The organism is Algoriphagus sp. UBA3586 (assembly GCF_002376385.1).
Lineage (GTDB): Bacteria > Bacteroidota > Bacteroidia > Cytophagales > Cyclobacteriaceae > Algoriphagus > Algoriphagus ornithinivorans.
Genome location: NZ_DFMT01000006.1, coordinates 1 through 57,671, shown reverse-complemented (window position 1 = coordinate 57,671; position 57,671 = coordinate 1). Strand labels below are relative to the sequence as shown.

At 38.4% G+C, this 57,671-nt stretch carries 44 protein-coding genes (1 of these 44 running past the window's edge); 37 read left to right on the top strand and 7 right to left on the bottom strand.

All coding sequences use genetic code 11. From position 1 onward, the window contains the following. Positions 1–347 carry the final stretch of a hypothetical protein gene (locus B2906_RS01165; RefSeq protein WP_286935321.1) on the top strand. The gene continues 1,138 nt to the left of window position 1, outside the view, so only the last 347 of its 1,485 coding nucleotides appear in the window; its start codon lies beyond the left edge, outside the window; it ends in the stop codon at positions 345–347. Beyond that, positions 344–1,510 carry a hypothetical protein gene (locus B2906_RS01160; RefSeq protein ID WP_286935319.1) on the top strand — a complete coding sequence of 389 codons (1,167 nt, stop codon included), beginning with the start codon at positions 344–346 and terminating at the stop codon, positions 1,508–1,510. Before B2906_RS01165 ends, B2906_RS01160 begins: the two co-directional genes overlap by 4 nt. Here the strand turns inward: B2906_RS01160 and B2906_RS01155 are convergent. Further along, complete coding sequence (locus B2906_RS01155; RefSeq protein WP_286935317.1) at positions 1,471–2,841, bottom strand: hypothetical protein; 1,371 nt, start codon at positions 2,839–2,841, stop codon at positions 1,471–1,473. The genes B2906_RS01160 and B2906_RS01155 overlap by 40 nt on opposite strands. Before the next feature lie 271 nt (positions 2,842–3,112). Between B2906_RS01155 and B2906_RS01150 the strand changes: the two genes are divergently transcribed. The 25 genes from B2906_RS01150 to B2906_RS01030 all read left to right on the top strand — a co-directional run bounded on the left by B2906_RS01150 (position 3,113) and on the right by B2906_RS01030 (position 29,886). After that, a complete protein-coding gene (locus B2906_RS01150) occupies positions 3,113–3,619 on the top strand; it encodes a winged helix-turn-helix domain-containing protein (RefSeq protein WP_219958398.1) in 507 nt (168 codons plus the stop codon). Between the two features lie 105 nt (positions 3,620–3,724). After that, on the top strand, positions 3,725–4,501 hold the full coding sequence (locus tag B2906_RS01145; protein WP_219959400.1) for an ABC transporter permease: 777 nt from the start codon (positions 3,725–3,727) through the stop codon (positions 4,499–4,501). Positions 4,502–5,465: 964 nt separating this feature from the next. Beyond that, positions 5,466–6,383, top strand: a complete 918-nt coding sequence (locus B2906_RS01140) for a glycosyltransferase family 2 protein (RefSeq protein WP_219958399.1) — start codon at positions 5,466–5,468, stop codon at positions 6,381–6,383. Between the two features lie 237 nt (positions 6,384–6,620). After that, positions 6,621–7,292, top strand: coding sequence for a GNAT family N-acetyltransferase (locus tag B2906_RS01135; RefSeq protein WP_219958400.1), 672 nt, complete (start codon positions 6,621–6,623; stop codon positions 7,290–7,292). Positions 7,293–7,693: 401 nt separating this feature from the next. Further along, positions 7,694–8,305, top strand: a complete 612-nt coding sequence (locus B2906_RS01130; protein ID WP_219958402.1) for a zeta toxin family protein — start codon at positions 7,694–7,696, stop codon at positions 8,303–8,305. A gap of 348 nt (positions 8,306–8,653) precedes the next feature. After that, a complete protein-coding gene (rffA, locus tag B2906_RS01125) occupies positions 8,654–9,877 on the top strand; it encodes a dTDP-4-amino-4,6-dideoxygalactose transaminase (RefSeq protein ID WP_219958403.1) in 1,224 nt (407 codons plus the stop codon). A 295-nt stretch (positions 9,878–10,172) separates the two neighbouring features. Beyond that, positions 10,173–10,841 (top strand): class I SAM-dependent methyltransferase, encoded by a 669-nt coding sequence (locus tag B2906_RS01120; protein WP_219958404.1) that lies wholly within the window; start codon positions 10,173–10,175, stop codon positions 10,839–10,841. 564 nt (positions 10,842–11,405) lie between these two features. Continuing rightward, positions 11,406–11,996, top strand: a complete 591-nt coding sequence (locus B2906_RS01115) for an FkbM family methyltransferase (protein WP_219958405.1) — start codon at positions 11,406–11,408, stop codon at positions 11,994–11,996. Between the two features lie 58 nt (positions 11,997–12,054). Next, positions 12,055–12,807, top strand: a complete 753-nt coding sequence (locus B2906_RS01110; RefSeq protein WP_219958406.1) for an FkbM family methyltransferase — start codon at positions 12,055–12,057, stop codon at positions 12,805–12,807. Beyond that, the gene (locus B2906_RS01105; RefSeq protein ID WP_286935312.1) at positions 12,800–14,065 is read left to right on the top strand and encodes an ABC transporter ATP-binding protein; all 1,266 of its coding nucleotides are present in this window, start codon (positions 12,800–12,802) and stop codon (positions 14,063–14,065) included. Before B2906_RS01110 ends, B2906_RS01105 begins: the two co-directional genes overlap by 8 nt. Beyond that, the gene (locus tag B2906_RS01100) at positions 14,046–15,176 is read left to right on the top strand and encodes a TDP-N-acetylfucosamine:lipid II N-acetylfucosaminyltransferase (RefSeq protein ID WP_286935310.1); all 1,131 of its coding nucleotides are present in this window, start codon (positions 14,046–14,048) and stop codon (positions 15,174–15,176) included. The genes B2906_RS01105 and B2906_RS01100 overlap by 20 nt, the downstream gene beginning before the upstream one ends. Further along, positions 15,166–16,221 carry a glycosyltransferase family 2 protein gene (locus B2906_RS01095; protein WP_286935309.1) on the top strand — a complete coding sequence of 352 codons (1,056 nt, stop codon included), beginning with the start codon at positions 15,166–15,168 and terminating at the stop codon, positions 16,219–16,221. The genes B2906_RS01100 and B2906_RS01095 overlap by 11 nt, the downstream gene beginning before the upstream one ends. Continuing rightward, positions 16,218–17,213, top strand: a complete 996-nt coding sequence (locus B2906_RS01090; RefSeq protein ID WP_286935308.1) for a glycosyltransferase family 10 domain-containing protein — start codon at positions 16,218–16,220, stop codon at positions 17,211–17,213. The genes B2906_RS01095 and B2906_RS01090 overlap by 4 nt, the downstream gene beginning before the upstream one ends. After that, the gene (locus tag B2906_RS01085) at positions 17,210–18,178 is read left to right on the top strand and encodes a glycosyl transferase (RefSeq protein ID WP_219958413.1); all 969 of its coding nucleotides are present in this window, start codon (positions 17,210–17,212) and stop codon (positions 18,176–18,178) included. The genes B2906_RS01090 and B2906_RS01085 overlap by 4 nt, the downstream gene beginning before the upstream one ends. Next, positions 18,179–18,991, top strand: coding sequence for a glycosyltransferase family 2 protein (locus tag B2906_RS01080; RefSeq protein WP_255590541.1), 813 nt, complete (start codon positions 18,179–18,181; stop codon positions 18,989–18,991). Next, a complete protein-coding gene (locus B2906_RS01075; RefSeq protein ID WP_219958415.1) occupies positions 18,991–19,965 on the top strand; it encodes a glycosyltransferase in 975 nt (324 codons plus the stop codon). The genes B2906_RS01080 and B2906_RS01075 overlap by 1 nt, the downstream gene beginning before the upstream one ends. Then, on the top strand, positions 19,958–20,872 hold the full coding sequence (locus B2906_RS01070) for a glycosyltransferase family 2 protein (protein WP_219958416.1): 915 nt from the start codon (positions 19,958–19,960) through the stop codon (positions 20,870–20,872). The genes B2906_RS01075 and B2906_RS01070 overlap by 8 nt, the downstream gene beginning before the upstream one ends. After that, complete coding sequence (locus tag B2906_RS01065) at positions 20,856–21,776, top strand: glycosyltransferase (protein WP_349678988.1); 921 nt, start codon at positions 20,856–20,858, stop codon at positions 21,774–21,776. Before B2906_RS01070 ends, B2906_RS01065 begins: the two co-directional genes overlap by 17 nt. Before the next feature lies 1 nt (position 21,777). Further along, positions 21,778–22,647, top strand: coding sequence for a glycosyltransferase family 2 protein (locus tag B2906_RS01060; RefSeq protein ID WP_219958418.1), 870 nt, complete (start codon positions 21,778–21,780; stop codon positions 22,645–22,647). Continuing rightward, positions 22,644–23,885: a glycosyltransferase gene (locus B2906_RS01055; RefSeq protein ID WP_219958419.1), complete on the top strand. Its 1,242-nt coding sequence runs from the start codon at positions 22,644–22,646 to the stop codon at positions 23,883–23,885. The genes B2906_RS01060 and B2906_RS01055 overlap by 4 nt, the downstream gene beginning before the upstream one ends. Before the next feature lie 5 nt (positions 23,886–23,890). Beyond that, complete coding sequence (locus B2906_RS01050) at positions 23,891–24,655, top strand: FkbM family methyltransferase (protein ID WP_219958420.1); 765 nt, start codon at positions 23,891–23,893, stop codon at positions 24,653–24,655. A gap of 53 nt (positions 24,656–24,708) precedes the next feature. After that, on the top strand, positions 24,709–26,322 hold the full coding sequence (locus B2906_RS01045) for a glucosamine inositolphosphorylceramide transferase family protein (RefSeq protein ID WP_219958421.1): 1,614 nt from the start codon (positions 24,709–24,711) through the stop codon (positions 26,320–26,322). Beyond that, positions 26,319–27,380 carry a glycosyltransferase gene (locus tag B2906_RS01040; protein WP_219958422.1) on the top strand — a complete coding sequence of 354 codons (1,062 nt, stop codon included), beginning with the start codon at positions 26,319–26,321 and terminating at the stop codon, positions 27,378–27,380. The genes B2906_RS01045 and B2906_RS01040 overlap by 4 nt, the downstream gene beginning before the upstream one ends. Further along, positions 27,377–28,471 carry a glycosyltransferase family 4 protein gene (locus B2906_RS01035; RefSeq protein WP_219958423.1) on the top strand — a complete coding sequence of 365 codons (1,095 nt, stop codon included), beginning with the start codon at positions 27,377–27,379 and terminating at the stop codon, positions 28,469–28,471. The genes B2906_RS01040 and B2906_RS01035 overlap by 4 nt, the downstream gene beginning before the upstream one ends. 188 nt (positions 28,472–28,659) lie before the next feature. Next, positions 28,660–29,886, top strand: a complete 1,227-nt coding sequence (locus B2906_RS01030; RefSeq protein ID WP_219958424.1) for a hypothetical protein — start codon at positions 28,660–28,662, stop codon at positions 29,884–29,886. A 1,856-nt stretch (positions 29,887–31,742) separates the two neighbouring features. Here the strand turns inward: B2906_RS01030 and B2906_RS01025 are convergent. Further along, positions 31,743–32,144 carry a helix-turn-helix domain-containing protein gene (locus tag B2906_RS01025; protein WP_219958425.1) on the bottom strand — a complete coding sequence of 134 codons (402 nt, stop codon included), beginning with the start codon at positions 32,142–32,144 and terminating at the stop codon, positions 31,743–31,745. Between the two features lie 1,016 nt (positions 32,145–33,160). Between B2906_RS01025 and B2906_RS01020 the strand changes: the two genes are divergently transcribed. The 3 genes from B2906_RS01020 to B2906_RS01010 are packed head-to-tail and all read left to right on the top strand — an operon-like array spanning position 33,161 to position 39,436. Further along, positions 33,161–34,831 carry a TlpA family protein disulfide reductase gene (locus tag B2906_RS01020; RefSeq protein ID WP_286935306.1) on the top strand — a complete coding sequence of 557 codons (1,671 nt, stop codon included), beginning with the start codon at positions 33,161–33,163 and terminating at the stop codon, positions 34,829–34,831. Between the two features lie 4 nt (positions 34,832–34,835). Further along, entirely contained in the window at positions 34,836–38,048 is a 3,213-nt protein-coding gene (locus B2906_RS01015) for a SusC/RagA family TonB-linked outer membrane protein (RefSeq protein WP_286935304.1), read from the top strand. 23 nt (positions 38,049–38,071) lie between these two features. Beyond that, entirely contained in the window at positions 38,072–39,436 is a 1,365-nt protein-coding gene (locus B2906_RS01010; RefSeq protein ID WP_286935303.1) for a RagB/SusD family nutrient uptake outer membrane protein, read from the top strand. A gap of 41 nt (positions 39,437–39,477) precedes the next feature. Here B2906_RS01010 and B2906_RS01005 read toward each other — a convergent pair whose 3' ends face one another. Then, positions 39,478–39,720, bottom strand: coding sequence for a DUF6520 family protein (locus tag B2906_RS01005; RefSeq protein WP_286935302.1), 243 nt, complete (start codon positions 39,718–39,720; stop codon positions 39,478–39,480). Positions 39,721–39,858: 138 nt separating this feature from the next. Between B2906_RS01005 and B2906_RS01000 the strand changes: the two genes are divergently transcribed. Further along, positions 39,859–40,017, top strand: coding sequence for a hypothetical protein (locus B2906_RS01000; RefSeq protein WP_286935300.1), 159 nt, complete (start codon positions 39,859–39,861; stop codon positions 40,015–40,017). A 1,553-nt stretch (positions 40,018–41,570) separates the two neighbouring features. Further along, positions 41,571–42,854, top strand: coding sequence for a glycosyltransferase (locus B2906_RS00995; RefSeq protein ID WP_255590545.1), 1,284 nt, complete (start codon positions 41,571–41,573; stop codon positions 42,852–42,854). Positions 42,855–42,872: 18 nt separating this feature from the next. Here the strand turns inward: B2906_RS00995 and B2906_RS00990 are convergent, their stop codons facing one another. Further along, on the bottom strand, positions 42,873–43,862 hold the full coding sequence (locus B2906_RS00990) for a polysaccharide deacetylase family protein (RefSeq protein WP_219958430.1): 990 nt from the start codon (positions 43,860–43,862) through the stop codon (positions 42,873–42,875). Between the two features lie 217 nt (positions 43,863–44,079). Beyond that, positions 44,080–45,036 carry a GNAT family N-acetyltransferase gene (locus tag B2906_RS00985; RefSeq protein ID WP_219958431.1) on the bottom strand — a complete coding sequence of 319 codons (957 nt, stop codon included), beginning with the start codon at positions 45,034–45,036 and terminating at the stop codon, positions 44,080–44,082. Positions 45,037–46,229: 1,193 nt separating this feature from the next. Here B2906_RS00985 and B2906_RS00980 point away from each other — a divergent pair. From B2906_RS00980 to B2906_RS00965, 4 genes are all read left to right on the top strand, one after another. Then, a complete protein-coding gene (locus B2906_RS00980) occupies positions 46,230–47,048 on the top strand; it encodes a polysaccharide biosynthesis/export family protein (protein WP_286935298.1) in 819 nt (272 codons plus the stop codon). 5 nt (positions 47,049–47,053) lie between these two features. Then, entirely contained in the window at positions 47,054–49,513 is a 2,460-nt protein-coding gene (locus B2906_RS00975; protein WP_286935296.1) for a GumC family protein, read from the top strand. Between the two features lie 13 nt (positions 49,514–49,526). Continuing rightward, complete coding sequence (gene kdsB, locus B2906_RS00970) at positions 49,527–50,258, top strand: 3-deoxy-manno-octulosonate cytidylyltransferase (protein WP_286935294.1); 732 nt, start codon at positions 49,527–49,529, stop codon at positions 50,256–50,258. Positions 50,259–51,568: 1,310 nt separating this feature from the next. Then, complete coding sequence (locus B2906_RS00965; RefSeq protein WP_219958435.1) at positions 51,569–53,221, top strand: T9SS type A sorting domain-containing protein; 1,653 nt, start codon at positions 51,569–51,571, stop codon at positions 53,219–53,221. A gap of 29 nt (positions 53,222–53,250) precedes the next feature. Here B2906_RS00965 and B2906_RS00960 read toward each other — a convergent pair whose 3' ends face one another. Both B2906_RS00960 and B2906_RS00955 read right to left on the bottom strand, forming a co-directional pair. Then, complete coding sequence (locus B2906_RS00960; protein WP_219958436.1) at positions 53,251–53,532, bottom strand: hypothetical protein; 282 nt, start codon at positions 53,530–53,532, stop codon at positions 53,251–53,253. A 160-nt stretch (positions 53,533–53,692) separates the two neighbouring features. Further along, the gene (locus B2906_RS00955) at positions 53,693–56,479 is read right to left on the bottom strand and encodes a putative LPS assembly protein LptD (RefSeq protein WP_219958437.1); all 2,787 of its coding nucleotides are present in this window, start codon (positions 56,477–56,479) and stop codon (positions 53,693–53,695) included. Here B2906_RS00955 and B2906_RS00950 point away from each other — a divergent pair. Then, a complete protein-coding gene (locus B2906_RS00950; RefSeq protein WP_219958438.1) occupies positions 56,478–57,278 on the top strand; it encodes an N-acetylmuramoyl-L-alanine amidase family protein in 801 nt (266 codons plus the stop codon). The genes B2906_RS00955 and B2906_RS00950 overlap by 2 nt on opposite strands. The last annotated feature ends 393 nt before the right edge of the window (positions 57,279–57,671 follow it).

Below are 57,671 nucleotides of genomic sequence, written 5' to 3'. Positions count from 1 at the left end.
TTGTCATTGTTTTTCATTGCTATTCTTTTAGCCTAAGCCATCATAATATTTCCTCCGGAACTGAGCTCCAAGAGAAACTGAATAAATTGAAGGGGGATGGTTATGCTGAAATCATCATTGCCAGCGAAAATAAATACTACTTGGAACTGATTTTTGAATCTCCATTGCCTTTTAAAATCATGGGTTGGGCTAGTTTATATGAGCACTATTTTCTCAATAATGAAAATTCAGACAGAGCCTATTTGATAGATTCCAATACCTACAAAAGCAATCTTGGCTATTTCAAAAACTGCAACTATCAGGTGGAAAAGTTCAATAATTTCATCATTGTTAAATGCCCAAAATGAGAATTTGGTTAGAAAGAAATCTTTGGGTATTCGATATCCTAATGATGGCTTTAATTATGGCCACTTTGACTTATATGATCAAATTTGTGCCTTATGGGGTTGATATTAAGATCCATAATTTCTTTCTGATAGAGTATCTGGAAAATGGCTATTTCCCAATCCCTCCGGGCTACTATTTTCTACTGTACCTTCTAGACCTTTTGATCAATTATAAATTCCAGTTTTTGATCAGTTCCATCCTATTGATGACGGGATTTTTATGGTGGAAATTTAGAATTACAGTAAAATGGATTTTTGAATCTTCATCCTTAGGAATATCTAAATCCTATCTTTTGGCATTTTTGTTTTTCTTTTTAGGTCCTATCGTGATCCCTTCTATCGATAGGGAATATTGGTACTTAGGAAAACTCAGTCAAATCATCTGGCACAATTCAACCATCATCGCAGCTTTCCCCTTTTGCCTACTTTTAGTTAAGCAAACTCTAACTTGGTGGGAAAATTACAGCAATCAGGCATTTCTTAACATATGCCTCTTAGTAGTAGCTATATTATTGATCAAGCCTAGTTTTCTATTTTGTTATTTACCTGTCTTCCTCTGCTACACGTTTTACTTAATTAAGCGTCCTTCGCAGCCATTCATCCTAGCCATCTGCCTAAGTGCATTTTCATTGCTTCTTATCTGGGCAGAAAAAATATTGATCTTTCAGTGGGATCCTATGGTAGTCAATTACTATTCACAAGAGGATATTCCCAGGGTGGTTTTGGAACCCTTTAAAATTTGGTTTCATTACAGCAATGAACCCTTTTTGGATCTCTTGAGTAGTATCCCTCTTACTTTATGCTTTTTGATTTTTTGGAGGAACAAAGCATTTGAAAATAGGTTTTTTAGTTTTTCACTTTGGACATTACTCCTCGCAATTTTGATTTATTTCATCTTTGCTGAAACCGGCTATAGAGAGTATCATGGAAATTTTTATTGGCAAATACCGGTTGCGCTTTACCTCCATAATTTAAGTATGTTGCTCATAGTGCTGAAAGAGTATCAGGAAAAGAATGAAAAATCACCTTTCCGCTTCAAAATATTTGCTTCGATTTTCAGTATCCAAGTTGTATTTGGCTTCGCTTATTGGCTGCGAATATTTTTTGAACGCATCATCAGCTGACCTTCTTGGATTTCCAGGAAATGACTGGCTTCTTTTAGCTCCATTTCATAATAAGGGAGAATGTAACGGATCACTTGACCTTTTTGGTTAACCACTGGTAATTGCTCCAAAGCAAACCCTGTAAGAGCCAAGGTATCAATTTGAATGAGCGGCTGTTCGAGCGTTTTAATATGGCTTACTAGATCTTTGGATATAGTCTTTGTTTGATAATTTTTTCTGAGTTGAATAAGCTCGTATTGAAAGGGAATTAGGAAAAGGAAAGCTAAACCATTGATTATAAGCAATCCTTTATAATAGTACTGGGAAGGAAATGCTGCGATAATTCTCAGATTCAAAAAAACAGTCAGAGGGAGCATCATTCTCCATTCCGTCCATTTGTAAAATTTATAAAAAACCAAGGTGAATAGGAATGTAACTGCAAGCATCAATATCCCCGACAGAACCAATTTATCTTTAGCAATTAATAAGAAACCTAGTATGAGAGAGACGAAAAGCCAGATTTTCCAAATAGCATAAAATGCGCCTTCTGAATAAGTAAAAAGGAAATATATATTCCGTTTGATGTTGAAAAATATGGTATCAAATAAAACACTCCAATTACCTTCACCAAACCAATATTTCATCTCTGAAAAAACATTGACCACTCCTTCATGAAAATTTGTTTGTAAAAGCCAGGTCAAAATAGGAATACTGAAAATCAGCACTAATACCAAAGACCTCCTGCCATTCCAGAGAAATGGAACCAACCCTATAAGGGCAAAAAGCCAAGTACTTCTAAATAGCCCCAGCAATAGGATAAAACTCACTAAAATCCATAAATCCCTTCCTCTACTGGATCGATGATAGCTTTCATAGAGATAATAAAGAATAATTGCTCCGCCTAAATGAATCAATTCCGGTAAAAGGCTGAACGCGTAAAACAGGGTAAAGGGAGAACTTAAAATAAGTATAATCTGAATAAGCTTAGTTGATAGTTTTTCCATAGATAGAATGAAAAGAAATAAACTCAGTAAAAGTATAGCCAGATTTACTTTTGAAATAAGTTGGAAATCATATCCGAAAAGCTTTCCAATACCACCATAAAGTAGGGGATATACAGGTCCATGCGCATCAAACTCGCCTATCTTTGAACCTCTTCCACTGTAGGTGAAAGAAGCTTTTAAACTTCCTGTTTCCGAAAAGGCCTCTGCATTTTTTATATAAAAATATTCATCACCATAGTAAGGATTGTTTTCCAAACCCATCAGAGAAAAGAAATACACATAGCTTAAAAGCAGGAGTCCAATGACTACATAATACAGCCTCATGTAATTCCTTTCCGGTTGGAGCATGGTTCGAAACTAAAGGTCTTCTTCAAAAAAGCGATTTTTCAATGATTTTATTTCCTGTTTTTAAAATATCTTGGAAAATTAAGTCATTCTTATAAATTTGCTATGAGTAATTTTTTTACTCGGTATTACCTCAATGTCTCCTCGGGTAGATAATTTTCTATTTGCCTTTGTTTTAGGAAATCCTGAAAATGGGACCGAAAGGGCGAAGCTTTCTGAAGTTTCAAATTGAGAGTTAATAGTTTTTAGTTTTTCAGATTTCTGAATTTAGCTTTTGTTAGAGTCTTTAGTTACTTCCAAAACAAGAATTAAGCTCCTGCTCAAATTCTTTTCTCATCAAAATTCAGGATACTTACGCTCTTTGGCTAAAGATTTTGACGAATCTACCAATTCAGTTAGAGTAGAGCTCAACCGCCTGACAGAAGCAGGGCTCTTAGTTTCAGAAGAGGAAGGAAAGACCAAAGTGTACAAGGCGAATAATCAGCATCCATTTTTTGCGGAGATCAAAAATATGGTTTCCAAATTCTTGGGCCTGGATGACCTCATGGAGAGAATAGTCAAAAGAATGGGTGAGGTGGAAAAAGCCTATATCATTGGAGATTATGCACATGGCATAGACTCAGGAACTGTCAATATGATCCTGATAGGAAAGAATCTGGACCAGAATTATCTGAATTTCATTAAAAACAAAACCTACGAGAAAGTTCAAAGAAAAGTAGAAGTATCTATTCTCGACGAAGACCCAGGCAATATTGCCGGAATACTAGTGTACGGAGCTTAAAACACAACTTCCAACTTTAAACTCTTCACTTTAAACTTTAAATTTCAAACCTTGTCCTCAACCAATCCCCATTACAAAGTAATCGAACCCTCCTCCGGCTGGAAGATGGTAGATTTCAAAGAAATTTGGAAGTACAAGGATCTTTTATATTTCCTGACTTTAAGAGGGATCAAAGCGCGCTATGCTCAGTCCATCTTGGGAGTTTCTTGGGCCATTATACAGCCCCTATTTACCACCTTGGTATTTACATTGGTTTTTGGAGGCTTAGCAAAGGTTGACTCAGACGGAATGCCTTATGTGTTATTTTCCTATTTGGCACTCTGGCCTTGGAATTATTTCAGTGGAACCCTGACCGAATCAGCCAATTCCCTGATCCAAAATGCGAATATGATCACCAAGGTTTACTTCCCTAGAATGGTGCTTCCACTTTCTGCCATTCTATCCAAACTTCTGGATTTTACCATTGCGTTTGTTGTAGTCATCTTTATGCTGATATATTTCAAGCAAATGCCAGGAATAGGAGTGCTTTTTCTTCCATTATTGATCATACAGTTGTTGATGTGCAGTCTGGGAATCGGCATGTTTCTTTCAGCCTTAGCAGTTAAATACAGGGATGTCAAGCATGCGTTGACCTTTGTAGTTCAGTTGCTGCTTTACGCTGCCCCGGTAGTCTATAGTACTACGGCCGTTCCTGAAATTTACAGACCATTTTATATACTCAACCCCATGGTGGGTGTGATCGAAGGCTTTCGGGCTTCTTTTCTGAATCGACCTATGCCTTGGGAATGGATTTGGCCGGGTAGTATTGTAGCAGTCGTATTCTTCGTCTTTGGGATGTTTTATTTTAGAAGGATGGAGAGGATTTTTGCGGATGTGGCTTGATTCAGTTGGCAATAGTCAGTTGGCAGTAAGCAGTGAGCAGTGAACAGTTACGTCACTGCGAGCGAAGCGAAGCAGTCCCAGGTACAGTTGTTAGTTAGCAGTTTGCAGTGAACAGTTACGTCACTGCGAGTGAAACGAAGCAGTCTTATGATTTCTCGCGGCGACACAGCGGCGCAGCGGATTTAATCTCCCGCAAAGAGATGAAGATGCAAAGAGGGGAGTTAAAAGTGAAAAGTTTGGTTCTCTCTTTAAATTTAATTTTATAGCTCCAAAGGAGCGGGATTTCTTAGAAAAGTCTTATGATTTCTCGCGGCGACACAGCGACACAGCGGTTTTTTCTCCCGCAAAGGAATGAAGAAGCAAAGAGGGACGTTAAAAGTTTGGTCCTCCCTTTAAATTTGATTTTAAAGCTCCAAACTGATGTAGTGTAAAGCCTCAGAGAGGCGTTTTGGTTGTAGAATCGTAAAGTAAGAGTATAAAAGAGCTTCAGAGAAGCGATTTGATTTTGATTTTTTTTGTCTCCCGCAAAGAAATGAAGAAGCAAAGAGGGAGTTTACAGTTTGGCCCTGACTTTTCAATTTAATTTTATAGCTCCAAAGGAGCGGAATTACTTAGAAAAGTCTCATAATCTCTCGCAGCGACTCAACGGCGCAGCGGATTTAATCTCCCGCAAAGGAATGAAGAAGCAAAGAGGGAGTTTACAGTTTGGCCCTGACTTTTCAATTTAATTTTATAGCTCCAAAGGAGCGGGATTATTTAGCAAAATAAGTTAGGAACAAACAGTAATACAGCTCTGAAAGAGCGGGATAAGAAAAGTTTTAAAGGGCTAGAGTTTTACGTTTCCTCTTGAATTTTACATCTCCAATGACCCTGACATTAATTTCTTGAAAACGACCTTAAAGTCCCCCTCAAGTAGCATTTATGAGTTTTTCAGACTTCATAATTCAAACTTCATAATTTAATCGTGCATCTATCCATCATCTCACCAGTCTACTGCGCTGAGCAATTGCTCGACCAACTCGTGGAAAGAGTCATAGAATCGGTAGGAGCCATCAGCTCGGATTTTGAGGTTATTTTGGTGGATGATTATAGTCCGGATAATTCTTGGAGTAAAATAGAGGAACTGTCTACTAAGCATCCGCAAGTAAAAGGGATTAAACTCTCCAGAAACTTCGGGCAGCATTATGCCATTACAGCAGGGCTGGATCAGGCAAAAGGAGAATGGGTAGTAGTGATGGATTGTGATTTGCAGGATAGACCGGAGGAAATCCCTGCCTTGTATGAAAAAGCCCAAGAAGGCTTCGAAGCAGTTTTCGCACAGCGGATAAATCGAAAAGATACTTTTTTTAAAAAATTGGGTTCCAAAGTCTTTTACAAAACTCTGGGATACCTGACTGGGGTGGCTCAAGATGAAACCGTAGCTAATTTTGGAATATACCACCGAAAGCTGATCGATGAAATTGTCCAAATGAGAGAAAAAATCAGATTCTTTCCAGCAATGGTAAAATGGGTTGGTTTTCGACAGACGGCAATTCCAGTTATTCATAAGGAAAACGGTGAACGGGAAACCACCTATTCCTTTAAAAAGCTTTTCAATTTAGCATTGGACATTATGCTGGCTTATAGTGATAAGCCCATTCGCATGACCGTCAAGCTGGGAGTGGGAGTAGCCTTCACAGGCTTTTTATTCGCCATATTTACTCTGATTCGTTATTGGATGGGAGATATCATAGTAGCGGGTTATGCCAGTTTAATCATTTCCATTTGGCTCCTAACAGGCTTTCTTCTAATCACTTTGGGAATGGTGGGATTGTACGTCGGGAAGATTTTTGAAGGAGTCAAAAACCGCCCGATTTACATTGTGGAGAAAAAAACATATTGATTTAGTAGAATTCTGCCTTGTGCTAAAAGCCAAAAGCTGGAAGACGGGAGACCGAAGACCGAAGAAGACGTTAAGAAGCGAGAGATGAGAGGCGAGAGAATAGATGCGAGAAACGAGATGCGAGATGCGAGAGATTAGAGACGAGACTCAGTTAAACTCTTACTCGATTACACAATTACTCATCCAATAACAAATAACTCAATAACCAATATCTCCCTCCAACTTTAAACTCTCGACTTGCTAACTCATCTCCCTTTTGATTCAGAACTCTTTGGTTATCCGGTTGGAAAGTATGAAGTGACGAAAAATTGGGATCAGGATGAATTTTTGAAGCAGACCCCTAGCTTTCAGTTGGTATACTTGATCAGTGAGCATGAACTGGATATCAAATCAAAATATATTCAACTGATGGATGTGAAGTTGGTTTTTGAGAAAGCATTGAAATCCGAATCTACCTTTACAGATAATATTGAACTATATCAAGGTCAACTAACAGAAGATTTGATTTCATTGGCTTTGGCTAGTGGAGAATATTCACGGTTTAAAGTAGATCCTAGATTAGATCAAGGTGAGTTTGAAAAGCTATACCAAATCTGGATTACCAAAGCTCTGCAAAAAAGAGAAGTATTAGTTTATGGGGCATTGGAAGGAATGGTCACCTGCAGTGTGGAGGGAGAACTGGGCCAAATTGGTTTGATAGCTGTCAAAGCGTCTTCAAGGGGCAAAGGAATAGGAGAGAAGCTGCTAAAAAAAGCGGAATCCTGGGCTTTTGAAAAAGGAGCTAGAAAAATGAAAATCCCAACCCAAAAAGCTAATACACCCGCTTTAAACCTATATAAAAAAATGGGCTATAAAATCGCTTCGCAAACCAATATCTATCATTATTGGAATCCTAAGTTTAAAGTGTGAGACAAGAAGCGAGAGACTAGAAATTAGAAGCGAGAAGCTAGATGCGAGAAACTAGAAACGAGACAGCCTAATTACTCGGTTAATCTTTACTCAATTACACAACACAAATCGAAGCGTGCCTGAACGATGAACATTGAACGTAGAACAACTCAGAGATGAGAGCCGAAAGATGAAACTCAAATTGATTACGGAGACATCTGAGGAGGAAATCCTTAATAATGTCAAATAGAAAATTTATCTTTACAGAATGAATCGAGAAGCCAAAATACTTGAAATTCAAAAATTTCAGAAATTCTTGAAAGCTGAAATGCCTAGAATTCTTCAGGAAATAAAGGTTTATGAAAAAGCTATGAAAGAGGGCTTGATCAAAAAAAATCCAATTTCAGCTCCACAACTTAAATTTGAGTAAGCCAAAACTTTGGATAATAGCAGGATGTAACGGAGCTGGAAAATCATCCTTCTCAAAAGCTTTTTTTAAAGGAAATCTCATTCCTTTCGATTATGATCAACACTTTTTGAAGATTTATAAAAAGCTCCAGCCTTCAGATATTCAAGATAAAATGGCACATAATTTGGCTTTTAAGGAGTTACAGAGACAAATTGATCAGGCCATTTTAGAAAAGAGGGACTTTTGTTACGAGACAAATTTTAACTCAACGCCTCTTCATTGGCCTCAAATATTCAAAACAAATGGATACGAACTTCATCTTATTTATTTTGTATTAAATTCAATCCAAGAGGCTAAAAGACGAGTGGCTATCCGAGTTGAGAATGGAGGGCATTTTGTTCCTGATAGGGAAATTCAAAAAAGATATTTTGCTGGATTTCAAAACCTAGACAATCATTTTGAGTTTTTCAACTCACTTGATGTTTACAATTGCTCTTATTACAAGCAAGAACCAAAATATTGCTTTTCATTGGAAAAAGGAGAAGCAATCATGTGCGAAGAATTTCCTGAGTTTCTAAAATCCTTAATTCCCAAAATAGCTTCTAAAATTGAGGGTTTTCAATGAATACTCCAAGTTCAATTTCATACAGAATTTGGAACTAGAGACTATAGATTAGAAGCGAGAAACGAGAAGCGAGAGACGAGACAGCCTAATTACTCGGTTAATCTTTACTCAATTACACAACACAAATAAAAGCGGGCTTGAACAATGAACTCTGAACTTTGAACTAAGTAACGAGAAGCGAGAGACGAGAAGCTAGATGCGAGAAACTAGAAGCGAGAAGCGAGAGATTAGAAACGAGAAGCGAGAGACGAGACTCAGTTAACCACTTACTCAATTACACAATTACTCAATAAGAAACTCCCTTTTCAGACTTCACAATCAAATTTCAGACTTATCAACCTGTCACCTGTGAACTATAAAATCCCCTTCAACAAACCCTACCAAAGCGGCAAAGAACTGGAATACATTCAGGATGCTATCCAAAGGGGGAAGATTTCGGGAAATGGGTACTACACTCAAAAATGTCAGCAATTCTTTGAGTCTAAATATAATTTTGGAAAATGTCTCTTGACTTCATCCTGTACCGATGCGCTGGAAATGGCAGCAATTCTTTTGGATATACAGCCGGGTGATGAAGTAATTCTTCCCAGCTACACGTTTGTTTCCACAGCCAATGCTTTTGTATTAAGAGGAGCATTCATTGTTTTTGTAGATAGCAGGGAAGATCATCCCGGAATGGATGAAAAACTTGTGGAGGAACTGATCACCCCCAAAACCAAAGCGATTGTGGTCGTGCACTATGCGGGTTTCCCAGTAGAAATGGATCAAATCATGGCAATTGCTCAAAAGCATCAGCTCAAAGTGGTGGAAGATGCCGCTCAAGCCATAGATCAGGAGTATCAGGGGAAATACCTGGGAGCATGGGGCCATTTAGCCACTTTTAGTTTCCATGAAACCAAGAATATCCAATGCGGAGAAGGTGGAATGCTTGTCATTAATGATCCAGAATTAGTTAAAAGGGCTGAGATTATTTGGGAAAAAGGAACTGATAGAGCAGCGTTTTTTAGAGGTGAAGTCAATAAATACGGATGGGTAGATATGGGGAGTTCATTCCTTCCATCCGAAGTGACAGCGGCATTTCTCTGGGCCCAACTCGAAAATCTAGATGATATCCAAAACAGACGTAAAGCCATTTGGGAAGACTACTATAGGACTTTCTCTGAGGATAGGTTTGGATCCAAAACCTTAAGTCCAAAATACCTTGAGATAGTGAAGAGTTTAAAGTTTAAAGTGGAAAGTGATGTCGCAGATCAAAATATGGAAGATAGGCTTGGAGTATTAGGATTTTCAGACTTCAGACTTCCATCCTTCAGCTTTCAGGCCAATGCCCATATGTTCTACTTGGTTTTCCCTGACCTAGAAAGCAGAACTTCCTATGCCCAAGCACTTAAGGAAAAAGGAATATTAGCGGTATTTCACTACCAATCTTTGCATAAATCTGATTTTGTCAGGGATAATTACCCAGCTCAATTTCAAAGGGAATTGCCTCAAGCAGATCGCTATACGGATTGTTTGCTTCGCTTGCCCTTGTTTTATGAACTCCCGGAGTTAAGTGAAAATAATCTAGCTTGATTGATTCTTTTCAGCTTAAGCTGTAATGTTTTTTGTCTAAAATAAATCTTAAGTTGAAAATCATGCTTCCAAAAGGACTAAAAAACTATATGTTTACCCGCTTTCTCACTAGTAAGAAGAAAATACAATCACTGGTATAATTGCGGATAATCTTAAATAATTTTATCATTTCCACCTTTCTGAAAAAATATTGAAACTTCGATTATTGCTAGCCTGTATTGGTCGAATTCGAAGTTTTCAACCTAGAAATTAAAGGTGATTTTATTGCACACAATCAAAAAAATAATTCTTTCTAATGCTTACTAAACTGATTCCCGGATTTTTAAAGAAAAAACTTTTTACCCAAGTGAAAAAATCCATTCTGGCATCTCAAGTCCAGGAATCTTCAAAATTACCCAAAGTTCAAATTGACGAAAAGTCGCTAAATTCTGCCAGATTATTACCAAATAGAGAGGCCTTGTTGGAGCTTCTTCCTAAAGGAGGGGTGGTCGCGGAACTTGGAGTGGATCAGGGAGGCTTTTCTGAAAAAATCTTAAAAATCAATCAGCCCAAAACATTGCACTTAGTGGACCTTTGGGGTACTGAAAGATATCATTTAGGAAAAAGAAAAGAAGTAGAAGAGAAGTTCTCCAAAGAAATTAGCAAAGGGGAAGTTTGTATTCATATTGGATATTCTACAGAGGTTGTTCAAAAATTTGAGAAGGATACCTTCGATTGGATTTATATAGATACCAACCATAGCTACGCTACTACCAAACAAGAATTGGAGTTATGGTCAAGTAAGGTTAAACCCGATGGGATTATTGCAGGGCATGATTATATCATTGGGAACTGGAATGGGATGGTTCGATATGGAGTCATCGAGGCGGTTCATGAATTTTGTTTGAATTACAATTGGGAGATTCTTTATCTAAGCATGGAATTAGATACAGCTCCGAGTTTTGCAATTCGACGCCGAAATTAAGTCTCCATCCGTGCTTAGGCTTTGTTAGGATTCTTCCTTAAGGGTGATTACACATCAATTTGAGAGATAACTTCTTCTTTATAGTCAAAACCCTAAAAAGAAACTGGCTCTTTTTCCTTTTATTTTTTTTACTGGGGATTGCACTCCACCAGTTTTATAGACTGCAGATTCGTTTTGAGATTTTATCAGATTTTAGATAGAAAATCCAGAATTATCCAAAATGATGAATATAAGATTTGCAATTCCCAAAGCACTGAGTAAATTTATTACTCAGTCATTCTTAGATCCTAAATGGGATTGAAAGGGCGAAGCTGTAAAAAAATTAAGAATCTTAATTCTACGATTACTCAGTTACTCTTTAATCAATTACTCTTCCTTGCTTTTAATTCCTTATAGCTTCCAGTCCACTCTTATTATTCTATTTGATATTTGATAATTATTCTTTTGATAAAAAATAGTCTCAGAAAAATTTTTCCTAGTGAAGTTTGGAAGAGACTAAGGTTATTTGTTTGGTCCTATACTAATTATGTTTCCTTTCAGTCTTTTTCAGGGGAAGGGGAGGACATGATTCTTCGAAGAATTTTCTATAAAAAGAAGAAAGGGTTTTACATTGATATCGGGGCATATCATCCAAAAAAATCTTCCAACACTTATTTTTTTTATAAAAAAGGCTGGCGTGGAATTAATATCGACGCTATGCCAGGAAGCATGAAGCTCTTCAATCGGCTGCGCAAAAAAGATATTAATCTGGAGATACCGCTAGGAACAAAGGGAGAAACAGTCAAATACTATGAATTTGCTGATAAGGCCTTGAATGGATTTGAGTCATCTAAACTACAGGAAAAGAATTCATCTAAGTCACAAAATAGACTTAGTAAAATCCATCAATTGCAGTCAGATTCTCTAAATTCCATTTTGGAACAGTACCTTCCCGAAAATCAAAAAATTGACTTTTTGTCTATTGATGTAGAGGGCCAAGAGTTTCGAATTTTGGAATCTTTTGATTTTGAGAAATACAAACCAAACTTGATTTTGACTGAAATCTGGAATTACTCAATGGAAAGCCAATCTAATGGAAAAGTAGATTCCTTGCTGAAGCAAAAAGGTTACAGACCAATAGCTAAAACACTGAATACAGTGTTTTATTTCAAATAATAAAGATAGTTTAGGTATTTCTATTTAAATCGAAACTCTAAGATTAATAGTCTAATTAATGAATATAACTAATGTTTATAGATTTATAAAATTACTGATTCCTCCTATCATAACCTTTCAAATTCAAAAATATAGGAGAACTCAACATAATAAAAAAAAGGGATTATTTAAACCAAATAATTCACTAATTGAATCTTTTTCTCAATATCAAGAAGACTTAATTATTGATGCAATATTTCGAAAAGAAAAAGGATTTTATGTAGACGTAGGGGCAAATGACCCCAAAAAATTCAGTAATACAAATCGGTTTTATCGTCGAGGATGGACTGGAATTAATATTGAACCACAACCTGAGAAAATTAAGCTTTTTGAAAAAAAGCGAAATAGGGATATCAACTTAAATATAGGGATAGGGACTGATTTTGGTCAATTGGATTTTTATAAACTTGAAATTGATACTCTATCAACGTTCGATAAAAACACTGCTATTAATCACTGTCGTAGGTTTAAAACTCAAATAAAGGAAGTTATCAATGTAGAAGTTTGGCCTTTAAAAGAAGTATTGAAGAAATATTTGACAAATAATCAACCGATAGATTTTTTAAGTATAGACACAGAGGGGTTTGATTTGAAGGTTTTAAAAAGCAATGATTGGGATCTTTACAGGCCCAAAATAGTGCTCATTGAAGTTGGAAAAGATGGGAATGAAATTGTAAGTTTTTTAAAAAGTCATAATTACGAGTTGGTATATAAAAATTCCTGCAACTTTTTTTTTCTTGACAAAATTAACGGGATTAAAATCCATGAATAAAGTCATCAAGGTTTCGAATCTCTCCAAACGCTACCGCCTCGGTTTAAAAGAAAAGTATGCCGATACTTTGGTTGGTAAGATTTCTCAGATAATCCGTTCTCCTTATGATAACTTGAAGCGACTTCGAGATTTAAATCGATTTGGTTTGGAAGACGATTCAGTTTTTTGGGCGCTTAAAGATGTTTCTTTTGAAGTAAAAGAAGGAGAGGTCTTAGGAATCATTGGAAAGAATGGTGCAGGAAAATCCACCTTACTAAAAATTCTTTCTCAAATAACCGAACCTACATCAGGTAATATTGAGATTCATGGACGAGTGGCTTCTTTACTTGAAGTCGGAACAGGTTTTCACCCAGAGCTTTCAGGGCGGGAGAATATCTATATGAACGGAACCATCCTAGGAATGACCCGTCGGGAGATTGATTCTAAGCTGGATGAGATTATTGACTTTTCAGGAGTAGAGAAGTTTATCGATACTCCGGTAAAGTTTTATTCTTCTGGGATGAAGGTACGCTTGGGGTTTTCTGTAGCTGCTCACCTAGACCCAGAAATTTTGATTATCGATGAGGTCTTAGCTGTAGGGGATTATGAATTCCAGAAAAAGTGCTTGGGGAAGATGGAGGATGTCAGTAAAAATCAAGGGAGAACGGTGCTCTTTGTGAGTCATAATCTAGAAGCTGTTCGGTCTTTATGTACTCACTCATTATTAATGACGGAGGGATTTCTACATTTAACGGGGCGAACGGAAAATGTTGTTAATGAATACTTGAAAAAGCAAATTTCTAGTCAAAAAGAAAGAAAATGGGAGTATGATTTAGCACCTGGAAATGAGTTGGTCAAAGTGGCATATATGTCTGTTTCTAATTCTGGTAGTTTACCCGATGATGTGATAGATAGAACAAAAGAGATTGAATTTAATTTTGAATTCTGGTTTGAGGGAGAGGCAGCCCAAGTCAACCTGAGTTTAGTCCTTTACAGTATCAAGGGGGAATGTATATTTAATGTTATTACACAGGTACCACTTCCCACCCTGAATAAAGGATACTATTTATCAAAGTGTGTGCTTCCTTCTCATTTCTTAAATGAAAATGAATATAAGATTGATGTTTTATGGGTGAAGGATGCAAAGATCCAATTATTCAAAATGAGTGATGCGCTTCTATTTGAAGTAGTCGATCAAGAACCAAGAAAAATAAATTGGTTTGGAAAATTTCCTGGAGTAATTCACCCTAAATTGGATTTTGTCATTGAGGGTGTTTAATAAGAAGTTTATTCATATCGTCCGCGATGAGAAATTTATTGATTCCGCCTATAGAGATTTTGAGGAAGCCGCACCAAATCAGAATGTGTTTTTGATAATTGGGCTTATAAAGAAATTAAAATTTATAAAATCAGCAAAAGTCTTTTTCATCCGTCCTAGAGTTTTATGGCTTTTTGCTCCATTGTCCCATTTTTTCGCAAAAGCAGTGATTTTTCATTCTATTGGCTCCGTTTTTGAAGAAAATCTTTTATTGAAAATAAATTCTAAAACCAATATTGCATGGATATCTTGGGGGTACGATCTTTTTCCAAGATTAAAAAATATAGAGGAATATCTTTTTCCCATTACAAAAGGCTTCTATAATTCTTACTCCTATTCTAATGAAACAATTAATGATCAATTAAATGGTAATTTTAAAAGAAGCTTTAAGGTGAAGCCGTCTAATATAGATCTAATTTCCCGAATCAACTTTATTTCTCCTGTTCTAAAATCAGAGTTTAATCTTTTATCAAATTCATTTATTATAGAAAATCAAAAATATTTAAGGTGGAATTATTTATCATTGGAAGAGGATGTAATATCTAAAAACTCTGAAATAAATATTTCAGGGAAATCACTTCTTCTCGGACATAGTGGGTCAATTTGGCTTAACCATTTGGATGGTTTAAAGGAGCTTGATCAATTAGACCTAGAGTTTGATCAAATAATTCTTCCATGTTCATATGGTGATGAAAGATATATTTCCTTATTAAAAGAAAGTTTAAAAGAGAAATCTGAGACAATTCAATTAATTGATCATTTTTTGCCCTATGAAGAATATGTTAAAGTATTGGAAAAGTGTAAGTACTTTCTCATCAATACTGAAAGGCAGATTGGTCTGGGGAATATTTTATTTTTTTTATACTATGGAGGTTTTGTTGTAATTAGAAAGAATAATCCTGTAGTAGAATGGATGTCTGAGCTCGAAATACCTTTTACTGAGCTTGATTCTTCCGATTTTGTTTTGGTTAAAGGAGGTGATTTGGAAACTAAGTCAACGCTCCTTTCTTTTTGGGGAAAAGAAACCAAGAGAAGTTTAACTATTGATTATCTAGCTAAAATTGGAAGCTAATCCTTTAGTGTCCATTATTATTCCCAATTACAACAAAGCTCCCTACCTTCGAGAGACTTTGGATTCAGTTCTTGCCCAGACCTATACCAATTGGGAATGTATCATTGTGGATGATCATAGTACAGATGATTCTTGGGATATTTTAGAGGGATATACTATAATAGATTCTCGATTTAAGATATTTCGAAGACCAGATCCTTTTCCTAAAGGAGGAAATGTTTGCCGGAATTGTGCTTTTGATAGCTCAAAGGGTGATTTGATCCTTTATTTAGATTCTGATGATATACTTGCTAATTTTTGTTTTGAACAGCGAGTAAATGCCGTAAATAATTTTCCGAATAAAGATTTTTGGGCCTTTACTACAGCACTTTTTCAAAAGGATTTGCGTGATGCTAAATACTATTGGAATGTAGATGACCCAAATGAATCTGATTTAAGTAGGTTTTTGAGAATGGATGTCTTGTGGCAAACCTCAGGGCCAATCTACTCCAGAAAATTCGTTGAAAAGCTTGAAGGATTTAATCCTAAAACAAAATTTTGGCAGGATTACGAAGTTCATTTGAAAGCCTTGATTTTGTCAAATAATTACCAAAAGTGTTTTGATTTACCCCCTGATGTTTTCATTCGAGAAGGGGACAAAAGTTCTTTAAGTAGATCTACTCCATTCACAAGTGATTTAAATATTCTTCAAACCCGAATTCAATTTTTAGAAGATATGTTTTTTTTTACTGTTGAAAATTGTAAAAATTTGAGTGAAGAAGAACTCCATTCTCTTATTTCATTTCAGTATTTTCTAACTGTACAACTCTGGGTTAAGCATGGAAAGTTTAATCTATTTTTAAAAAAGTGGAAACAATACTCCTCGAAAATAAATAGAAGGGGTTTTGTTTTTCTAAATGGATTAGTTTCAGCAATTATATTGAAACTAAATAATAGGTTTGGAAACAAGATTAATTTAAATAAATTTTTGAGCCAAGAATTTCCAAATAGTAAAATATTAGGTCTAGTTCAAATTGGTCAACATCCCATTAATTTGAAGCCTTGAGTAGTTTAAAAAAGGAAATAAAATTAAAGTTTCTTTTCAGAAGAAAGGCGCTAAAAGAGTGGTATTCTGAGTTTTTTTTTGGGATTCTTAGTAGTAGGTATAATGTTATCATCGATGAAGTTAAACCCGATTTTGTTTTTCATGAAGCTCATCTCATTGATATAATTCCATACTCAGGTGTCAGAATTGCATTTTCTTCTGAGAATGTAAGACCTGATTTTAATATTTCTGATTACGGAATTGGATTTGACCATATTAAGTTTCAGGATAGGTACATCCGCTTTCCATTATATCTTTTTTATTCGGGTTCAGTAAAGGCAGCGGAATTAAGGCCTGAATCTATTTTAGCCCTCGATTTGCAAAGCTTAATCAATCGGAAGTTTTGCAACTTTCTGGTCAGTAATGGGACTGCATCTGATTTTCGTACCCAATTTTACTTGATGCTATGTCAATATCGGGGAGTAGACAGTGGCGGAAACTATTTAAATTCTATTGGCGAACCGGTTAAAGATAAATCAGCATGGCAAAAGGAATACAAATTTTCTCTTTGCTTTGAAAATTCATCTACCTCAGGATACTTGACCGAAAAGCTTATTCAGGCTTATTCTTCAAATACAATTCCAATTTATTGGGGAGATCCTGATTCATTTGGATCGTTATATGAAGGTAAGGGAGGAATTAATCCTGAGGCTGTTATTTGGGTAGATCCCGTTAATCCCGAAATAGCATTAGACCGGATAAAGGAATTGGATTCTAACCCGGGATTATATCTGGAGATGCTAAAAAAGCCACTTTTTATTGATCATGACCATGTTCCGTTTTTTGAAAATAGCCTTAAGGATTTCTTGTTTTCAATTTTTGATCAGGATACAGAAGCTGCTTATCGAAGAGGTTTTGGTCAGGTAAGGCTGCGGGTAGAAAACAGAAATATTGCCCGGTCTAGCATTTTAAAAAGCTTCCTAAACTATTTTAAAAAGCGAATCAAGTTTTGAATCCCATTTTCTTCACTCTCTGCTCCAATAACTACCTTGCCCAAGCCAAAACCCTTGGAGATTCGGTGTTGAAATTTTATCCAAATTCCAAGTTTGTTATTGGTTTGGTTGATTATTTGGATGATCAGATCGATTTTTCATCTTTTCAAGGGATGGAAATCCTTCCTTTTGATCAGTTAGGTTTTCCGGAGTTTGAGGATATGCTGTCTCGATACAATGTGATCGAGTTTAATACGGCTGTTAAGCCTTTTTATATAGACTACTTATGGAGTACTTATGGAACAGGTCATCGTATTATCTACTTGGACCCGGATATTGTACTTTACCGTACCTTAGACCATGTGACAGAAGCTTTAGAATCCCATAATACAGTTTTAACTCCCATGTTCTGTGAGGCTCCTGTTGAGACTTCATTGGATGAATTGGTTGCCCTACGGCATGGGATGTTTAATTTGGGTTTTATCGCATTGAGATATTCCGATGAAAGTAATCGACTGATCCTATGGTGGAAAACCCGATTGCGCACCCACTGCCTGATTGATAAACCCAGAGGAATCTTTGTAGACCAAAAATGGATGGACTTAGCTCCTTTGCTGTTTGATGAGGTGTTTATCCTAAAGCACCGAGGTTACAATATGGCTTGGTGGAATTTTTCTGAACGGATACTCATTGACTCAGGAAGCGATTTTGCGGTCAATCAGGCTGATCAGCACTTATATTTCTTTCATTTTAGCGGCTTCAAGCCCGGAAGTGAATATATCACGGGAAGATCCGGCGAATCCCAATTTGCTTATAAAAACCGGCCTGAATTGAAGCGTTTGGGAAAAGAATACGAAAAGACACTTATTGAAAATAATTTTGAATTCTATTCTGGCATTAAGCCTAAGCTTAATTTTTTTGTAGCCAAGGAGGGGTTTAAAACAAAACTTAAAAGGAAGATAAAATCCTTATTATCGCTATTCTAATTGGATCCCATAGTTTCCATTATTATTCCTACTTTTAATAGGGCCCATACTTTGGAACGGGCTATTCAAAGTCTCATAGATCAAACCTATAGATATTGGGAATGCCTAGTTGTAGATGATTTTAGTCAGGATAGTACAAAAGAGTTAGTGTTTTCGATTGCCGATAAAGAGTCTCGCATACAATATTTTGAAAACATTGAAAAGGGATCAAATCCAGCCCGTAACCTAGGCCTAAAAAAATCGAAAGGAAATTATGTGGTATTCTTAGATTCGGATGATGCATTAGAGCCTAGAATGATTGAAGAAAGTCTTGATATAATTGAAAAAACGAGGCAAGCTGATTTAGCGATTTCTTATACCAACATTTTCAAAAATGGCTCATTGAGCATGGTGTCGGACCTGGTGAGATCTGAAAATCTCTTACTGGACTTTTTAATAAAAAAGATTACTTGGCCTTTGAATTCGGCATTAATTCGAAAAGATTTTTTGATTTCAAACCATATTAAGTTTCGTCCGAATCTATTGAATGGCCAAGACTACTGTTTTTTTCTTTCGATAATATCGAACAAACCCAAAATTGTTTTTACCAATAAAGCACTTTCGGTAAACTACCACTTAGATGGTGAACCAAAGAATGTTAAAATCTCCGCAGGAGATACCATGGAATATAAATGGAGTAGGTTTAGGTCGAGGAACCTAGCCTTTGAGATCGCATTTAGACACTTATCTATTTTTGAATTTTTTGAATTCATACCCTATTTCACCAAATATCAAACAGGACTTATTCTTGATATGGTAAAATCTAGATTCTAGTGACAGGGATAAGCATAATCATTTGCACCTACAATGGAGAGCTTCGACTCCCAATAACCTTAGAGTATATTTCCAAATTAAGATTTGAAGGCCCTTGGGAGCTGTTGATAGTTGACAATGCAAGTAAGGATAATTCTAATTTCATCGCTCAGGAATTTTTCAAAGGAAATCCGATTATCCAGGGAAAGGTAGTGTTTGAGCCAAATGCTGGCTTAACCCATGCAAGACAAAAAGGCTGGAGAACTGCCAACTACGATATTGTCCTTTTTTGTGATGATGATAATTGGCTTTGTTCGGATTACTTAACAGTAGGCTATTCTATTTTTAAGTCCCATTCAAAGGTAGGAATATTGGGAGGCTGTGGTGAGCCTGTCAGTGAGGTACAGTTTCCAGACTGGTTTGCTGAGTTTTCTCATAGCTATGCAGTAGGGAATAATGGTAAAACAAGCGGTAAATTAGAAAAAGGTGCGGCACACTATGGTGCCGGTTGCTTTTTTTTGAGAAAGGCATTGCTTCAATTGGATCAGCTGAAAACCAGATTGATTCTAACAGATAGAAAGGGAAATGAACTGGTAAGTGGAGGCGATGTAGAGTTATGCTATTTAGTTCAATTGCTTGGATATGACCTTTGGTTTGAAAGTAAATTAAAGTTTCAACACTTCATTCCTTTGGGTAGACTTGATTGGCAATACTACTTGAAATTGAAAAAAGGAATAGCTTCTTCATTTCCTCTCTTGTTCTCTTATAAAGTTGTTTTCATGGGAACATCAAAAATGCAGTTGAGAGCTGAAATAATTCTAAAATTATGGTATTCGTTCAAAGGTTATTTGCTTTGTCAATATCGAAATTTCGCCAGTCCTACAAAACGAAATGAAGTACAGCTTATTGAAAATAGTCAAAAGCTGAAGTCCTTTTTTAAGAACTATAAGAAAACTTTAAGCCACTTCGAATGGCTTAATTCCAGATTTGATTAAGGTTTTGGAGTCTCCTTTTGTATCAATAATAATTCCTTACTATAAAAATATCGGTACCATTTCAAGGGCTGTACAATCAGTTATTGATCAAACTGAAAAAAGTTGGGAGTTGATCGTGGTGGATGATGGAAGCAACGATGAACTTGAAACAATAATAAAGAGCTTTGAACCAGAAAAAATCACACTCATCAAAAAGCCAAATTCGGGGCCAAGTGATTCCAGAAATAGGGGAGCAAAACTAGCTACTGGAAAGTTTTTAGCATTTTTGGATAGTGATGATTGGCTTAGTCCTGATTGGCTTGAAAACTTTAAGAAGAAACATCAAGAAAACGGATTTGATATCGCCTTTTGCTATGGAGCATTGATTGACGAAGAAACAGGAGAAAGAGAGGATTGGACAAAATTTGTAAAGTTGAAAATCCATGGGGAGGAAGCGAAATTCAATAATCTTGTTGGTACTTTTTTAGTAAGGTCATCAATTTTTGAAAATGCCCGAGCCTTTGATCCCAACTTAAGGTATTCTGAAAATATGGACTTGGCTATCAGAATAATGAGATTGGTTCCACCTTCAAAAAGATTCTATTTGGAAGAAGTTATGGTGTTTTTTGGCAATACCATAGAGCCAAAAAAGAGAAACCAAAAATACGGAAGAGCTTTATTGCTTAAAGATTTGGCCTATTTTCAGCAAAAGCACAAGCAAGTTTTGCTGGAGAACACCAGTTTTTTGCGTGCAATTATTAGAAGGCAATTGGTAAGTGCTACTGTTTGTTGGAATTGGAAAATATACATTTTAAAGCTTAAAGAGCTTTATTCTTATTCGGTGGGGGATGGGCTTAAGTTTACTTTATTATTCTTTTTTCTCCCATTTAATAGGATGCGATTACTTTCACATGGATTTAGGAAGTAGAAAAAAGAATATAATTAGTATGAAACTTGGAGGCTTCATAATTACCTACAATCGCCCTGCAATTCTTTGTGAAACCATAAAGTCCGTAATGTCACAGACAAGTCCACCGGATTTTCTTTGGATCATAGACAATTCTGAGAGTCTTGATACTGATCATGCTATTGCCTCATTGTTGGATTCTCGAATCAAATATTATCGTATGGGCTTTAATTCAGGCCCTGCAGGTGGAGCAGCCAAAGGTTTGGAACTTTGTGCTAATGATGGTGCTGATTGGATATATTGGGGGGATGATAATGATCCGCCGGAGTTTATTGACACATTTGAAAGGCTCCTATCTATTCGAGATGCTGATCCCTATTGTGGAGTTTTGGGAGCAGTGGGCCATTTTTTTGATCATAAAAAAGGAGAAATCAAGCGAGTTCAAAGTAGACTACTTGAAAAAAAGAAGGTTCTTGGTGTTGAGTCTATTGCTGGAAACATGAGTATGCTTGTCCATCGTGATGTAGTAAAAGCCAGAATATTTCCAGATCCAGAATTGTTTTTTGGGTTTGAGGAACTTGATTTTTGTTTAAAAGTAAAAAGGCAAGGGTTTTCACTTAATGTACACTGTGGGCTATTTCTGGAGTCTAGAAAAAAGCATCAGAGATTAGATTTCGAAAGACCTGTTTACCAGAAAAAGGAAAATCTAGTTCGTGAATATTACAGCCTCAGGAATCTTCTTTACATCGCACACCTACTTACTCTGGATACCATGAAAAAAAGATTAATAAAAAAAGGAATTGGGAAAATGTTTTATGGATATAGATTTGGTCTTAGATATGGATTTGAGAATATGAAATATATTTTTTTGGCACTTAAACATTTTCACAGTGGAGTAAAAGGAAATACAATCCCATTAAGCTAGGATGGTAGATTTTTCTGTTGCATTATTATTAGTTACTTACAATAGACCAAAATTACTAGATTCCCTACTTTTTGAAATCGGGAATTTTAATTGGAGTTATTTGGATTTTGTTATCATTGATAATGGTAGTGAAACAAGTACAAAGGAGATTTTGGAATACCACAAGGAGAGATTGAAACCAACAATACTCTGTTTAAAAGAAAATATAGGTCATGGAGCTGGATTGGCAAAGGGTATGAAATATCTGAAAGAGAATAGGCCTAATCTTGATTATGTTGTATTTTTAGAAGATGATAGTATACCAAAAAGTAAATACCTAAATTTTCTTATTTCAAAAATTAAGGCAACGGATTTTTCAATGATTTCTTCGGCTGGGTCAATCATCAAACTAGGAAAAAGAATAAAAATACAATCAAATCATAAGGATATTGAAGATGCCGATTTCGCATTGTTTGATGGAGCTATTGCCAGATTTCAAGATTTATTGAGAGTTGGTTTTCCTATTCAAGATTGGTTCATGATGTTTGATGATTTTGAATATTGCTATCGAATTCGAAATGCAGGATATAAAATAGGTGTAGTAAACAATCCTTATGTTGAAATTTTACATGATGGTTGGGGAGGAGGAACTTCTTATTCACATCTTTGGAGATCGTACTATCAGTCAAGAAATTTCATTCACTTTGTAAGGATTCACTTTACAGCATTTAATTTAATTGATTGCATAATTCTCCAAAGCAAAAGACTGATAGGTGGTCTTTTAGCTAAAAATGGATGGATAACTACTAAAATGAGATTAAAGGGGGTCCGTGCTGGACTTTTGGGGAAAAAAGGTAAATCTTTAGATTTAATGACGTTGAAAGAAACTTGAAAATTCTCTTCACCCAAGACGCCTTATTCAATGCAGGTGCTGAACGAAGTCACCTAGAGATTCTTTCACGATTTTCCGAGGAGGTGGATGTAGGATTTGTTTATTTCTATCCTAAGCATGACCTAAGAAAAGCTTACGATCGAGCCGGAATCCGGCTCTTTTTTTTGGATATCCCGGAGTCCTATCATTTTATTCTTGCCGTAAGAAAATTGGTCAAATTGATACGACAGGAAAAGCCCAATTTGCTGGTTTCCTCTCTTTGGAGGGCAGATATCATAACCCGGATCGCTTCTTGGATTACGGGAGTTCCACTCATAGGTACTCTAGTAAATGATAGTTATGCTCCTATTGCCTGGACAGATAAAAAGGGGATCAAATACAAAATTGTCTATTGGTTGGACCGGCTTACCGCAGGCATACCTGTTCATTGGATTGCCAATGCCCAAACTTTAGCTGATTCTCACGTGAAGACCTTGGGGATTGATCGAGATAAGATTTCGGTGGTATACCGAGGTCGTCCCGTTCCCATCATTGCGCGTAACGTCATTGCGCCTGCCCGCGGTGGCGGGAGCGATGCGAAGCAATCTTCTTCGGTTAAGACAGATTCTCCCGCCACTGTTGGGATCGCAGTGACGGACCCAATTAGAAACTTCATCTCCTATGGTAGACTTTTGGAAAGAAAAGGCTTCCAAGATGCCATTCGGGCCTTTGACAAAGTCCTCCAAACCTATCCGGATTGCACCCTAATCATATTTGGGGAAGGTCCCTTCAGAAAAGAGCTGGAATTACTGGTTCAAGATTTAGGCCTTCAAGACTCCGTATTCCTCCCAGGTAAATTACCCAACCCTATGGAGGTTCTACTCAATGGCTATTCCCCAATGCCTACTGTCCACTGCTCACTGCTCACTACTGACTACTTTCTATTCCCTTCCTGGTACGAAGGCTTTTCCGGCGCCTTAGTCGAAGCAATGATGGTAGGAATTCCCATAATTGCCTCGGACATCCCTATGAATTTGGAGGCGGTTACAGATCAAAAAACCGCCTTAGTCTTTCCGGTTCAGGATATTAATGATTTGGCCAAACAAATGCTTTGGGCCATTGAAAACCATGATGCGATGAAGGCCTTGGGAAGGAACGCTAAAGAAGTAGCAGAAGATCGGTTTGATATCGAAAATGTAGCTAAAGAATACGAGGAAAGGCTCTTAAATATTCATTTTCAATTAATTCGAAAAAAATGAGATTTATGAAGGAATTAATAAGAGAGGGACTTTCAAACTTAGGTTTAAAAGTTTCCCGGATTAAAAAGGAACCATGGGGAATAGATTTGTTTAATGATGTCTCAAGATTAACAAGTTTAAATGACATAAAAGTTGTGTTTGATGTAGGAGCAAATGTGGGTCAATCAAGGAATCTTTATTTAAAGAAATTTTCCTCTTCAAAAATTTTTTCTTTTGAACCTGTGATATCTACTTTTAAAATTTTAGAGGAAACCAATCCAAATACGAATAAATCTTTTTGTTATAATCTTGCCTTAGGAGAAACCACTGAAAAAATTAAAATTCCTCTTCAGGAAAAATCAACTCAAAACTCATTATCTAAAAAACGAAATGAAAATAGCAACCCTATTTATAATTTAGAAGAAATTCAAGTTGATACTTTAGATAATATTGTTCAAAAAATAGATATAGATTATATCGATTTTTTAAAAATTGATACAGAAGGATTTGAAATGGAGGTGCTAAAAGGAGCATCTAATTATCTAAAAAGTAAAAAAGTGGGGTTTATTCTGCTTGAATTGGGAATTAAATATCATCCAAGAACAACATTCTACAATTCTATTCAAGAGTATTTATCACGACTTGGATATGATGTCGTTGGGTTTTATAAACAGAGTCAAAGCCTTTACACAAAAGGAAGGTTTCTTATGCACTGTGATGTTTTATTTATAAATTCTGAGTGGTCAAAGACCCTTAGACCGAAATTTGTAAAGTCATTTGAATATGAATAATTATTACTCATCAAAGATCGTAATTTGAGTTTTGAAAAAATGAGGCTTTATATGTGTTTATTTTGTATAGAATAGGGATTCTTTTAGACTCTTTGACTATCCAAGCCTGGCAGGTTGAGGCGATTAGAAAGCTCCTTTCTACTGGATTGGTTGAGTTTTCTGTTTTAGTGGTCAATCAATCTCCTAAGCCTTCGGGTAGGCCATCTCCCTTTTTATATCGGGTCTATAGAAAGTTAGACCGTATCTTTTTCAAGGACGATTTGGATGCTTTTGAATCGGTACCGCTATCAAAAGTGATTTCTTCTAAGGTTCCTGTTCTTTCAACCAAACCTATCCAAACAAAGTATCGGGATAGCTTTTCTGATAAGGATATAGAAAAGATTGCCAGCTACGATTTAGACATTGTGATTCGATTTGGTTTTAGGATTCTTTCAGGGGAAATACTCAAGGTGCCCAAATTAGGTGTATGGTCCTACCATCATGGTGATCCTAAAGTTTATCGGGGTGGCCCTCCTGCCTTTTGGGAAGTAATGAAGCAAATTCCTGCCACAGGATGCGTTTTGATGCGACTCAATGAAAAGCTGGACAAAGGGGAGATCCTTTATGAGTCGCACACCCAAACGGACCCGCTCTCTGTGCAGCGGAATGCCAATCGTATCTTCTGGGCTTCTGCTGCTTTTCCTGCTAGGGTGGTTAGGGAAATAGACCGATTGGGTATGGCAGGCTGGTGTCTGAATGTTGCTTCCAAAGCTATCGATTTTTCCGCTCCATTACTCAAGCCACCCCAAACTCGTTCAATGCTTCGAATGGGGACTAATCTTTTTTTAAGAAATCTGAAAAGAAAGACTCGAGAGCAATTCAAAGCTCCTCATTGGGATATTGGGTGGATAAGTGATTTGTCAATTAATAGGCGGCTGATTTCTACTCGGGGAGCTCAATTGATTAAAAGGGAGGATGGCAATAAGTATTATTTGGCTGATCCTTTTCCTATTTTTTATCAAGGCAGACTATGGGTTTTTGTAGAGCAATTTGACAAGAAAAGAAAAAAGGGAATCATCGCAATAATGGATGAGGAAGGAAATTGTGCCCCTGTAATTGAAGAGGAGTGGCATCTTTCTTATCCTTTTGTTTGGGAGGAAAATGGCGCCTTTTGGATGCTTCCGGAATCCGCTGAAGCTGGAAAATTATGGCTTTATCAAGCTATTTCTTTTCCTTTCAAGTGGGAAAGAAAGCAAGAGCTTTTTTCCGAAGAAGCTTATGATCCTACGCTTTGGAAAACCGAACAAGGGTATTGGCTTTTTGTCAACCAAAAATCCCATCCAGCCTGTTCTCCCTTTGACGAGCTTAGCCTGTACTTCTCAAAGTCTCTTTCCCAACCTAGCTGGCAATCACATTCCCGAAACCCCATTGTGTCGGATGTGCGATCTTCCAGACCCGCAGGCAGCTTATTTGAAGAGAATGGGAAGTTTTACAGACCAGCACAAGATTCGGAAAAAAGATACGGTCATCGAATACGAGTGATGGAGGTGAAATCACTCAGTCTGGATTCTTACCGAGAGGAAGAGGCCTATCGTATTGAACCTAATGAAAAAGAGGGAACTTTGGGAATTCACACCATGAATAGAATTGGGGATCGCAGGATATTTGATTTTTACTCCAGAAAATGAAAATTCTGTTTTTGATCCATAGACAGCAAGCACGAGGGCAGGAGGTATTTGCGGCTCAGCTAGCCCAGGAGTTTGAACTGCAGGGTTTGGAAGTAAAGGTGGTAAGCTTGTATTTTGGTTCTTTTGCTTTACCCTTTAAAGAAAAAATTCTTTGTTTGGGGCTTAATTCGTCCAAGGATTTTTGGAAGCCTCACCTCTGGAAAGAATTTGTCGATTTGGTGGCTGATTTTCGACCCCAAATCATTCAAGCGAATGGGGGAGACACCTTGAAGTTTTTGGCTTTGGCTTCTTTATTCATATCCAAAAAGCCCAAATTGATTTTTAACAATGGTGGAGTAATGAGCTACTATCTTAGAAATGGACTTCAAAAAAGAATGAATGCTTTTTTCCTCCGTAGAATGAATGGTTTGGTTTCTGTTTCTGAGTTTAGCAAAGCTGATTTGGATAGAACCTTTAATCCAAGACTTCATCATCAGGTAATTCCAATTGGTATTTGTATTTCGGGAAATTATGCGCAAGAGCAGGAAGATTTTACTTGGCTACATATAGGAGGCTTTACCGTAGAGAAAAACCATCAAGGCTTGATTGAACTATTTCAGCAAGGTATTGATAAAGGGATAAAAGGAAATCTCCACTTAATAGGTGAGGGGCCATTAAAGCGAGAGATTGAAAATTGGGTTCAAGATCAAAATATGAAATCCAGAATATGGTTTCAAGGTGCTTTAGAAAAACCTTGGTATGATGCTCCAATGCCTAGTGTTTTGCTTTTGCCTAGCAAAATTGAAGGTATGCCTGCGGTAATTGCGGAAGCTCTATTCATGGGAATACCAATCATTGCTTACGCTGTAGGCGGAATTACCGAACTGAAATCTGAATTTCCTTCCCTTTTTTTGGTTCCGGAAAAGGATCAAAGCGGTTTTATTCAAGCTATGGTTTCGGTTCAGGAAAATTATGAGCGTTACTTAGCTAAGAGCCTTGAGGATATCGAAAAAGCAAAGTCTTTTTTTAGTCTCAAAAGGGCAAGCAGGGACTTTTTGAACTTTTACTCTCAAGTATGAAAATCATTCAATTGCTCACCCGGCCGCAGCTAAGAGGAGCTGAGATATTTGCGCTTCAGCTTTCGGAGCAATTGAAAGAAAGGGGGCATGAGGTCTTGGTCATCAGTATTTTATCCGGAACAGGGGACTTGGCTTTTTCTGGGGAATTTATTCAATTGGGCAGACAGAATAGGACGCATTTGGATTGGGTTGGTTTTTGGCAACTCAAAAAGATAATTGATTCATTTCAGCCGAATATTGTCCAGGCAAATGCTTCTGATACGCTACGATACGGTGTTTTTGCCAAGAAATTGGCCACCAATCGATTTCAACTCATCTATCGCAATGCCAATATGATGAGTCCTTTTATTAAGAGTAGATGGAAGAAAATGTATTATCATTTTTTAGTAAATCAAACCGATGCCGTGATTTCAGTATCACAGGCAACACGAATAGATTTAATTAATTTTTATGGGTTTAAAAAGGTAACTAAGACAGTCCCAATTGGGATCGACACTTTAGAAATTGAACGATTAAGTAGTCAAAAATTAGACTTTGATCTGCCTCAAAACTTTTTACTTTTTATGGGCGGTTTAGTTCCCGAAAAAAATCCAGAGTGGCTTTTAACTACTTTTTTTGAATATCAGAGAGTTTGGTCTCATCTAAACTTGGTCTATATGGGCAAAGGGAGTTTGGAAAACAGGTTGAAATCAAAAATCATGAAGTATGGTTTAGAAGATCGAGTTCACATCCTTCCCAGCCAAACCAATCCTTTTCCAATATTAAAACGGGCCAAGGCATTAGTGTTAACATCAAAAATCGAAGGCCTGCCTGCAGTTATTTTGGAGGCTATGATTCACAAAGTTCCCGTCATAGCCTTTGGAGTAGGGGGTATCCCAGAAGTACTCAAAACCGAAGAAACTGGCTGGTGCATTCCGCCAAAAGATTCCCAAGCCTTTATTGAAGCTATTCTGGAAGTAATCTCAATGAAAAAAGGTACTAAACAAAAAATCTTGGACCAAGCTTATCTGTTCGTTTGCACTCACTTTTCCCTTCCCCAAGTCTCCCTCCAATTTGAAGAGTTTTACAAATACCTTCTAAAACAAAACTAAAACTACTCTTCAATTCGACTTATTAATTTCCAGTTTCTCAATTTGACAAATAGAATAAATAATCAATTCTTTGACCTTCCTTTAATCCTAAACAAATAACAAATAACCAATAACCCAATTAATCCTAATATTTCCCCTTTTCGATTCTTCTTTTAACTTTAGTCTCAAATAACTTTAAACTCTAAAAAGTGCTTAGCGCAGTTCTCTTAGTCCTTTTCCTTTTTTTTGTTTCTCAGCCATTTTTGAATAATCTTCAAAAGGAGCATAAATGGTTGAAAGCTGGACTATTGAACCAGATGTATTGGTATCATATGTTTTTTGGATTGGTCTATTGGACATATGCACAGTTCAATCGATCAGATTCTCAGTATTATTATTATAAAACTCAATTTTTATGGAAAAATTGGTTTGATGCTTTTTCTGCAGGAACTGATTTCATCGAATGGTTGTCTTTTCCCTGGGTTAGATTTTTAGGTTTCAATTATGATATGACCATGTTCCTATTTACATGGTTAGGTTATTGGGGCTTCGTCTATTTTTATTGTTTTATGAAGGAAAACCTTCGGTTTAACCCCAAGTTTGAAGGATGGGATGCAATTACCATTTTTATGTTTTTACCTAATATGCATTTTTGGACTGCCTCCTTGGGGAAGGGAGCTGTTATTTTTGCAGGAATTGGATTTTTAACTTATGGATTATCTTGGCCGGGTAAAAGAATTCCTCACTTAATTTTTGGAGGCTTTTTATGTTACATGGTAAGGCCGCATATTTTATTTGCAGTAATGATTGGGATGGGTTTAAGTTTTGTTTTTGGTAGAGAAAAAGTTCCTACCTATCAAAAATATCTAGTTGCTTTGGCTGGAATTGGTGTTTCTATTTTTGTCTATGAGGATTTAATTACATATCTGGGTTATGACCCGAATAATCTTGTGGAGAGCTTTGAAGAAGAATCTACCCTAAACGCACAAAGACTACAATCTGCAGGGTCGGGAGTTGATATGACTTCATACAGCTTACCGATGAAACTCTTTACCTTTTGGTTCAGACCATTATTTATTGATTCTCCTAATGCTTTGGGTATAATCGTATCAATTGAAAATGCCTTGTATATTTATATGTTTTCCAAGGTTTTTAAGAAGAGCTTTATTGATTATATGCGGATTGCTCCGGCCATGGTAAAGATGTCGGCGGTGGTGTTTATTTCTATTTCTATCTCCATGACCTTTGTGATGTCGAATCTGGGTATCATCATCCGTCAAAAATCCCAGATTATGTATTATATGCTTTTTGTGATTGTGGCCTTCATGGATTGGGAAAAAACCAATCGAATCAAGAAACGGGCAGAAATCTATAACCGAATCGTGGAGGAAGAAAGAAGAAAAAGAGAGGAAGCTGCCTTTTTGGAGTCTACTTAGCCCTGATCTACAAATACCTATAACTGAAATCCTGCCTCAGAGCAGGATTTTTTTTTGGCTGTTTTAGCTGCTCGAGATCTGCGATAGCGATTTGGCTCCTCGGAATTTGCAATTCCGAGGTCTTATCGTAGGATTTGTAATCCGAAAAAACCCTCCAAGGGTTTGCCATAAGATGGGACATGAACATTTTTTACATCCATCCGGCAACTCAAGAAATCCCTTGGAGGGTTTTTTTATGGTTTTCGTTTCGTCTTGCTGGCATTGAGTCATCGTTTCCAAATGGAGATCAAGGGCCAGCGCTGGGGGAGGGTGGTGGTGAATCTTTTACCCCGAGTTGCACTCGGGGCTAATAAATTACGCTCTTTCAGAGCTTTTGATCAAAGCTGTCTTCAAGGTTTATTTCGCCGAAGGCCTATTTCAATATATTTCTACTGTATTTCTTTCAATAAATATCTTGCCGAAGGCATATCTTCTCTTATCTTAAAAAATATCTTTCGATCTATTCGGCTTCTCCAAGATATTTCGCCGAAGGCGTATTTCTATTTATTTCCACAGTATTTCTCAAAAATCCCCCTTGCCCCCTTTACCAAAGGAAATCATCCTAAACTAAATTTACACTTCCAAAGGGGGGATTGACCCGTATTTTGCTGCAGGCGTATTTCTATATATTTCTATTGTATTTCTACCTTCTTCCATACCTACGGCATGGAGAAGAGTTTGTGGTTATTTTTTTGCTACCGAGCTGAAATCCCTATGGGATTGAATAGGTTGGTGAAGGATTGTTTTAGATTTCAACCTTAAAATAAAGGGAAACTACCGACCTCACATTTTAATTTAATCACATATTTTTCAACCTTAAAGGGTAGATACTTAATACCAACTTCGACTCTTCCTCGACTCATCTTCGGCTCTTCTTCGACTTACCTATGATTTCAAGCCGAGTTTGAGTGGTAGTTGATACAAGTCAAATTGGAAGCACCTATGGATTATCCTGCCTTTAGGCCAAGGTTAAAAATGATAATAACTTTTGATAGAATACAGGGCTGTTTGAGATCATCGGGAGTAATTTCGAGCGAGAGGCTTTTGATCTTTGGGAGGAAAGGAATTTTTAAAGGGTAATCGATTGTATCAAGGTACCTAGTTTACTTAATTCAAAAAAAAGAGCCCAATGAGGCTCTTTACTATAAGGATCAAATTTTAGTTCTAAGTAATTTTTCTTGGCGCTGAAGCTTAGCCAGCAATGTGATCGTTTTTCATGATTTCAAAAGTTTTAAATCAATATTATAACGCTAGTTTGGATTTATATGTTTTATTTCAAAGTAAGTTTTACTTGACCTCAAGACTATCCCCTGAGATAAACTGTTTAGATGTAATACATCTTTTTGAGTTGAATTCCTTAAAAAAGACTTGATTAAACCCAGATAAGGCATGCCTTCCAATGATGGTTAAGCGAATTTTTGACGAATCGTCAGTCCATTTTTCTTCCAAGTCTTCGGTGGTTCTGAGCCTTATACAATGTAAATTGTGTTGGTCTGCAGAATTTGACTTAGGAATGTACATAAAAATGAATCCTTTAATGGAATATCTGTTCCGTGTAAATTTGTTCCGTTCAAATCACCGATTGGTTTGAAAAATGTGGCCTCGACTCTTACATCAAATAGCTCGGAGTCAGTCTTGTTTACGAGTTTAAAGAAATAATTGTCCTCACCTTTAAAATTGACTTTACTGATGTGCTAAGCAATTTCAATTTTTGGCTTTTTACGGCTTAAAAAACTAAAAATAAATATGAAGCCATAACTCCTGAAGTGACTCCGATTAAAAGACTGATTAAATGATTCTCCATAAGAATTCAATTTTTACTTCCCCTCCAAAATCTTCCTGATCGCCTCATTCATCTGCATCATCGTTTCCATCATTTTCATCATGACCTCAGTTTGTTTTGCATCAGTTGCTTTATAAATACTATTAGTCTGAATTGCAATATTGTTTGAACCAGTTATTGATTCAACATAATGGCCAGGCTGAGCAGTTAAAATCTGAATAGGATCAACTTTTAAAAACTCAGCTACTTTTTGGATTAGCTCTATAGTGATCTTACTTTCACCCCGCTCATATTTGGTATAAGTAGCTTCCTTGATTCCAAGAAAATCAGCAACTTCCAATGCTTTTTTATCTCTTAATTTTCTGAAAGTAGATAGGTTTCTCCCTATGGTTTTGTTCTCCAAAACCGTGAATTCTGAATGATCTGCTTCTCTCATAGTTGTACTTTAGTATTCAAAAATAGGACTTTATCTTTTAAATGGCTTGAATTTTTTCAAATAGTAGTGTAATACTACTTTGAGTATAGTTTATACTACCGAAATTATTCTTTTTTCTTAAAATATCCATTTAAAATTGTCTGAGAATCGTTTTTAGATGAGGATTTTTGAGACAATAACTGCCATTTTTCCATTTGCTTCTCTCAATCAGGGAGAGTGTGCAGGATTAGTCTGTCTTCAATCAATTACGAAGGGAGCAGATGTAGGATTTAATACCTACAAATGGCTCTTTCCCAGGAAGCCAAAAAATCCAATCTGATTAAAACTTAACACTTTTCTACTCGGGTTGCTCTTTTATTAAGAAGTAGGGTCAAATACTAATCCGAGGAAATTTTTCTCTTAAACCTATTATTTGCAGCCATTTACCTGGCATGGTGGAAATCGTTGATTTCTTTTTTGTATCAAGTAGCTATCCTACCATCTTTGAGTAGGGAATAAGTATTAAGTGGATTATTGAGCCTTATTTGGAAAATTCTTCCGCCTTCGTGCTCCCGTCCTCAAGCTTAAATCTATGAAAACTCAAGTCTTACCTGAATTGGAATGGTGGCCTTGGTCCAATCCAAAGCAACTCTTTAAAAACCTGATTAAAAACCCTACCTGAACCTATTTTTTCTCCCTGATTGCTTCCCAAGGGGCTTGTATTACCCAAGGGGACTACCACCGATGATCAGGGAGTGACGTCACTGTTGACTGTCGACTTTTGACTGTCGACTGTTAGATAAGCCTTCCGCTGCAGAGGATTTTCGCTTATTACATTTAATCAATTTCTAATCAAGACCGACCAGTCCTAAAGACATTTGGGAGTTGGAATGGGAGAGCTATATCCTATAAAGTGTTTGTTGGTTACCATCAACTTGCTGTTTAGGCATTTCAGCTTTCAGAATTCTAATTTCTGATTTTCCCCTTCCTTCTCCAGGCTTCTGTCTTCTGTCTCCGGTCTTCCAACTCTTTTGAGCATGAAAAAATTACTACTCACATGCTTCCTGGCATTGCTATGCCTTGTCGGGAGGTACTTGGTGGCATCGGATAAAGTTGCCGATTCACCCCCGGGAAATGGTCTTGTTGATGCCAGTTCCCTCCAATCAGGGCGGGAGGAAATCATTCCTTCTGCCTCTGATTCCCCAGATCCCAAACCCAATTCCAACTTACTTTTCTACACGCAACTCATGCAGAGAGCCTCAGATTCAAAGGTTAGAGTAACCTTTTTGCCAGATCCCATGGATGCATTCTCCGGAGCTCCGGATTTTCAGGAATATTCTGACTCGTTTCAGGCGGGAACTCTTTATGACGGTGCCTACGGAACAGTCTGGTCCAGAATTTCCATTCCTTCCAAAAGACCGGGATACCTTTCACTTTATCTCGATGAGCATCCTGTAATCCAGAATTTCCTGGCCTTTCCTACCGACAGTATCCATCTGGTACTGGATCCAAATGCAGGTCAAAAAATATTCGCTGGACCATCCTATGCACTGTATGAATTGCAGGACAGGCTTCACACGCTGCTGGAACAGTCCATGAAAAGAACGGGAATCAGTATCCATCATCGGGAAGGGGAGAAAGTCTTCTCACATCCTGATATCCAGGAAGCCTTTCTTAAAAATCAGCAGGAATTTGGGCCCAAACTCCAACTGACACAAATCAATGTGGCAGAGATGCTGCAACAGCTGGCCCTGGAAATGGAAGAGGACAGTTTCTGCAGGGAGGTGGAGCGCTTGATTCTTTTTTATCACAAAAAGATTCCGGATGCTGTGTTGGACTTTCTGCATGCCCAAACCTTGGCTGATTATTTTCTTTCCAAAGTGGGCCGACTGCAAACCCTGGCGGGTTATGCAGGGGACTCCCTCAGAGAAAAAGGGATGATTGAAGAGTTTATCCGACAAATGGACCTGGGTAAATCCATCCCCCTGGAATTTGGTTTGGATCTTCCTTTTGCAGAAAAGGTGGTGGAATTAAAGCTCAAACTGGCCGAGTTGGAATCCGGTCTCAAACCTGAGAGTACAGAAAGCCATCTAACCAGCCTGGGTTCAGGCCTGGAAAGGGACCTGATGATTTCAAAATGGGTTTTCCGGCATATTAAATTAGGGAAAGGCACTTTTGAGAAGCTGGATAGTCTCCAAAATCAAATTTCCAATCCCAACATCAGGGAAAAATTGCGGGGAATTGTCCGAAATGTCAAAGCCGGAGAACGGGTAGGGAACTTTGGTTTCCTTGATGAACAAGGCGAAAAGGTAAATCTGGATCAGTTCAAAGGAAAGACCCTGTTGATCAATACTTATTTTACCGGCTGCAGTGCCTCCTCCTCCTATTACAGCCGGGTCTTATCCCGCCTTGAATCTGCCTTGAAGGACCGGGATGAGCTGCTGTTGATTTCCCTTTCGGCAGACCGCTCTGAGGAAACATGGAAAAGAGGACTGGCAAGCGGCCTTTACAATTCCGACTCCTGGATTCGCCTTTATTCGGGAGAAGAGGGCTATTCCCATCCCTTTTTCAGAAAATACCTGATTTCCTCAGCCCCGAGACCTCTACTGATTGATCCTGAAGGAAACCTGATAGCAATTCAGGATCTCTATCAAAATCCTGAAAGACTGCAACAGCTACTCGCAAATCATACATCCATCAAACTTTGAAATCATGGAAAAGAAACTAAGAATAATCATCCTGCTACTGGCCTATGTTTTCCTATCGGGAGAACTTTATGCCCAATCTTTTACCTTGAAAGGAAAGGTTTTATCCTCCGAAGATCAAGGTGCTTTACCCGGAGCCACCATCCGCTTGGCTTCCACCAATCAGGTGCAAATAACCGATTCTGACGGATTGTTTGAACTGAAAACTCAATTGCAAGAAGTTGACATCACGGTTAGTTTTATCGGTTTTCAAACCCAAACCCTGAGTATTCAGCTACCCAGGGAAGAACTGTTGGAGGTCTATCTTTCACCCGATTCCTTTGGTTTGCAGGAGGTGGAGGTATTCGCTACCGGTTACCAGGAAATCCCCAAAGAAAGGCAAACGGGGTCTTTTGTGGGGCTGAATGAAGAATTGATCAATCGAAGAATCAGTACCTCCATATTGGATAGGCTGGAAGATGTAACTCCCGGACTGGTCTTCAACCGCGCGGGTTCAGGAACGGACAGAATCAGCATCCGAGGCCGTTCTACCATTTTTTCCAACGCTTCACCCCTGATTATCATAGACAACTTTCCCTATGATGGGCCGATTGAAAACATCAATCCAAATGATGTAGCCAGTATTTCAGTACTGAGAGACGCGGCCGCTGCCTCCATCTGGGGAGCCCGAGCCGGAAATGGGGTGATTGTGATTACTACCAAATCCGGGAAAAAAGGCCAGGCACCTCAGGTCAACCTGATGCTCAATACCACCTGGGTAGAACAACCTGATCCTTTCTATCAGCCTCTGATGAGCAGTGCAGAGGTAATTGGAATGGAGAGGTCACTTTTTGAGCAGGGCTTTTACCTCAATCAAGAAAATTCCCCTTTCCGCACGCCCCTTACCCCGGCAGTGGAAAGCCTGATTCAAAACCGGGATGGGATGATTTCCGATCAGGACCTGGAAGCTAGACTTTCAGCCTTTGCCACCCGGGATGTGAGAAAGGATTATGGGCGTTACCTCTATCAGTCTTCCCTGAATCAGCAATACAATCTGAATGTCAGAGGTGGTTCGGGAAATTACAGATACTTTGTGTCTGCGGGCTGGGACTCCAACCGGGAGGAACTGGTAGGCAACAGCCTGGACCGATATACCCTTTTGACCAATCAGAACCTGAGTTTATGGAAAGATCGCCTGAATTTGGGGCTGGGAATCAATTACATCCAAAATAGAACAGCAGGCTCCAACAGAGGACCTTCTTCTCTGCGGTTTACCGGTGCACAGCCCTTGTATGCCTATGCGCAACTCACAGATGAGCAGGGCAACCCCATTGGATATTATCCGGGAATCCGGGAAAGTTTTGCCAGAGAGGCTGAGGAAAAAGGCCTCTTGCCCTGGATGCTGAATCCACTGGAAGAGTTAAGCCTGGTGGAAAGATCCAGTCAAGTGGAGGATCTCAGGCTTAATTTGTCCGGTACGCTCAAACTGTTGGATGGAATTAGTGCGGAAGTTTACTATCAATATTGGTCTGCTAACAGAAACAGCGATGAACTGAAAAGGGAGGATAGCTTTGCCGCGAGGGATTTGATCAATCGGTTTACACAGCAAAATACCTCCGGACAATTGAGCTTTCCCATCCCCAGAGGTGCAATTCAGGACTGGAACAATCAACGGAGTGAAAGTCACAACCTGAGAACTATTCTAAGGGCAGACAGATCAGTAGGGGAGAAAGGGCAATTGAATGCGCTGGCAGGTTATGAATTCAAAACCTTGAGAACTGAGGGAGTAGCGAGCAGATTATACGGCTTTAATCCGGAGACAGGAATAGGAATTCCGGTGGATTATGTGAGTTTATTTACACAATACCCCACCCCTTCCACCCGCGCTGTGATTCCTTTTAATGACAGGAATACAGGCACGGCAGATAATTTTATCTCCTACTTTTTAAATGGATCCTATACCCATGCAGGGAAATATACCTGGAGCTTCAGTGCCCGCAGGGATGCATCCAATCTGTTTGGGGTAGAAACCAATCAGCGGGCTGTTCCGCTCTGGTCATCAGGTCTTGCCTGGACACTTTCAGAAGAAGGCTGGACTTTACCTTCCTGGATAGATTTTCTGAGAATCAGGACTACCTATGGGGTCAACGGAAATGTGAACAAATCAGTAGCGGCTTTGACTACAGCAAGATTGATAGGAAACAGCAGGTATACCGCGCTGCCCATTGCAAATATTATCAATCCACCGAATCCCAATCTGAGATGGGAACAAATCAGGATTTGGAATATAGGCTTGGACTTCGATCTCTGGAAGGGCAGAATAACAGGTTCTCTGGAGGCATTCAGAAAAGAAGGGAACGATTTGATAGGGGATATCCCATTGGCTCTCAATACTGGGGTGGATTTGTTTCGTGGAAATTTTGCTTCCAGTCTGGGTAGGGGATTTGATTTGCAGCTGGGCGGAAATTTAGTGAAAGGACCTTTCGCATGGAGATTGGATTTTTTCCATTCCCATGTCGTGGAGAAAGTAGTGGATTATGAAGTAGAAACCACGGTGTTGAATTATTTGGGACAGGCCTCCGGGGCAAACCCTTCATCCCCGGTATTTCCTCTGACAGGAAGACCAATATTTGCCATTTATTCCCTGCCTTTTGTGGGCTTGGATCCGGATACGGGCGATCCCCTGGGTTTATTGGATGGGGAACCCTCCAAAAATTATGCAGCCATTATCAACAACGCCAGTCCTTCGGATTTAACTTTCCATGGGTCTGCAAGACCTACCCATTTTGGTTCCTTCAGAAATACCTGGTCTTGGGGGGCTTGGAACCTTTCTGCCAACCTTACCTATAGACTGGGGTATTATTATCGAAGAAATTCCGTCCGATATCTTCCCATCCTCAATGGAGAGCAGGGGCATGGGGATTTCTCCAAGAGATGGCAGAGCCCGGGAGATGAGCTGATCACCAATGTGCCTTCCCTTCCTTCCAATAGGGACAGTTTCAGAGATAACTTTTATGCCTTTTCATCCGAGTTGGTAGAACGCGGAGACCATGTTCGTCTTCAGGATATCAGATTGGGATATGAATGGAGTCCCAAAGCCAAACCTTATAAAATTGAGCTGTTCAGCTATGCCAATAATCTGGCCATGCTTTGGAAAGCGTCCGATGATCCCCTGGATCCTGATTTCAGAACCATGAACCCCCTGCGTTCCTTGACTTTGGGCCTCAGGCTACAGTATTAAAATAAATCAAAATGACTACAAAGATGAAAAAATATCAACAGTTAAACCGAACCCTTTTCTTGGCAGGGCTACTCTTTTTGGGAGCTTCCTGCTCAGGGATTTTAGATGAAAAACCTGATAAGGCCCTGATTGTACCCACCACCATTTCCGAATTGTGGGCATTGCTGGACAATAACTTGCAGGTGATGAATGCAGAGCCTTCCCAGCTGGATGCCTCCTCGGATGACGTAGTAATCCTGGATTCCAGACTATCGGTGTTGGACGAAGATTCACGAAGAATTTATACCTGGTCCAGGGAGCCAATCAACAGTGCAATGAACACGGATTGGTCCCGTCCCTATGATCAGGTTTTTTTCTCCAACGTGGTATTGGGAGAGTTGGAGCAATTCGGCAATTCGGAAAAGTCCACACCGGAATGGAGAAATCTCAAAGGATCCGCTCACTTTTACCGGGCTTATGCCTTTTTCTCTCTAGCAAGGTCTTTTTGCCTGGGTTACGATCCTCAGACAGCAAGCAATGAATTGGGTATTGTATTGCGGGTGGATTCAGATATCGCTGTTTCCTTACCCCGAGCAACTTTAAAAGAAACCTTCGAGCAGATTATTCAGGATTTGGACACGGCTGAACCCTTGTTGCCTGAGACTGCTTCGGTGAATACCCGTCCATCCAAAGCGGCAGTTTGGGCCATGCTTTCCAGAGTGTATCTGTATATGGGGAATTTTGAAAAAAGTCTGGAAGCCGCCGACAGAGCCTTGAATTTATACGACACCTTACTGGATTATAACCTAATCAATCCAAGTCCGGCAAGGCCTTTTGTCGGGAATTTGGACGAAGTGATTTTTTACAGTGAGTTGTTGTTGAGAACCTATTACTTTTTTTCGGCAGGATCTGCAATTTCCCCGGAGCTTTATGCCAAATATGAAGAGGATGATTTGAGGAGAAGTTTATTCTTTTTTCCAAGGGCCGGACTGATGGCATTCAGGGGTCAATATGCTTATCTCGCCAATGCATTTGGTGGCTTGGCAGTGGACGAATTATGGTTGAATAAGGCTGAATGTGAGGTTAGGATGGGACAGACTCAGCGTGCGGCCAACTCCTTGAATACGTTGTTAGCTAAACGATTTAAGACAGGTACGTTTATCCCCGTCACTGAGCTAAATAGCGAAGCATTATTGGAAAAAGTCTTGGAGGAGAGGAGAAAGGAGCTGGTATTGAGAGGGATGAGATGGGGGGATATCAAGCGGCTGAATGTTCTGGGAGGCAACATCTCCCTTAGCAGAATTATAAACGGAGAGGAGATAAGGCTTCCGGAAGGTGATCTGCGTTTTGCGCTTCCCATTCCCCAGGATGAAATTGACAGAAGTGGTATCAGGCAAAATCCGAGGTAATTTATAAAGCGGGCAGGAGTGAGCCTGCCCGCAAAAACTGATTAAAGCGGGATATACTCCCCTGCTTCTTCAGTGCCCGGGATCATTTGATCCTGTTCATCAAACCTGGCTGTACATGAAGTTTGAGCTTCATCACAGAGGTAGGGTTGAGATTCTGAGATTTCAACCCATTGATTATTGACCAATGCTTTCAAAGTTCCCTGGGGAGGACTGGAAAAAGCAAAGGCTAAAGTCGCTCCCAGCACCAATGCCAGTGCGGGAAGCAGTTTTGCTAGTTTATTCATTGTTGTGGACCCTTTTTTAACACATCAAAAAGGGACAAACCGTTTTGGTTGTTTGCCTACTCTAACAAGGGTTTTCGGCATCTCCCTGGAGGAGGTTCACCGGTATTGGCTTGTCTCTCACCCAAACCATCGAGAGAAATGAACTTCCGTATTTTAACTATATTTATCTCACTTTTTGCAGCCTTACTTGCAGGTTTTCAGGCTGCTGGGCCAGTTTCCACAGCTGGCCCTCTTTTTCCTCTAACCTTTGAGGTTTTCCAAACCTCGAAGGTTTTGGTAATTGGAAAAGAAACTTAAAAATGAATGATGAAAATCAGGGTAGCCATTTGGCCTGATGGGAAAAATAAGTTATTCAAATTGAGCCATTTGGCGGGTTTTTAACGAAAAAATTGATGAACATAATTTATATCGACTCGCGAACTCAAAAAATCTCTTGAAGGGTTGATAAAGAGTTTTGGTTTCATCTTGCTGGCATTGAGTCACTGTTTCCAAACGGAGATCGAGGGCCAGCGCTGGGGTGAGATCGGTGAACCGTGATCCGTGGGTTAAAACCCACGGCTATTTAATCGTCCGCTCCTTTGGAGGTTTTACCGCGATTCCGAATGAAGGTAAATCTGCCGAAGGCATATGTTGATGATATTTTTTTATCTATTTCACCGCAGGCGTATTTCTAAGCTCCTCGGCTCCACGACAGGAGTCGGGAGCAATTCCGAGGTCTTATTGTAGGATTTGTAATCCGAAGAAATCTTTAGGAGTTTGCCATAATTTGGGGTATGAACGTAATTTATACTGACCCGCCAATTCAATAAATCCTCTGGATGGTTGATATAAGGTTTTGATTTCATCTTGCTGGCACGGTGATTTCGCTTCCAAATAAGGTAAAAGGGCCAGCGCTGGGGGAGGGTGGTGGTGAATCTTTTACCCCGAGTTGCACTCGGGCCTGCGCGCCTCAGGCGTGGCTAATAAATTACGCTCTTTCAGAGCTTTTGATCAAAGCTGTCTTCAAGGTTTATTTCGCCGAAGACGTATTTCTATCTTCTTCCATACCTACGGCATGGAGAGGATATTTTAAATCCTTTTTCTACCAAGCTTAAATCCCTACGGGATAAATATCTCGCCGAAGGCATATCTTAAAAATTATCTTTTAGGTATCTTTTAATTATTTCGCCGCAGGCGTATTTCTTTTATTTCTAATGTATTTCCCTCTCCGTCTTGCTGGCATTGACTCATCTTTTTCAAATGTAGCGATTGTGCCAGCGCTGGGGGACAGCGGTTCATTTTGGATCCAGGGGTTAAAACCCCTGCCTGTCCGCCGTGGCGGGGCTAAAATATCCATCGCTCCTATGGAGTTTAGCTTGAAAGGTTATTTCGCCGAAGGCGTATTTCTTTTTTTTCTATAGTATTTCTCAAAAATCCCCCTTGCCCCCTTTACCAAAAGAAATCATCCTAAATTGAATTTACACTTCCAAAGGGGGAATTGACCCGTATCTTGCCGAAGGCATATCTTCTCTTATCTTAAAAAATATCTTATCGATAACTTCGGGTTAAGGAATATTTCGCCGAAGGCGTATTTCTATTTATTTCCACAGTATTTCTCAATAGTTCCATACCTACGGCATGGAAAGTAGGCTCAGAGCCATTTATCTACCAAGCTGAAATCCCTACGGGATAAATATCTTGCCGCAGGCATATCTTCTCTTATCTTAAAAAATACCTTATCGATAACTTCGGATTAAGGAATATTTCGTCGAAGGCGTATTTCTTTTATTTCTACTGTATTTCCAATTATATCTAAAGTATTTCTTTAAATATCTTTAATTAGGTTTGTATTCTAGCCTGATTATTACCCCGTGTCCAAAAAAATTAAAGTACTCCACCTGATCAAATCCCTGGGAAGGGGAGGGGCCGAAAAATTGATTCCCGAAACAGCTTCTGTGCATGATCAGAACAGATTTGAATTCCACTGTCTGTATTTTTATCATCAGCAAGAAAATATCGTCGATGAATTAGAAAGAGCGGGAATTCAAGTACACTTAATTCCTTCTGGAAACTTGGGGCTTTTTTTTCAGGTTAAAAAAGTTAGCTCTTTTATAAAGGAAAATAACTTTGACCTGATCCATGCGCATTTGCCTTGGGCTGGAATTCTCGCTCGATTCGTGGGGCTGAACCTTCCTATCCCTATTGTATATACAGAACACAATACTTGGGATAGATATAATAAAGTGTCATATTGGGGAAATAGACTGACTTTTAAGAAACAGGACTTGGCAATTGCTGTTTCCAATGAAGTGGCGCTATCTATGCAACTCAACTCCATTTGGGATCCTTATAAGCGTGGCGGAAGACTGAAAATCAGAGTCGTTCAGAATGGAGTTAATACGGAGGTTTTTAAGAAGCGAGAGACGAGAAGCGAGAGGCTAGAAGCGAGAAGCGAGAAGGGAGAGATTAGAAGTGAGAGGCGAGAAGCGAGAAGCGAGAATGAAGATGTGAGAAGTGAATCGAGAGTTGAGATACGAGATTCTAGAGAGGAGAAACGAGAGAAGGTAGTTGAGGTAGACTCTTTGTTAATTAAAGAACGAATGGGAATTCCTTCTTCTTCCAAAATAATCGGAAAGGTGGCAGTTTTTAGATCTCAAAAGAGACTTTGGCTTTGGGTAGAAGTAGCCATCCGGATTTTAAAAAAACATCCAACAACTCATTTTCTTTTGGTAGGCGATGGAGACTGGAGAGAACGAATAGAAAAACAAATCAAGGATTCAGGTTTTGAAAAGAACTTTCACTTGGTGGGGGTGCAAAAGGAGGTAATCCCATACTTGAATCTCATGGATATTTATCTCAGTTCATCTGAATTTGAAGGTCTGCCAATAGCAATGCTGGAAGCCATGGCTTGTGAGATTCCAGTTGTCTCTACCCGGGCGGGAGGAATTGGAGAAGTCATTCAGCATGGGAAACAAGGATTTTTATGTCATGTGGATGAATGGGAACATTTGGAGGATTACTCCATACAACTCCTGGAAGATGAAGAATTACTAGCAAAAATGGGAATTGAGGCAAGAAAGCAGGTAGAGGAAAAATTCAGCATGCAAAGTATGGTAGAGCAATTAGAAAAAATATATGAAGAGGTATTGAGCTAGTTTTCAAACAGTGCCAGTCTAAGCTTTATCGGCAAATGCATGAATACCTTTTATTTTTTGACTTAGTGATTCCATAGAATGAGAATCCATCCCATATTGGCTTCGTAATTGATCGAAATGAAGGATCAAGGATTCAAGCTCTTCCATACTTTCTTTTGGATTATTTCCAAAATTATGGGGATGCCACCAAAGATGATAATGCTCTCCTTTTTTTGCGGCCTCTGACATTTCCTGTTTGATCCGATTAAGACGAACTTTGTTAAAAATAGCATTGTCAGGACTATAAGGCCTTAAAATTCTGGAAGCCGGAATGATCAATGGTTCGTTTGGGAAATTAGAGATACTCTCAGATGAAAACGAAGTACTACTTCCTAATGGAAAAAAGCAATCTGCGGATCTGAATATTTTTTTGCTCAAATCCTCATGCTGAGTTTCTTGCCAAAACCAATTTTTTGGATTCCCTCTCACGCATTCAAATCCTTCTTCCAGACAAATCCCCAAGTAGAGTTCATTGATGTGGTTTCTTGGAAAAACCAATGATTTTAATTTGATGCCAAATTTGTCCTTGGCTATCTTCTGACTTGCCTGCAAGTCTTGCCTGAATTGATCCGGGCTTTGACCTCTCATCAACGTATAATAATGCGCGTAGGTATGAGAGCCTAAATCCTGCAAGGGAGTGTCTAAAATCAGATGAATCAAATCAGGAGCAAAATGAACCTCGGGTTTAATTCCGTGTACCTTACTCCAATCATAAGCGGAGTATTTTTTTTCTCTATAAGAGGGAAGAAACTCAGGAGAATATTTCTTCCATTCCTCTTCATTTTCTGCGAAAAGCATTCCCACGGTAGCCCAAGTCACTCCAATTTGATTTTTGGCAAAGAGATCCAGCATTTGGGGAATGATTCTTCGGGTATTTTCAAAATATTCGGGTTTGTATTTATTCCCTACTTTGTCAAAAATCCCCCAAAGAAGCTCAAAATCAAGTGAAATAATAAGAGTTCCAGGCATACTAAACAGCTAATTGAAAATGAATACTTAACTCCGTTTGAAAATCGAAGAGCTTCAACGAAACTTTCAAATTCAATTTAAGTAAGATTCTACTTTTCTATAAGTATTGAGAAAGAAATTGATAGATAATTGATGTGATTAGTGGATCTAAAAATTATGATCAAAATTAATTATGGATAGGGAATTTTAAAAAACTTATTAATCAGGGTATTTAGGCCTAAAATAATTCCAGATCTCCCAAGCTCCAATTCCACATCAACTGTTGATCATGAAGAATTTCTTTCAGAGGTTTGATGGTAACCAGGGGGCCTCGTTGTAGAACCGGAGATATCCCCAAGTCCAATTTATCTGCATTGTAACTTAGGCCTGAGAAGGTACTAAACCGGATTTCCTCCTGTTTAATTAGGTTCCTAAACTGCTCGTTCAATTCCTTTTTTTCAATTTCTTCGAAATTTTCTCCGCAAAACAAGTCACAAACCCTCAGTTCCTTGCCCCATTTTACTTCTTTGATTCTATAAACCAAAAGATAACTTTTGAAATCACTGATATAGGAATAATCCGCTACAGGGCAATTTTGATACCTCCATTGTATATAGCCTGGCTTTAGTCTTGATTGAATCAGATCTATTTTAGGATTTGGTATTGCTTCAAATTCTTGAATTAGTGGTGCTGCAGCATCCCATTCAAAATTGTTTCTTGGAATGTCACTGGGGCGGAAACTTATATAGAACTGGATTTTGAGGGGAAGACGTCCCCATTTTTTCCAGCCCATTTTTAAGTAACCGGGAAGACTTTTGGTATTTGGTGTGTTAAAAATGAGATCGTAATTCTCCTGCTTAACCTGATCTAACAAAGATTGAGTTAATTGGGTGAAAATTCCTTTTTTCTGATGATTGGGATGTACTGCAGTGTCTACGGCACGTCCACATTTATAAATTTCAGAACCTTGAGAAAACTCCCATTTCAAAAAAGCGCGGACACCTGCTAGCTCTCCATTTTCCTCTGCCAGCAAGACTGGGGAGGGTCCGAAAGGATTATCTAAGTGTTTCCATCGCCAAAATTCAATGGATTTCGGAAGTAAGCTTTCACCCAGTGATGATCTGAGTAGCTGAATAATTGAGCCAACGTCTTTTTCTTCCGCCTTCCGGATAATCATATTCTTACTTTCACTCAAAGTAAATACTAGATTTTAGAATTCCTTGATTCCGACTACTCTTTTTTATGTGACTTACGATAATCAAACACAAATTTCAATGGTAATTCTTGGGCTTTTTGGAAATAAGTTAAAGTCAAGCTGTTGATATTGAACTGGTTTCCTGTCGCTCAATACGTGAAAAATTTAATTTTAGTATAAAAACCTGAATTACACTTAAAAAAATCAAATTAATATTTTTCTGATTATCCGCAATTATTCCAGTTTCCTTATTTCTTTACTTGGCTGGTTGGATGCTTCGACTTCGCTCAGCACAGGCGACCGATGACCGAAGACCGAAGCTTCCAGATTTTGATCCTTTTAGCAGACAATAAGCCCTATTTTTGTCAGTACTGGTAATAAAGCAGATATCCATATTGCTTTTAGATTAATTCAGTACTAGCTACGAAATATTGTATTTTTTTAGAAAAAATTTATGATAAAGATTTAGTCATTATTAACTCTAAAGGAGCAGATTTTTAAGATTTTGCTTTAGCCGAGTTTATCTTTGTGAACTACTCTTAATCGTGCTCATTTTGTGCAAATTGAGATTTTAGTAAAAGGCTTAAATCTCTTTCTAATTTTAGTCTTTCAGGCCTGTTTCAAATTTGCCCAATCTATACTTTTTGATACCGTATCGAATCCTGTAAACATGAAACTTGACCTAAGAAGAAGGGCCATTTTCAATAAAAGTAACTAAGTTATCTCTGTATATGCTTGCTTTGAGATATCATTGCCGATAACCTGTCCGGACAGAAATGCAGAAAGCCGAAATACTCGATCCAAAATAGTAAGTCGCGTGGCTATGTAGTAAATAACAGATAATTTAAAGACCTTTTGCACTCTGTCAACATCAGCTCCGAAGGAGCGTAATTTTTTAGAAAAAACTATGGTAAGGCTTAAATCTTCTCCAGCTCCAAAGGAGCGGGATTCTTAATTGCCATCCTTCCTTTATTAATATTCACCTTAAATCAGGTCGTCCTTCTTTATGTAGCATTAGCTTTCTTTCTTTGTCTGGAAATAAAATTGGATTCCTGCTAAGATTCCGGATTTTCATAAAAAATAGCTCAATCTATCTTTATCAATATTCACGTAAATTCCGTCGAGTCATTTCTAGCCATTCGGTCAACACAACATTTTCTATATATTTGACTTGATTTAATTCCATTCCAAAAATGAGATTACTCTCTATCTTCTTTTTAATGCTTTTGATGGCCACTGGCTGTATCAGTAATAAACGTATCACCTACCTTCAAAATCTTTCTGACAGTACCTCCTATGCTCTAGATGAGTTTATTCCTTTTGCAGAGGTAGATTATAAATATGTACTTCAGCCATTTGATATAGTTGAAATCGATTTTGCAAGTTCGGATGAAGAGTTGACCACTGCCTTTACCTTTCAAAATTCTAGAGGAGGCGGATTAGGAATGATGGGAGGCGGAGGAGGCCAGGGTTCGGATCCGCTGTATTTCAGAGGATTTTCCATAGATCAGGCGGGCTATGTAGAGGTGCCCAAATTGGGGAAAATTAAAATAGCCGGATTGACGGAAGAGGAAGCCAAAGAAAAAATACAGTCTGGTATTAATGAATTTTTCAAAGAGGAAGTGTTTGTAAGATTGAGAATTGCTGGCATCAGATATACTACCTTGGGAGAATTTAATAGCGTGGGGGTTAAGATTATTTATAAGAATAGAGCTACTATTTTTGATGCTTTGGCCAATTCTGGGGAAACTACCTTGTTGGGGAAAAAGAATAAACTTTTTATAATCCGTCAGTATGATGGGGGCTCGAAAATCCATCAAATTAACCTGAATGACAGGGCATTACTGGCCAGCCCCTTTTATTTCATTCAGCCAAATGATATCTTGTACATGGAACCGATGAAGATCAGGCAAATTGGTTCGGCAGATAACCTTGCTAGCGGTTTGGCATTGTTCGGTGGCTTATTGGCATCTACTTTGTTATTGCTTAACTTGTTTATAGGAGGGAATTAATTTTTATGGAGAAGTTAGATCTCAGTCAGTTAGATAATGAGGAGAAAGCATTAGAGATACGCTACGTAGTAGCCAAGTATATTCGCTACTGGCCATGGTATGTGTTATTTACCATGATCTTCTTGATCGCTACTTTTTTGTTTCACCGCTATACCGTGGATGAATATGAAGTAACGGGTTCCATGGTGATCAAAACCAATACCTCTCCTGAGGCTAGGATCATGGATAGATCCAATATTTTTAATTCTGGAGTAAACTTGGAAAATGACATCTTGAGGCTAAGATCCAAGAACCTAGCCCGGGAAGCTTTGAAGAAATTGCACTTCGATGTAGAGTATTTTGCCAAAACAAACATCAAGGACATTGAGCTCTACGACAGATCTCCAATTCGGGTGGATGTGGATTGGGGGCATCTGCAGGTTACTGATACACAGGTGGAACTTCAAATTCTGTCTGATGAAAATTTTAAATTACTTCCTTACACAGAAAGTATATTGGATATCAACTCAGCTCAGGCTTCCGGTGATGAATCCATTTACAACAAGACTTACACCTTTGGTCAGGAAGTAGAAACCGGTCGCTCCAAGTTCACAGTGCACTTGGTCAATCCGGGAAGAGTGGGGGATATCGTTATTTTCCAATTAAAGAATCCATCTTATCTAGAAGAATATTGGGCGAGGGCTATTCGGGTGAATCTGGAAAATGACTTCAGCTCCGTGCTTAGAATTACTACGACTACCAAGGTGGTTGAAAAAGGAAGAGATTACATCAATTCTTTAATGGAGTCATATATTAATTATGACTTAAATGAGAAAAATAAAATTCAGGAAAACACCATTGCCTTTATCGAGGAGCAATTAGGTTTCTTGGAGGATTCACTGAAGCAAAAAGAGCGGGAACTGCAGGAGTTTAAAGTTGAGAATAAGTTATTGGACGTATCAGCTGAATTTTCGAACATCCTGACCAAAATGAATACTCTGGATGAAAAGAGTGCAGAGTTGGATTATCAGCTTAATTATTTTGAACAGATACGGCGCTACATGGAGATGAAAAGCAAAGACTTTTCAGATGTCATTGCCCCTTCTGTAATTGGAGTTCCGGATCCTCTTCTTAATGGTTTGATTCAAACTTTGGTAACCCTTTCTCAAGACAGAAGAAAACTCCTGGCTACAGTGAATGAGAATCACCCGGAAGTAGTTAAGATAGATGTGCAGATGGAGAAAGTTCAGGATGCATTGTTTGAAAATGTAGTAAACCTGATTGAAAACACCCAAAAGCAAAAACAAAGTATTACCCGTGAGATCCGAAGCTATGATGCTCAATTTGCTACCCTTCCTGAATCTGAATCGAAATACACGGGTATTTTCCGGGAATTTAAATTAAGAGAGTCTCTCTACACATACCTTCTAGAGAAAAGAGCTGAGGCTGGGATTGCCCGTGCATCCAACGTATCCGATAATGCAATTTTGGATGCTGCGAAAAGGGGTACATTGGTATTCCCAAAAAAGCAACAAAACTATGCCCTTGCTATAGCACTGGGGCTCTTGCTTCCATTTGGGTTTATCGTAGTCAGAGATATGTTTGATGATACGATCAAGGATCAAAGAGACTTGAAAAAGCACTTTATGATTCCTCAATTGGGTGTCATTGGTTATTCACAAAAAGAGACCAACAAGGTCGTTTTGGAGCATCCAAAATCAGCAGTGGCAGAGTCATTCAGGTCCTTGAGGTCTGCGATCACTTATTTGGCAAGTGGAAAAAATACAAAGCGGATATTGGTGACATCTTCTGTATCGGGTGAAGGAAAAACATTTACTTCTCTCAATTTAGCTTCAGCCATGGCTTTGGGTTCCAAAAGAACCGTGGTTGTAGGAGGTGACTTGAGAAGACCTAAACTTGCGCAATACTTTAATCAGTCGGACAAAGTTGGACTTTCTACCTATCTAATCGGCAAGGTGGAGGCTCCTGAAATTGTGATGAAATCAGACAATGAAAACCTGTATTTCGTACCATCAGGTGTGATTCCTCCCAACCCGGCAGAATTGCTTCAAACTCAGAGATTGAAAGACTTTTTGGATTATCTAGATCAAAACTTTGATGTGATCATCTTTGATACACCGCCAATGGGTTTGGTATCAGAGACCATAGATCTGATGCGATTATTTGATATCAACTTGTACGTAGTTAGGCAGAATTATACCAATAAGGATCACTTGGTAATGATCAATGACCTCTTTAATAACAAGCAGGTGAAAAATGTATATGGGGTATTTAATGGAATTATTAATTCAGGATACCATTATGAGGGATACAATTATGGGTATGGTAACACCTATCTTTATTCCCAAAACAATAAGTACATGTACAATTACTACGGGGACGATCTAGAGGCTAAGAAAAAGAAGATTAAACTGAGTAAAAAACCTTGGTTTAATAAGGTTAAAAAGCTTTTTAAAACCCGATAAGTAGATTAATTCCTTGAAAACAGCAGCCCTTATCCCTGCCCGTTTTGCTTCAACCCGTTTGCCTGAAAAGTTGATCCAGGATTTGGGAGGTAAAACGGTGATTCAGAGAACTTACCTTTCTACCTTGGAAACAGGTGTTTTTGATGAAGTTTGGGTAGTGACAGACCATGAGTTGATCCAAAAACAGATTGAGGAATTGGGTGGAAATGTGTTTTTCAGTCGAAAAGTCCATGAAAGCGGTTCGGATAGAATAGCTGAGGCCCTATCCCAAGTAGATGCCGAGATTATTATCAATGTTCAGGGAGATGAGCCCTTTCAAGACAAAGAGTCCCTAGAGGAGCTTAAAAAAGCCTTTGAGGATTCCTCGGTAAAGGTTGCCTCATTATATTTTAAAATTTCCGAGGAAGATGCAGTCAATCCCAATTTTGTTAAGGTAGTTCTGAATGGGCAGTCGGATGCTTTATATTTTTCCAGATCCCCAATTCCTTATAATAGGGATAAAAAACAAGGTATTTCCTATTTAAAGCATGTTGGAATTTATGGGTACAGAAGAGAGGTTTTGGAGAGTTTTCCTACTTGGGACAAAGGGAAGTTGGAGGAGTTGGAGATGCTGGAGCAATTGCGGTTGTTGGAAAGAGGAATCAAGATTCGAATGGTTGAAACTAACCATCAGGCTATAGCGATTGACACAGCCGAAGACCTGGAAAAAGCCAGGGAGTTTCAAAAAAGGTTAGGGAAGGATTGAAGTTGGAAGTTTTAAATCAATAAAATCCTTGGAGGGTTATTATATGGTTTCCGTATCGTCTTGCTGGCATTGAGTTATCTTTTCTAAACGAAGCGATTGCGCCAGCTTTGGGGAAATTTATCTTCCTTACCTCGGGTTGCACCCGAGCCTGCGCGCCTCTGGCGTGGCTTTTAAAGGGTTCAGCCCTTTCAGGCTTTGAAGAGATTAAATTTTTGATCTTGATGCCTTAAATCTGAGAAGGATCAATTCCCCCTTTGGAAGTGTAAATTCAGTTTAGTATAATTTCTTTTGGTAAAGGGGGCAAGGGGGATTTCTCTGCTTTGACCATATCGTAGGATTTTCAATCCAAAATTAAGAGGTTGAAACCCTCCAAGGGTTAGTACAAAGAATGGTTAAGATTTTTTTTGATTGATTCATTAAATTAAGAAAACCCTTGGAGGGTTATTATATGGTTTCCGTATCGTCTTGCTGGCATTGAGTTATCGTTTCCAAATGGAGATCTTGGGCCAGCGCTGGGTTGGTTACCGTTCCTATTTATACCCCGAGTTGCACTCGGGCCTGCGCGCCTCTGGCGTGGCTAATAAATTACGCTCCTTTGGAGCTTTTGATACGAATACGATCAGAGGCCTATATTGCCGAAGGCATATCTTCCATTATCTTTGAAATATCTTTAGATCTATTCGGCGCCTTCCAATTATTTCGCCGAAGGCGTATTTCAATATTTCTATCGTATTTCTACTTTCTTCCATACCTCCGGCATGGAGAGGATACCTTAAAACCTTTTTCTACCGAGCTTAAATCCCTACAGGATAAATATTTCGCCGAAGGCGTATTTCAATATATTTCTATCGTATTTCTACTATCTTCCATACCTACAGCATGGATAGGAGTCCTTATATCCTTTTTCTACCAAGCTTAAATCCCTACGGGATAAATATTTCGCCACAGGCGTATTTCTATTTTTTTTAACTGTATTTCTATGAATAAATATTTCACCACAGGCATATATCCATTTATTTCTACTGTATTTCTCAAAATTGATGTCTCTCAACACTCATTTTTCTACGTAAATTTTAAAATACATAGCAAGTAGAATTTTATACAGTGATTCAAATACAATTTTTCGCATCATAAATTGAATTATAAGCTGTTTAATATAATTTTTCCTATAACTCTTGTTTTAAAAAATATATTTTTAAATTGAATCATAAATAACTGAAAAACAGAAGGTTAAGTGTAATTTTGATATACAGGAATTTGCCTTTGAAGCCTGTTTTTTAGTTGTATGTTTTTTATAAACTATTGATAAAATGCGGTACTTATGCTTTAGTATTTTTATCATATTTATGCTTCTTGGGATAGAGGGGAGTGGACAAACTTATACCTATAACCCAAGTAAACCGGGTTGTGATGGTACCTGGACTAATGGCCTTTGCTGGGATAAGGTCAATGTAGCTGGATGTAGTCTGAACTCCCCAAGCTTGTATCCTCCTTTGATGCCTTCAGCTTCTTTTCCAAACTTTAATTCTTATAGAAATAACTGTAAAGTAACAGTCAATATTTCTCAATCTTTGGTATTAAACCCAGGGTTTGATTTTGGATTTTATTCTCCTGTCTATGAATTCAATATTTCTAATGGCGCTTTTTTGACCATAGATAGGGATCTTCACTTGATGGAACAAAGTAGTGTCACAATCAATAACAGCAATGGTACGGGCGATGCTCTTTTTACAGTCTCAGGGGCTATTTATTATCGAAAGCAATCTTCCTTCATTTTGACTCCATATGTATCATCAGAAACGGCAAGTATTATCAATCCTGCTACCAATACTTATGACGGTGTTTTATTTCATGTACATCCCAATGCAAGTTTAAGAGTTAGTGGTTACGCTGCCTTTCCAAACTCAAATACAAATTACTTTCTGATTGAAGGTTTATTTGAGGCCAATCAAATCTATTTGTCTGCGGGTAACCCGGGTTTTCAGGATAATAGATTGCCAGCCAAAAATCAATTGATTGTAAAGGGGAGTTCTGCTGCTACAGCTAATATTTGTACTGGGATCACCGTTGAAGGTGATGCCTATGTTATAGTGGAGGCCGGAGCCACCCTCAATCTGCCAGAACTAAATCTGGCAGGCACCGGATTGTTTGATAATTACGGGAATACATCTATTGAGAACGTGAACTTCAGCGGTTCAAGTCTATTTAGGTTTTTCCCCGGGTCTAATTTTGAGTATAATAATTTCACAAAGTCAGGAAGTACGGTCCTTAGTAAATGTGGTACAACTGTCGCATCCATAACTACTCCCGTGGGATCTTGTACTGCTACGATGAGTAGGAATACAGATCCTGCACATTGGGAAAGTTTGACAGGTGATTTTTGCTTCAGACTTCTTCCGATTTATATTGGCGAGATTACCGCAACTGCTAAAAAGGAATCCGTTGAGGTGAAATGGGAAACCTTATCAGAAACAGGAGAGGAACAATATGAATTGGAACGTTCATTAAATAGTAATTTGGAATGGGAGGTAATTGCAACTATTCCCTCCAAAGGTCCATCTCAAATTTCTAAATGGTACTCTTATGAGGATTTAGGCGCCACCATGCTGTCCCCATTGATTTATTATAGAATTCACAGAAAGGCTGAAGAATCTGAAAGCAGTAAGGTAATTTCTGTTTTAAAACCAGCTGATCTGGAAATAGGAGAAGTCTGGCTGGCATACCCTAATCCGTTTTCAAAAACATTTCGGCTTGGGAATAAAAATTTGAAACCAATGGATTATGAAAAAACTCAAATTAGCCTTTACAATGGATCTGATCTTTTAGGAAATTGGGAGTCTTCCAATCTTTCTGAATTGAATAAGCGATTGGAGGCCTTTTCCTCAAATTTAAAGGATGGCGCATATTTTCTGAAATTGACAAAAGGAAACCAAACACAAGTAATTAAATTGGTAAAGCAATAAATGGTTGAGCTTCTTTGAAGGGCCTTAATTCATTCCTTTTTAGAACTATTATTCTTCTCATTTTCATCCTTTAATTTCTCTCTCTTTTCTTCTTTTATTTTCTTGATCCTTTTTCTAAAGATCAAAAAAGTAATTAAAATGATGGCTGGAATGATGATGAAAATAACCACATTGGAGGTTTCAGATAGATCGACCGGTCCACTCGGCATGGGAATACCGGGTGATTTTTGAGCTTTGGCTACCGACGGGATCACACTCATTAAAATCGAAAAAATAGATATTAAGGGTAAAGACTTTTTGAAATTGAACATGTAATAAAAAGATTGATTTAGTTCAATCTAACAAAAATTTGTAAAAGTACAAATCAGGGCACTCTTTATTCGTACATCTTTTGCCTTTAAAGTGAAGGCAATGATGCCCGGTTCATTTTATTAGCTGTTGAAAGAAAGTAAGGGAATGATGGGCCAGGAATTACCGATCAAAGAAGGATCTTCTTCGGGAAACCTTTAAGTCCTGCAGAATGCTTGATTTTACGCGGATATCAATATTGTAGGAGGTAAATCTCCCAAATGGAACCCAGTTGACATTCATCTGCCAGCAATGAAGATCACGGGCTATTCCAATCATGGATTGGGTGATTGCCTGAGTCTGAAGGTCAATACCGGTATTGAAGTTGATTTTCCACTTTTCAGAAAGAGAAACATCCCCTGATAACTGTAATGCCTGAGTAATATTAGTCGTCCCTGTCGACTGTTTATTGTAATTTAAATTGTATCCAAAAGTCAGATTCCAAGGAATATTCCAGTCAATATATTGACTCGGGTCGGTTACAATTTGATTGATTTGGCTTTCTACAAATTCATTCATTACTCCTCCTTGCTGCATAAACTGGTTGGTCAATTCATCTCTGAGTTCTCCCGGGTTTTGAGCATTGCTGGGATTAATTGATGCATTCAGGTTTAAAGAGGCATTTCGGAGTGTTCCAAGCCCTTGTCCATTATTCCAGGCAAAAGAATTTATTCTTCTTTCTAGGGTAGCTCCACTATTATTGGTAATAGTCGTAGTTGCATAAGGGTCCAAAGTAGTGCTGACATTGACAGAGAGTTTCCTGTCAAAAAAGCTGGTTCTAGCAGAGATCCTTACGGGTTGAAGTTGAAAAGAGTCCGCAGCAAAATTATAGGAGGTGTTCAAATCCAAATTCTCTATCAGCGGTATCTTCTTGGTACTTTCTTCACTGGTGCTATCCTGATTGTTTTTGATTTTTGCTTCGATCACTGACCTTAAACTCATGGTCAGGGACCTTGATTCACCTTGAGGTGCTCCTCCATAAATAAAACCCTGATGCCTGTTATATAATCTTGTGGCTCCTTCGGCATTGGTTTGAACATTCTGAAAATAACCAAAAGACTCATTGGTGAAATCAGGAGTGTAGCTAAAGCCAAAAGAAGGCTGAATATGCTGACGGATCGTCTGAATTTTCCCCTTTTTAAAGTTGAAAAATCCGTATACGTTGGTGGTCATGGAAAATGAACTGGTATACGTGGTGATTCGATTGAATCCATTTTCTACCACTTGATCTACACGTTCTGAAACAGGATTGTAGAAAAATTTCAATTTTTGAAAGTACCAGACTTCATTGATATTCACTGAGCCGGTTCCTGTAAAATACTTGAAAAGTGTAAAGTTACTACTGATCGGAATTCTATGCTGAGCTCCATTATTGGCATTTTTTAGCAATAGGGCGAAATTAGCGGGAGTAAAATTAATCAGGGATGGAGCAGTAGTTCCTCCTAATTCTGGATCAATAGGCGTAGGGGACTGAATTCTGTTGGTAATGGAATTTTGGAAATCAAAATTCCAGGCAATATTCAATGTTTTGAGAGGTTCAAAATTGACGTTTTTGAACGGACTTTGTCTATTCATACTCACATTGAAATTCGGAAGCCTCAATCTCACCTCTCCTGTGGAAACCGACTGAGAATGCTGAGCTGAGGCCGACATAGAAAAAGGCGTTCCTGAAAATTGCTTAGTATAAGTGACGCTGGATTGAAGGTCAGAAGTAATGTTATTCTGGAAATTATTAGGGTTGACCACTGTATTAAAATAGCTGGTACTTCCTGCATTGACAGATGCTGAAAATCTTCCCGTTCCTCTTGATTCTGGGGTGTGGTTCCAGGTTACCCGGAAGGTATTATAGTCAACTGGATTCAATTCTGTCTCAGGTGATGTGAATTTTTGAAAATCCACATTGAACCCCCCGCTATATCTATATCGCTTTTTATATACAGACTGTGCTTTTGCTCCCCAGCCCCCCTTGGAATAGATGTCTCCTGTCAGGCGTGCGTGGATGTAATCGTTAATCGCGAAATAGTAGCCAAAATCTCTTAAGAAAAGACCTCGAACCTGCTCGCGTCCATAACTAGGGAAGATGATACCCGAAGCTTTTTCTTCTGGAGTATTAGGGATAAGTCCGAAAGGAAGGCCTAATGGAGTTGGAATTCCATTGAAGTATAAATTGAAAGGTCCTGATACAACCTGCTTTCCTTCTATGGACTTCAGTTTATTGGAAGATATGTGCCAATGCGGCTCTGTTAATTTACAGGTGGTATAATACCCGTGGTCTAGATAAATACTCCCGTCTGCGGTCTTTTTAATGGTTTCTCCCCGTAAAATCCCATCCTGTTGCTCCGTGACCACATCTTTGATGATGGCTTTTTGAGTTTTGAAGTTGTACCGCATTTCCTTCCGGATTTCATAGACTGCATCTCCATCCTTAAAGAAAGGGTTTCCTAAGATTGCTCCAGTGCTGTCTGTAACACCAGTGGCATAGAGTTCTGAATTTTTCCAATCGATCACGATGCGATCCGCATCCAACCTCATCTTTCCATATTCAAACCAGGCCTTATTATAGAGGTATACCTTGTTTGTTTCAAAGTCAGTAACGATACTGTCTTCAGCGAAATAGGTAATTTCTGAAAGTATTGGGCTAGAAGGCACAATTTTTGCCGAATCTTGAAGTGCAAGTGTATCGCTGGGAATAGCGAGAGTATCATTTTGGATGACCGGAGGAACCTGCAAAGTATCAGGTGCGGTCAGCTTTCTCTCCTGGGCACGGCCAGATCTCTGAGCTTCGGCCAGTTGGGGTAGAAGGATAAAAAGAAGAATACTGAAAAAAAGGAGTCTGTTTCCCTGCACTGCTGCTTGCGCTTTGATGAATTTAAGTGAAATTTCGCGTAAAGTTAATTTTATTGCCCTCATGGTACGGTCCAAAAACAAAAAAATTATTCTAAGTCTTATTTTATTGATTCCTTTTGTGTTTGGCGGGTTTATTCCCAATGAAACGATGATGCCGGCATTTAGGATGAAAAAAATCGTATTAGATGCAGGTCATGGCGGAAAAGATCCAGGAAATATAGGTTCTAGAGCCAGAGAAAAGGATATTAATCTTGCAGTTACTTTATTAGTTGGAAAATATATCAAGGAAAACCTACCTGATGTAGAAGTTATTTACACTCGGGATGATGATAGTTTCCCAACTTTAGAAAAGCGTCCTCAAATCGCTAATATTAATAAGGCTGATCTTTTTGTTTCCATCCATTCCAATTCCGCCGCAAATAAGTCGGCATTTGGAACAGAGACATGGATAATGGGAATGAAGCACTTTGATAATAACTTTGACATTGTTAAGCGGGAAAACTCTGTGATGTTATTGGAGGAAGATTATAAGGAAAGATACGAGGGATTCGATCCTTCTTCTCCTGAATCATACATTATGTTTAACCTGATGTCTCGCGCATTTTTTGAAAACTCTGTGTCTTTGGCAGATCAAATTGAGACACAATTTAAAGACCGTGTAGGAAGAAAAAGCCGAGGAGTAAAGCAAGGCCCATTCTATGTGCTTTGGACACCCTCCATGCCTTCTGTGTTGGTTGAATTAGGTTTTTTGTCCAACTCTGCAGAAGAGGCTTTTTTAATGAGTAAAGAAGGTCAGGAATATATGGCTTCAGCTATTTTCAGGTCTATCAGAGATTATAAGACCCAGATAGAAGGGAATTGAATAATTGAAAAATGGTAGAAATACGACTTTGGCAAGATAGATTTGGAAATACGGTGGAAATAAATTGAAATACGCCTCCGGCGAAATAATTATCCCGTAGGGATTTAAGCTTGGTAAAAAAAGGATATAAGGACTCCTCTCCATGCCGCAGGTATGGAAGAAAGTAGAAATACGATAGAAATATAAAGAAATACGCCTTCGGTGAGATACGGGTCAATTCCCCCTTTGGAAATGTAAATTCAATTTAGGACCAGAGCTTTTGGAAAGGGGGCTAGGGTATTTTGAATGAAATACATTGAAATACGCCTGCGGCGAAATATTCTTAAACCTTAGGTTATCGATAAGATATTTTTCAAGATATTATCAAGACATGCCTTAGGCAGATATACCTTC

What these genes read in the sequence shown, in the direction of transcription:
- B2906_RS01105 (WP_286935312.1), top strand. Translation starts at nt 12,800, where the DNA reads ATGAATAAAGTCATCAAGGTTTCGAATCTCTCCAAACGCTACCGCCTC.
- B2906_RS01025 (WP_219958425.1), bottom strand. Translation starts at nt 32,144, where the DNA reads ATGAGAGAAGCAGATCATTCAGAATTCACGGTTTTGGAGAACAAAACC.
- B2906_RS00990 (WP_219958430.1), bottom strand. Translation starts at nt 43,862, where the DNA reads ATGCCTGGAACTCTTATTATTTCACTTGATTTTGAGCTTCTTTGGGGG.
- B2906_RS01040 (WP_219958422.1), top strand. Translation starts at nt 26,319, where the DNA reads ATGAAAATTCTGTTTTTGATCCATAGACAGCAAGCACGAGGGCAGGAG.
- B2906_RS01050 (WP_219958420.1), top strand. Translation starts at nt 23,891, where the DNA reads ATGAAGGAATTAATAAGAGAGGGACTTTCAAACTTAGGTTTAAAAGTT.
- B2906_RS01000 (WP_286935300.1), top strand. Translation starts at nt 39,859, where the DNA reads ATGAACTTCCGTATTTTAACTATATTTATCTCACTTTTTGCAGCCTTA.
- B2906_RS01120 (WP_219958404.1), top strand. Translation starts at nt 10,173, where the DNA reads ATGCTTACTAAACTGATTCCCGGATTTTTAAAGAAAAAACTTTTTACC.
- B2906_RS01145 (WP_219959400.1), top strand. Translation starts at nt 3,725, where the DNA reads ATGGTAGATTTCAAAGAAATTTGGAAGTACAAGGATCTTTTATATTTC.
- B2906_RS01005 (WP_286935302.1), bottom strand. Translation starts at nt 39,720, where the DNA reads ATGAATAAACTAGCAAAACTGCTTCCCGCACTGGCATTGGTGCTGGGA.
- B2906_RS01010 (WP_286935303.1), top strand. Translation starts at nt 38,072, where the DNA reads ATGAAAAAATATCAACAGTTAAACCGAACCCTTTTCTTGGCAGGGCTA.
- B2906_RS01110 (WP_219958406.1), top strand. Translation starts at nt 12,055, where the DNA reads ATGAATATAACTAATGTTTATAGATTTATAAAATTACTGATTCCTCCT.
- B2906_RS00955 (WP_219958437.1), bottom strand. Translation starts at nt 56,479, where the DNA reads ATGAGGGCAATAAAATTAACTTTACGCGAAATTTCACTTAAATTCATC.
- B2906_RS01060 (WP_219958418.1), top strand. Translation starts at nt 21,778, where the DNA reads ATGGTAGATTTTTCTGTTGCATTATTATTAGTTACTTACAATAGACCA.
- B2906_RS01065 (WP_349678988.1), top strand. Translation starts at nt 20,856, where the DNA reads ATGGATTTAGGAAGTAGAAAAAAGAATATAATTAGTATGAAACTTGGA.
- B2906_RS01020 (WP_286935306.1), top strand. Translation starts at nt 33,161, where the DNA reads ATGAAAAAATTACTACTCACATGCTTCCTGGCATTGCTATGCCTTGTC.
- B2906_RS01015 (WP_286935304.1), top strand. Translation starts at nt 34,836, where the DNA reads ATGGAAAAGAAACTAAGAATAATCATCCTGCTACTGGCCTATGTTTTC.
- B2906_RS01155 (WP_286935317.1), bottom strand. Translation starts at nt 2,841, where the DNA reads ATGCTCCAACCGGAAAGGAATTACATGAGGCTGTATTATGTAGTCATT.
- B2906_RS01035 (WP_219958423.1), top strand. Translation starts at nt 27,377, where the DNA reads ATGAAAATCATTCAATTGCTCACCCGGCCGCAGCTAAGAGGAGCTGAG.
- B2906_RS00960 (WP_219958436.1), bottom strand. Translation starts at nt 53,532, where the DNA reads ATGTTCAATTTCAAAAAGTCTTTACCCTTAATATCTATTTTTTCGATT.
- B2906_RS01160 (WP_286935319.1), top strand. Translation starts at nt 344, where the DNA reads ATGAGAATTTGGTTAGAAAGAAATCTTTGGGTATTCGATATCCTAATG.
- B2906_RS00950 (WP_219958438.1), top strand. Translation starts at nt 56,478, where the DNA reads ATGGTACGGTCCAAAAACAAAAAAATTATTCTAAGTCTTATTTTATTG.
- B2906_RS00965 (WP_219958435.1), top strand. Translation starts at nt 51,569, where the DNA reads ATGCGGTACTTATGCTTTAGTATTTTTATCATATTTATGCTTCTTGGG.
- B2906_RS00980 (WP_286935298.1), top strand. Translation starts at nt 46,230, where the DNA reads ATGAGATTACTCTCTATCTTCTTTTTAATGCTTTTGATGGCCACTGGC.
- B2906_RS00975 (WP_286935296.1), top strand. Translation starts at nt 47,054, where the DNA reads ATGGAGAAGTTAGATCTCAGTCAGTTAGATAATGAGGAGAAAGCATTA.
- B2906_RS01115 (WP_219958405.1), top strand. Translation starts at nt 11,406, where the DNA reads ATGATTCTTCGAAGAATTTTCTATAAAAAGAAGAAAGGGTTTTACATT.